The organism is Leptospira noguchii serovar Panama str. CZ214 (assembly GCF_000306255.2).
GTDB classification, from domain to species: domain Bacteria; phylum Spirochaetota; class Leptospiria; order Leptospirales; family Leptospiraceae; genus Leptospira; species Leptospira noguchii.
Genome location: NZ_AKWY02000020.1, coordinates 115343 through 160000 on the forward strand (window position 1 = coordinate 115343; position 44658 = coordinate 160000).

Genomic DNA, 44658 nt, shown 5'->3' on the forward strand with positions numbered 1-44658 from the left:
GGCGATGCTCTTTCCGTTACAATGAAAGATCCGTCTATCGTAAATCAAAAATCCAACTTGTCTTTTCTTAAAGAATAATTGAGTGTTTGTCCTAAACCTTTAAAAAATCGGAATGTCTATCGTTTTAAGGTTTGGGACAAAGTTTTAACTTTAGGAAATCTTTATAAATAATTCTTTCATTTTTGCGATACCGCAAGACGGCAATTTTATGCAAAAATTCGTTTTGTATGATCACTCTTTTCAGATTTTTATAGAAGTTCTTTTTAATTTCATCAAAAATTTAAAATATACGAGAGTTGTTGAAAAATTCCATAGTAGCGATCAACAAAACTGCTTTAATCGACAGTTACCATGAAACGGAAACTGATAAAGAATTAGTTTTTCAACAACTCTATTGATTTTTTAAAGTATGAGTTCCTACATTTTTAGAATTTGTTCGTAAAATCGTAATTTGTGGTAGTTCCCACATTTGAGTTTTATAACAGCAATTTTGAAGTTTTGTAAGAGTTCCCACATTTATTTTTTAGAGTAAAACAAAACGTTAGGAAACAGACTTTTATAACAAACTCACGTTTTTTATGGAACGAGCTCCAATTGTCTTGCAAGTTCAAATATATTTCCTTTTTCTTTCAATTGCAAAAGTAGTTCCTCCGAAGTCAAAATCTGATTTACCGCCGTCTCTGGAAGATCCTGCATATCCTTAAAGATTTCCTTATATTCTCTAATAGAAATTTTTTTACAAAAAAGATTGGCTTGGAAATAGTAAACTTGATGTGTAAGTAAGAAGTTCAAAGAATCTATGTCTTCCAAGGCCTCCGCCGTAATGATCGCTTCCCGATTGTCTGAAAGCCTCCTACAATAATCAATAAACGCCAAGTTATCTAAAAATTTAGTAAGATCCTGATCTGCTTTGAATTTAAAACTGATCGGATCTAGTTTGAACTCTTTGATCATCTCTCCTAAATCTAAAACAATTTGGTGACTTTGACTTTTGACTCCGAAATCGTCCGCCGCAAAACTAATTCCAAAATTCCAAAATCTTTTACAAACACTTTTAAGAGTGATGTCTTTTTCTTCGTACGGCTTTTCGATCAATTCCATTCTTACTAGAAATGGATTTAAATTTTGATCGAGTAGAAGATTATGAAAACGTGTTACTTTTTCGTCCGTATCGAAAGTATCAATGAGAGTTTGAGGAGAAATATTGAACTTTAAAAGACCTGGGGCTCCATTACAACACATAGTCAATTTTTCTAATATTAATAATTCAATTCGATTTAGATCTTGATCGTGTGGAATATCTCGAATGAGGTCCGCATAACCAGCGTAAGCTTCTCCACCTACAAACACTTCTCCGCCCTTCATAGAATACGTTTGCGTTTTATAATTATAATGAATGATCGGCTGAATGACAGCGTCCGCTTTCTCTCCAGCAAAATAATCGTTAACTCGATTGAGATAAGTCCAACTCCAACGGATTAAATTATCCTGTAAGTTTTTAAGAGAACAAACTTCCAACTCGTGAAAGATTTCATCCACATAAGAAATATAATTACACTGCGTTCTTGCAATTCCAAAATCGAAATTTATAGAACCACTTTTGATAGAAATTTCTCTCAATTTTCCGAGAAGAGAATCAAAATTTAAAAAACCATTCGAACTAGAACTGTTCACTTGAAGCGGAGCCACTCCGATCAATAGACTCTTTTTATCTCTATAACAATAATAAGAATAATGATTTTCCGCACCTGGGTATAATTCGGAAATTTTGATCGGAACGAATTGTAGGAAATCGAGAAAAGATAGAGATTTTATATCTTGAAATCGAAGAAGAACAATTGGTTTGCCTCGGTTTTCATTGATAAATATATTCTTGAATTGTTCAATTTCACCTTCGTCAAAGGATCTGATCTTAGGACTTTTATAAGTTGTCATTTTAGCCTTTGTAATTCAAAAAATCTTTTCGGATTTTCGTTTGAACCAGAACCTTTCAACAAGTTCAGATAAAAGATCCGATAAAGGATTTTCTTTGTAAAGTCTAAAAGGAATATTTTCCAGATTCTAAAATTCTAGTTTTTAAATCCGATATTTTTCGAGATACGGTTTCGTTATTTTGAATGACTACCTCTCCCACAATGGAAATTTTTTGATCGAATAAAACTTCTCCTTGAACGGTAAGAGAAGAACAAAGTTCTAAAGAAGGAATTTCTGGAAAAAGTCGATTAAAGTCTCCAATCTTTTTATAATATCTTTCATCCAGATAAATCAGTATTTCGCCTAACCTAGATTCTTTCCTTTTGTCGGACATGGTAATAGAATAATTTTCTAAAAGGTGATAGGCGTCTGATCTACGAGCAAGGTAATCCTCGCATTTTTTTACAGGTGCAAATCTATCCCTAGGGATGATGATCCCTTTAACCTTGTCAAAATTTCGGATCGCAGAACCCATCGCAGTTTCGAGTTGTAAAACTTCTTGTCCTTCGATCGTTTTTGGATTTACGATCAGGGAAAGCTCAAAACTTCCACGAAGAATTCTTTCTCGAAGGGCCACTAAGTCGATCCAAAGATTGTTTGTTGAAAAAGTTCTAAACTTACCTAAACCTTCAAATTCGTGCATGTGTTCAGATGGAACTTGAGCCGTTTCGAGTAGTTGATAATTACCGGAAACGGTTTGTTTGTAGATCGCCCCGCCCTTTTTATCCGCAAGAGTTTTAGGAGTCATCTCCATACAAAATTCCAACTTTTCTTTCAACATATAAGAAAGAATTCCTGGATGTACCGTAGCTCCTAAATTGTCTCCGTTGGATACAAAAGCAATCTTGTATCCGTTTTCAATGAGAGTATCTAAAAGCCCAGTTTCCAAAAGAGAAATCCATATATCCCCGTGACCGGGAGGACACCACTCTTCGTCCGGATTTTTGCAGCTAATAGGTGTTAGGTCCTTTTTCAAAAGACGAGGCACTTTATGTTGTAAAAAAGAAGTGGGAAATTTTTGACGGAACCCAATCCGATCCAACTCCTCCTGACTTTCCTTTTGTGTATTAAAACTGTCCATGAGGATCAAAGGAACAGATACGTTATACTTTCTTTCAATGACTTCGGATTGTTTTGCAATAATTTCTAAAAAGGACATTCCATTTTTGAGCTCGATTAAAGATTTAGGACCGGAAAGTCCCATAGAAGTCCCAAGTCCGCCGTTGAGTTTGATAACGACTAAGTTTTTGAGAATCGAAGGATCTGGAACATATTCACTTTCAATTTGTTCCAAAGTAATCTCATCCGATTTAGGATCTAGATCTCCTACTTCTTCCCAACGAACCATTCCGGTTTCTCCGTTTCGAACCAGATCCGTTTTTTTCAAAAAGTCCTGGATAAAAGCGGAAGATAAACCCTCAGAAGTCATTTTTTTTTGGATGAGTTCATCCGATTTTGATTTTAGCGAATCCATCTTACCACCGATTTGTTGTTGTATTGTTCGTCGAACTCGGTGAATTCAATCCAGAATTTTTCGACTGGGTTCGAAGGCTCGTAAAAGAATTTCACTCTTACTTCTTTTCCTTTACCTGGAATTTCCTGTGGAATTTCTTCGTTCTCTTGATATAAGGGAAGAAAAATAAGATATGTATAAATATAAACGATTTTTAACGGAGATTTTTTGTAGACCAAAACTCCTTTACCCGTTAGATCTCTTTTTAAAATTTTAGTGTAAGGAACCGGAAAGGATTTTTTCCAGGTTTCTTTGAAATTTTTCTCCATACCAGAATGGGTCGGGATATTTGAATAGACAACGGAGGGTAGGATTAAAAAAATCCATAAGGAAAGAACCAGCTTCTTTGTTTTCATGAAAGACTCTGACAGTCTTGTCTTTTCACTCCATAACTTCAAGCCATTCTCATGAAAAAAATCTTATCTGTTCTCAGAACGTTTTTTTATTTTCTTTCTGAAATTTTCGAATTTACGATTTCATTAATTTCTTCTTTATCTCCTTCTAATAAGGATTCGGATCTTTCCGGAGGAGATATTTTTATAGTAACCGGTTATCTATCCGGATCATTTTTTTATTCTAAACTACGCAAGGCATTAGAATCTAAGGGCTACAAACCTAGAATTTTAAATACACCCTCTTTTTTATTCAACACTACAAGTGCAGTAGACGTTCTTTCAAAACAAATGGATCAAATTCCTTCTAAGTCTGTTTTACTCGCCCATAATACGGGAGGACTAATAACTCTGTTACTGCCGGATCGAAGTCGGCAAAAAATTAGAGGACTTATAACATTAGGAACCCCGTTTCGAGGAAGTTATTTTTTGGCCGCAAACGGTTTGTATTTTGGTTCTAAATATTTAAAAGAACTATTTAAAACGTTTCTGTTTATGGATCGTTTTCATCCACTTGCCCCTTTGAAAGAATTCATTTTTCTTCCCGCTTCTTCTTCCGTTTACGGAGAAGGAAGGGATCTTTGGTTTGATATTCCTGGTAACTACAATCAGGTTCGAAAAACGGAAAATATTCGAACGATTTTAGAATTTCTTTCTTTCCATTATCCGAGCGCCGCTTCGAAGGAGCTTGAAAAAAAATCGACTCCAATTCCAAAATTACAACCCCAATTGCCAAAACCGAAAACATCTAAAACAAAAAAGAAATCTTTGAAAAAACAAAAAAGTAAAAACACTTCTAAGACAAATCGTTCCGATAAACGAGAAAACATAAGTTCGCTATCAAAAAATAATCTCAAAACGAAATTCTCTGTTTCTAAAACAAAAAACGCACCAAAGAAAAAATCCCTTACAATTGTTAACAAAAAGAAAAACGCTCAGAAAAAACGTTAATTAACGTGGCTCGACGAAAAGAATTTTCCAAAAACGTAAGTCTTCTACAATTTTAGAATTTGTTCGTAAATCGAAATTTGCGATAGTTCCCACAAATTAAATCACATTACAAATTTTTAAACATTTATTTTTTATATGAGTTCCCACATTTTAAGAATTGATCTAGAAAGTTCAGATCTTAACTTTTTTCAGAAAATGAATTCCTTACGCCGAACTCACGTTAATCAGAATTGTTGAAAAATTCCATAATGGCGATTAACAAAAACTGTTTCAATCGACCATTTCCATGAAACAGAAATAGATGGAGAATTAATTTTCAACAACTCTATTGTAATTTTTAGAAGTGGAGTTTCCGTATTTTAAAAATTGATTTATAAAATGGCAGTTTATAAGAATTTCCAAAACTTAAAAACCGTAAATGAACGCGAAAGCGATCGATGCGAAAAAACTTCAGCAGAACGCTCTTTTAAGTTTAGCGCCTTACTCCTTAAACTCAATACATTGCGGTCACTCGACAGATCGTGTTTTCTAATACATTGAAACTAAAGACGATTCTTGTATTATGTTTCCTGCATACAATTTATTGACCAGAGTTAAGAGTCCGGTCCGGCAAGCCAAATTTCTCTCTGATTTTCTTTCGCCAAACTTACGTTCAGTCTATAATACTTTTAAAAATTTTCTTTACGAACTTACATTCAATAACTTCATAAGAATTTTTTTATATAATTCTCATTTAAAATGAATATTACATTTCGGAAGTAACTTTGGAACCCAGTAAAAAAATTTTACCGGGCTTGCTTACAAATCTGTCCAAAAACTAAAATTTAGGAATATTAAGCATTCATACTTTTTTCAATTTTTTATATCGAATTCAAATTGATACAAACCACATAACAGTGTGTGTTACTCACTTACACCACAAAAGTAATTCATATAAATTGGCTAATTTTTTTTGAAAAAACAAATTTAAGAGGCGACAAACACGTGTTATTTGATGTTAAAACGTTATAAAATAGAATTTAACATTACTTTTGAAAATTAAAATTCATTTTTATGAAAAAGTATAGCCAATACTACCTGCATTGTCTAGATATTGCCAAAAATAACAATAGTTTAGAGTTCATTCTACAAAACAACATCCAGGAGAATTATCAATGAAGAATGAATTGAATCTTAAAATTCGAAACCTTTGGGGGATACTTTCCGTATTGTTTGCTCTTGTAGTAACACAATCAACCTTCGCCGTTAGTTATGAGAAAAAGATTTTGACGTATAACGTTGTCAGTCGAAACGCAAGCAACATGACGACAAACTACAAATTAAATGTGGTTCAATATCGTAACACATCCTTCATACAAACTCCAGGTGCTAAGAACGTATTGTGTGTGCACGGTTTTGGAGATACGAGCACCATCTTTGAGCCGCTTGCAAAACAACTCATTCTAAAAGAAAAAGCGAATAACGTTTATATTTTAGATCTTCCAGGACACGGTGGTAGTACAATGACAAAGGGCACGGCTGCATATCCTTCAAATATAAGCGAACTATCGGTCCAAAATTACGAAGAAGCAACTCGTGCCTTGTTAGATGCCATGCCGTCCACAATGATCTGGCCGGATCTGCCGACCACGATTGTAGGCCATAGTATCGGTGGACTAGTGGTACAACTTCTACAGAATAAATTAAAAAGTCAAAATTCTAGTTTGTTCAAACGATATAGTATCACTAGTACTATACTGATCGCGAGCGATATTCCATATCCTCTTCCTTGGTCTGGAAGCGACTTGACAATGGATGATCCAAATTATAACCAGTCAGCAAAAGCTTTCGTATGGAATTTTAAAGTGGAAAAAATCTTATCCTACTTCCCTCTTGTGACCGGTTTATTTGTGGAAAGTCCGGATGATTTTTTTATCAATACCAAATATTCCGTAAATGGAATACCGGTAACCGGAGCCCCCACACCTGCCCAAGTTGAAGTTATGAATGTATTAGAACCTTATCATGCAGCCGCAAACATCGTAGGTTTAGATCCTAGTGGGCAAACACAAAACGCAGTTCCACGTATACCGATTACGAATGGAATTTGGAGCGGAGAAGATCTAAAAGTCGTTTGGTTGGATAAGGACGTATTTTTCACTCAAAAAGAAACCCAAAATCTGGCAAATTATCTAAATCCAGGCATAACAGGAGTGATGGTGACAATTTCAGATCCAGAAGCGGTCCATGGTACTCCTTTTTCAAAACCTAGTTTGTTAGTTCCATTATTCTAAACAAGGTGCATTTGGTATAATGCGAAAGAAATCAATGCGGGGGACTTTAGTAGAACGTTCTTTATATCGCGTTCTATAACAAATTGAAACTAAAGGCGATCTATTGCATAACGTTTCCTGCATACAATTTTCTGATCAGAGCTTGAGAGCCCAGTCCGGTTGTCTATGGCAACCGGATTTTCTTACTCCGAATTCATGTTAGATAGTTAGTTTAGATAATTAAAATATTTAATTATTCTTATGTCATTCATTAGCATAATTAAATAAAACAAAGAAGAAACCTCTATAAATCCAGAATTCATTTTATGGAGGTTTCCTTTTCTGATTTTCTCCATAAAGCCGCAAGTAAACTTCCGATTAGAGAATGTACAAGACTAGAAATTGCTGCAGGAATTGCAACCAGCGGATCGGAAAAATTATTTCTGGACAGAACAACTCCTAAACCAGAATTTTGCATACCTACTTCGATCGAAATTGTTCTAGAAATTTTTTGTTTTCGGATGAACAACCAAGATATGATATAACCGAAAAAGAAACCGGATATATGTAAACTCAAAACTGCAAAAATTAATGCCTCAGCCGATTGTAAAATCTTTTCCTTTCCAGCTCCTAAAATAGAAGAAACGATCATAGTTATTAAAAATACCGCTACCAACGGCGAAACAGTTTGAATCTTTTTAGAAACTTCGGGAAGATAAAAGTTTAACAAAATTCCCAAAACCACCGGAAGAATTACAACTTGAAACGTATCCAAAAATAATCCACTTGAAGATACATTGATTCCTTTCCCTATCAAAAAAAGTGTAAGTAAAGGAGTCATAAACACGGAAAGAATCGTAGAAGACGCGGTCATCGAAACCGAAAGCGCCAAATCTCCCCTTGCAAGATATGTAATTACGTTAGACGCAACACCTCCGGGACAACACGAAACCACAACGAGTCCAGTTGCAAGAGGCATAGGAAGATCAAGTAGAACTCCAATCCCCCAACCTGAAACTGGCATCACAGTATATTGTAATGTTACTCCTATAAAAACGGGAATTGGGGTTCTAAATATATTTCGAAAATCCTTTGGTAAAAGTGTGATTCCCATACCAAGCATCGTAAAACCGAGACCATATGTAATTGCTGGCCCCGTAAACCAAGTAAACCATTGTGGAAAGAAAAAAGAAAGAACAGACCCAATCAGCACCCAAACCGGAAATAAAAGTGTTCCAACTTCTCCAATTTTTTGTAATTTAGTTTTCACTGAAATTTAAATATTACCTTTCTCTAAAATACTAAACCTAATGTGAGTTTAGTAAAAATTTTTATCAGACTGTATGAGTTCCCACATTTAGATTTTTTGGACAAGTTTTGATGGAAGCTCCTCAAACAAAAATTTGAAATTTGATAGGAAAAAAAGAAGTATTCAATCTAAAAATTTCCATAATCTACCCCAAAGCCCTAGAATGAATCATTTTAGATCTTTCATCCAATGTGGTAGTTCCTACAATTTCGATTTTATGTTTTGTAGAATTTACGATTCAAACGTTGAAAATAATTCCCAAAATTAACAGTCGATTTTGCAAAAGTATGAAAGTTCTCAAAAAATTCACTTTCGCATTGGGTTGTATCGAAACTTTATTGAATAAAAATTCCCAACTCAAGATGAAAAAGAACCCAGTAACTTTACAACTCGATCTAATTGATCTTTTTTATTATAAATATGCGGAGAAAATCTTACCTTTCCTAATCGAAGTGCACACATCACTCCATTCTTTTTAAGATAAGAAACGAGCTCATCCATAGGAATTCCTTCCTTATAGCCCACTACAATTCCTGTTCTATTATCAGGAAAATGATCCAGCTCGATTTGAAATCCGATTCCCTTCATTCCTTCGGAAAGATAATCCGCAAGTTCATAGATTCTTTCCATTACAGAATGAAATCCTATCTTCTGAAGCATTTCAAGCGTGGATTGAAAATATACCCAGTCGATAAAATTTCCTGTGGAAATTTCATAACGATCCGCCCCGGATTTCAATTCTGCACGATAGGGCAAGTAAACTTCATCGTTAACCACGGACCCAGTTCCTTTAAACGGAAATGAAAGTGTATCTATTCGATCTTGTTGGATGTATAACATTCCCAAACCAAGAGGACCCAAGAGCCATTTCCATGCGGGGAACGCTATGTATTTTAATTTCATCTTTCTTACATCCACTGGAATCAAACCGATTCCTTGAGCTCCGTCTAAAACGAATTCAATTCCTTTGGAATCTAAGAAAATTCCGATTTCTTCTAAAGGAAACGGCATTCCAGTACACCAATGAACTGCAGATAAAGCGACAATCTTAGTTTTAGAACTTATAGAAGATTTTAAATTCTCTATAAATTGATCCGGAGTAGATGCCATCGGGATAAATCCGATCACAACCCCTTTTTCTTTCCAGTGTTCCCAAGGATAAATATTACTCGGGTATTCGTTTTCTAAGAGTAGAATTTCGTCTCCGCTTTTTAACTGAAATCCGAGGGAAAGAAAATTCATTCCTTCATTCGTGTTGTGGATAATACAAAGTTCTTCCACGTCACAATTGATGAGCCCGGCTATAATCTTTCGAATAGAATGTTTAACGGAAGCGTATTTACGAACTTCCGTTAAAACTCCTTTTTTAGAATAACCTTTTAGATATTCTTCAACCGCTTGGATTGTATGTACATTACAAGGAGTGGTCCCACAATTGTTTAACCAGATCATCTCTTGGTTTACAGGATAGAGATCTTGAATTTCTTTCCAATCGATGATCGATTGCATTCCTTACCGTTTTACCTTTTTTTCTTAGATTTTGCGGACGTTTTCTTTTTAGGAGCAGCTTTTTTTACCTTCTTCACAGACTTTTTAGGTTTTATTGCCTTTTTTTTGACTCCTGCTTTTTTTACCGCTGCCTTTTTCTTAGGAGTAGCTTTCTTCGCTATCGGTTTTTTATTCTCTACTTTTTTAGGAGCCGGAGCCGTTTTTTTTACGGTTGTTGTCGTAGCAGATTGTTTTGGCGCAGACTTAGTAGTTGTAACAGATGTAGTTTTTGGAGTAGAAGTTGTAGGACTCGGTTTTTTAGATGTGGAAGTGGTTCTTACAGGTTTAGATTCTGCCTTTGCCACTTCTTCTGCCTGTTCATCCCAGAAAAAAGTTCCTTGTCCAGAACCGGATTGAGATTGATCCAAACCGTTTAACTCAGTTTCCAGAAGAGATTGGTAGTTTTGATTATAATCTCTTAATTTTGTAAAAAGAGATTTGATATTCACATCTTCAAACTTGTTTGCAAGTTTTTCGTAAAAAGAAACCGCGTTCTCCGCTTCACGAATGGCCAACTCAAGCGCCTCATGCGCATCCTTAGTTCCAGGACCAGAAATGGTTCTTTCCACTTTGTTCATCAGTTTTTGAAGAGTCGAATCGTGGAATTTATGAATCGCAGCAAGTTGTTTTAGATTTGGAAGCTCGGATCCCTCTGCTTGTTCATACAACTCTGTAATAAATTTAATATGATCGTCCACTTCTTCCGCGAGTCTTTCGAAAAGTTCCTTCGTATCTCCGGGAGAAAGTTTTTCATACGTACTCATATAAAATTCGAAGTAATCCTTTTCGTGCTGAATCGCCGCTGCAACCGCTTCTAAAAAAGTCGTTTCTTTCAAAGGTTTAATATTCATGATAAGATTCCTCCCGATTTCATTGCAATCTTAGTTAGGTTACGGACCGAATCAATAATTATTTAATTTTCTTCCACAGATTCATAAATGAGAAATTGAGCAGCGTAGTAAGTCGACATGATCCAAACTCCGATCCAAGGAATAGGAATTGTAGTAAACTTTCTAGTAGCAATGAGACTATCCGATAAAATAAAAAGCAAAGAACCCGCTAAGGATTTCCAGAGTTCAGACTTAGAACATTCTCTAGAAACGGATCTCCAGCCCATTACACAAATTGCAGTCACATACACTCCGACGGGAATATACAAAGAAGTTCCAATTCCCGAAAAAATCCAAAGGTAAAACGAAATTCCAAATACGAAATAAGGAATGGCTCGAACGATATGAATCGGATTCCCGACTGAAAAGCCGATCGAATACAATATTTGAGCTATTAAAAAAGAGCCAAGTCCGAAAACAAAATAATTTCCGGGAACACTTAAAAACGCGTCTCCAAATAAAGAAAAGATCAGACCTACAAAAATAAATTTACCACCCTTTCTTTTCCAATTCCCTTCTAAAAAAGAGAAAAAAATCAAAACTAGAATGGGTGCGATTTTACTTCCTATTTTCAGAGTAACGTTATCCGGCACAAAGTATAAAACGAGTAAATGAACAACGGACGCAGTACAAAATAAGATTAAAATCATAGTGGCCTTCTTTGATGGGAATTGCGATTGTAATTTTGTAAAGAACGGGAACTTTTGTCATCAAAGAATCGGGAAAACAATCGAGGGACTATGGGTTTTGGAGAATGGATCTTAATCGTCATATTTACGTTAGCTTTAGGTTTTCTCATCTATTTAGATCTATTCGTTCTCAATAAAAGAGCTCATAAAATCCCTCTCAAAAATTCAATCTATTGGTCTCTCTTCTGGTTCAGTCTTGCAATTTCATTTAGTATTTTGATTTACTTTATGGATCCACTTCCAGAGGACCCAACTCGAGGTAAAACCAAAGCACTTGAGTTTATCGCCGGTTATCTTTTAGAATATTCTCTTTCTGTGGATAACCTCTTCGTTTTTATCATGATCTTTCAGAAATTCAGAGTAACACCTCAGTATCAGCCCTTGATTTTAAAATGGGGAATCATAGGCGCTTTGATCTTTAGAGCGATTATGATTTTTATAGGCGCGGGGCTCATCTCTCAGTTTCACTGGATTTTATATTTATTCGGAATTCTTCTTTTATATACGGCCGTAAAAATGTTCGCACATCAAGAAGAGGAAGACTTTGATCCTGAATCTTCTTTGATAATTCAATTCGCGAAAAAAATTCTTCCTCTCAGCCAAATATATCATCCCGAAAAATTCGTAGTTTTAGAACACGGAAAGTATCTTTTTACTTCCACTTTTGTGACTCTGTTAGTCGTGGAATTCAGCGACATTCTATTTGCGCTCGATTCTATCCCCGCGATTTTTTCAATCACTACGGACGCGTTTATCGTTTATACATCGAACATATTTGCAATTTTAGGACTTCGTTCTTTATTCTTTATGCTTTCGGGCGTGATGGAACTGTTCATTTTTCTTAAAAAAGGAGTTTCAATTCTTCTTGCCTTTGTAGGAATTAAATTGCTTCTTCCACTTGTTTCCCCTTATATTTTTGGACACGAAATCCACATTCCAATTTTGCTTTCTTTAGGAGTCATCTTGGGAACGCTTACCCTTTCGATCCTTGCTTCGGTTCCTCATTACCTCAAAATCAAAAAGGAGAATTGAAACGGGTTTTTGACTTTACACCAAAGTATTACAAAGTTCCCTAGAAAGGAACCTCAACCAAATCCTCTCAAAAATTAGAGAACAACAAACATGGCCGATCAAAAGCTATTTACCGACTTCCCTCCCATAGATCGGGAAGCCTGGATTGCACTCATCCAAAAAGATCTCAAGGGCGCAGACTTTGAGAAAAAGTTAGTTTGGGAAACCGCGGAAGGATTTAAAATCCAACCAATATATACCAAAGACGATATTGTAGACAAACAGTGGCTGACTTCCAATCTTCCGGGAACCTTTCCTTTTGCAAGATCCACTCGCAAACTCGTTTCCGACTGGAGTATTCGCCAAAACTTCGATTCGTCGAGCATCGCCGAAGCCAACCAACTAGCAAAAGAAGCAGCGTCTAACGGAGTCACTGCGATCGGATTTATCATCGAAAACAAAACTTCTCCTCAAAAAGGAATTCCGGTAAATTCTTCCAAGGACTTAGAAGCGTTGATCCAAGGGCTTCCTTTTGATCAAGTGACGTTACACTTCATTGCAGAAGAACGTTCTCCGGAAATTTTTTCTTGGCTTCCAAAAAATAAGATTCTCGTAGGCGGACTCGGATACGATCCATTTCGAATTCTACTAAAACATGGAAGATCCGGAAAACATTCTATTGCAGCATTAAAAGAAATTTTAGGAACATTTGCATCTTCTTGGCCGCATTACAGAGGTTTGTCGGTAACTTCCTCCACATTCCGAGATGCAGGCTCCACGATCTCCGAAGAACTTGCGTTTACGTTATCTGCTGCTTGCGAATATGTGCAACAGCTTCGAGAAACGGGGATGTCTGTGGACACGATCGCTTCCCAGTTGATGTTTGAATTTTCCATCGGCCCGGATTACTTTTTGGAAATTGCAAAGTTCCGCGCGGCGAGAATTCTTTGGGCCGAAATCATAAAAGAGTTCGGACCTAAGGAAGAATCTTCTTCACATGCATTCTTAAGCGCGCAGACATGTCGTTACAACTATAGCGCTTATGATCCGAACGTGAATATGCTTCGTGCAACCACCGAAGCGATGTCCGCTGCAATCGGAGGTTGTGAAGTAATCAGCGTTTCTTCTTACGACAGCATTTTGAAAACGGGAGATTCTTTTTCTCTGCGAATCGCGCGCAATATTCAACTTTTGATGAAACACGAGTCGCACGTGGACAAGGTTGTAGATCCTTCCGCGGGTTCGTATTATCTCGAATCTCTTACCGATTCGATCACCAAAAAGGCTTGGGAAATTTTTTGTGAGATCGAATCCGCAGGCGGATTTTTGGAAGCTGTTCAAAAAGGAATCATTCAAAAAAAGATTTCCGAATCCAGAAAGAAAAAAGAGGAGAATCTTGCAAATCGTAAAGAGATTCTTCTTGGAACCAATCAATTCCCGAACGGAGAAGATCGTGTTGTCGAACTCAACCAAAATAAAACGTTAGGCGACATCGAAAGCGTCGCGGGTGAAATCACTTGCGAAAAAATTTCAGAGTTCCGCGCCGGAGCCGGAATCGAAGAGATTCGTCTAAAAACCGAAGCGTTCACAAAAAAATCGGGTAAAACTCCTACCGTTCTTCTTTTGCCGATGGGGGATCTCAAAATGAAAAAAGCAAGAGCCATTTTCTCTCAAAACTTTTTGGCCTGCGCTGGTTATAAAGTAGTAGATCCAGGAAGTTATGCGACACCGGTAGAAGCACTACAAGGTTTAAAAGAAACAAACGCAGATATCGTGGTTTTCTGTACTAGTGACGAGGAAGTTTCCGGTTTTGTAAATTCTACTTTCGGAATATTTAAAAAACAAAATCCAAATTTGATCGGAATCGTAGCTGGAAATCCGACAGAACAAATCGACTCTCTTAAATCCAATGGAATTGAATTTTTTATCCACGTTAAATCTCAACATTTAGAAACTCTGAAACTGATTCAGAAAAGGCTGGACATCCAATGAAACGCCCTAGTTTTGATCGCCAACGTTATGCACCACAGGAAAACGGAAAGGTTTCCAAATCTGATTGGGAAAAATCTGCCTTAGGAGATTTAGGTTTAAGTTCAATCGAACAAGCTCTTTGGAATACTCCCGAAAAAATTCCGGTCAAACCGGTTTATACCGCAGAAGACCTCGCGGGAATGGAACACCTAGACTTCGTAGCTGGAATTCCTCCTTATTTACGTGGACCGTATTCCACAATGTATGTTCAACAACCTTGGACCATTCGTCAATATGCCGGTTTCTCCACAGCTGAAGAATCGAATGCATTCTATCGTAGAAACTTAGCCGCAGGACAAAAGGGTCTTTCCGTCGCTTTCGATTTAGCGACTCACAGAGGTTACGATTCCGATCACGAACGTGTAGTCGGAGACGTGGGCAAGGCAGGAGTTGCGATCGATTCGATTCTCGACATGAAAATTCTTTTTGATCAAATTCCATTAGATCAAATGTCTGTTTCGATGACGATGAATGGAGCTGTGATTCCTATATTAGCTTTTTATATTGTAGCCGCGGAAGAGCAAGGTGTAAGCGCGGACAAACTTTCAGGCACAATTCAAAACGATATTCTAAAAGAGTTCATGGTGCGGAATACATACATCTATCCGCCCGCTCCTTCGATGAAAATCATCGCCGATATTTTCAAATACACTTCGGACTTTATGCCTAAGTTCAACTCGATTTCGATTTCGGGTTATCACATGCAGGAAGCGGGAGCAACAGCCGACATAGAACTCGCCTACACTCTCGCAGACGGTCTCGAATATCTCAGAACCGGAATCAAAGCAGGAATGGACGTGGACACGTTCGCGCCTCGTTTGTCTTTTTTTTGGGCGATCGGAATGAATCACTTTATGGAAATTGCGAAGATGCGCGCCGGTCGTCTTCTTTGGGCCAAACTCGTAAAACAATTCAATCCTAAGAATTTAAAATCTCTCGCGCTCCGAACACACTGTCAGACTTCGGGTTGGAGTTTGACCGAACAAGATCCGTTCAACAACGTAGCAAGAACTTGTATCGAAGCATTAGCCGCCGCGTTGGGTCACACGCAGTCACTTCACACGAACGCACTCGACGAAGCGATCGCTCTTCCTACGGACTTTTCCGCGAGAATTGCAAGAAACACTCAGATCTTTTTGCAGGAAGAAACGAACATTCATCGTGTCGTAGATCCTTGGGGCGGTTCTTATTACGTGGAAGCGCTGACTCATTCTCTCGCGCACCGCGCCTGGGAACTCATCGAAGAGGTAGAAAAGTTAGGCGGAATCGCAAAGGCAATTGAAACTGGAATTCCTAAAATGAGAATCGAAGAAGCCGCAGCCCGCAAACAGGCAAAGATCGATTCCGGCAGAGACGTCATCGTAGGGGTCAATCGATACAAGGCCGTCGAAGAAAAACCATTAGACATATTAGATATCGATAATACTGCAGTTCGCGAATCTCAGATCCGCAGACTTCAGGAGTTAAAGAAAAATCGAAACAGCTCAGACGTAAACTCCGCGCTCGAAGCGATTACAAAATGTGCCGCAGGAGGAGAAGGAAACCTACTCGCTCTTGCAGTGGACGCCGCTCGTAAACGCGCGACTCTCGGCGAAATTTCATACGCTATGGAAAAAGTATTTGGAAGATACCAAGCAACGATTCGTTCTATTTCGGGAGTTTATTCTTCCGAGATCGAGGACGATCCCGATTTTAAAAGAGCCAAAGAACTTTCGGACAAATTTGCGACTCTCGAAGGACGTCGTCCTAGAATTATGATCGCTAAAATGGGACAAGATGGACATGACCGAGGTGCGAAAGTAATTTCTACAAGTTTTGCGGACATGGGATTTGACGTAGATATAGGACCTCTCTTTCAAACTCCCGGAGAAGCAGCAAAACAAGCCGTAGAAAACGACGTACATATTTTAGGGGTTTCTAGTTTGGCCGCGGGACACAAAACACTCGTGCCTCAAGTTATTGCAGAACTAAAAAAATTAGGAAGAGAAGATATTATGGTCATTGCCGGTGGAGTAATTCCACAACAAGATTATGATATTCTTTACAAGTCGGGGGTCACCGGAATTTTCGGACCTGGAACTAAAATTTCCAAGGCGGCCGCAGATATTGTAAAACTTCTCATTCAAGATTTAGAAAACTTGAAAACAAAAGTTTAAGGAAGGAACAGATTTGAGCGATGGAGAAAAATCCGGGATTCCTCCTGAAAGCGCAATACGCCAGCAACCCGGAAGAGTGAATAGAGCGCTTCCTTCTCAGGAAGAATTTTTACAGGGAATTTTTTCCGGAGACAGAGTGATACTTGCCAGAGCAATTACACTCGTCGAAAGTGCGCGTGCCGATCATAAAGAACTTGCAGAAAATATTATAAACGCTTGCCTCCCCCATTCCGGTAAATCAATCCGAATCGGAATTACAGGAATTCCAGGTGTAGGTAAAAGTACATTTATCGAATCCTTCGGAATGCACGTAATCTCTCAAGGAAAAAAATTAGCAGTGCTTACAATCGATCCCTCCAGTCAAATTTCAGGAGGAAGTATTCTCGGAGACAAAACGAGAATGTCGGAACTTTCCAGAAACGAATCCGCTTTTATCCGACCTTCTCCTTCCAGAGATTCTTTAGGAGGTGTTGCGCGTAAAACGAGAGAAACGATCTATCTCTGCGAAGCCGCGGGTTTTGATACGATCTTTGTGGAAACCGTAGGAGTCGGACAATCCGAAACCGCGGTTCATTCTATGGTGGATTTGTTTTTATTATTACTGATTGCAGGCGCAGGGGACGAACTACAAGGAATCAAACGAGGAATTATGGAAATGGCAGATTTATTTGCCATTACAAAAGCAGACGGAGACAACACAACAAAAGCAGAACGAACTAAAATTGAAACACAATCCGCAATTCATTTTTTTCCAAAAAATGAAAACGGATGGATTCCGAAAGTTCTTTCGTGTTCTTCTCTTTCGGGGAAAGGAATTTCTGAAATCTGGAACCAAATATTAGAATATGAGAAAGTTTTAAAGTTAAATGGTCACTTCGAAATTCGCAGAACCAATCAATCTAAATATTGGTTAGAGGAGACCGTGTCCGAACATCTGATGGGAGATTTTTATACTAAAATGAAAGATCTTTATTTAGATATGGAATCCAAGGTAAGCGAACATAAAATCAGTTCTTTTCAAGCCGCTGAAAAATTGATCCAAGAATATAGAAAGCGAATTCGGTGAAGGCTTTTTGTATCAAACAATTGAAAAACAGGTTTTAGATTATTATGAAATTCTTTACCGGCATCGGGCTTTCTCTTCTACAACTTCTTATTCTGTTTTTAGGGAATTGTAAAACAGTTGCGGAGATTCCGATCAATCTCAATGCTCCCGATTCTGATTCGAAGGGTTATTTGTATTCGTATAACGCTGATAAGTCCCCTGCTCCAATCATCGAATTTGATCTTCGGGAATACTTTCCTCTTGAAGCCAAAAAAGCGGGTAGATTGAATCAAATCGTAGTAGTGAAAGTCCAAATCGACGAGGAAGGAAACTTACGAAGTGCAAAGATCGCCTCCGAAAAAATTGGTTTTGGATTTGACGAGGCAGCTATAAAAATAGTCGAAAAGGTGCGTTGGAAACCAGGCATCTTAAACGGAAAACCCGTTAAGACCCATCACAGGGTTCCGATCCATTTTAAACTTGAATAAAACAGATTTATTGGACCAAATAGAAACTACAAAAGTTCCGCATAAACCCGCCAAATTTAAATCAGTTTTCTATTTTATTTTTTCTCGATTTGGAAACTTTTTTTCTATGAGATTGTCATTCCTTTCTGAAAATGAGATATCGTGAAAGTTTTTCAAATTCTCATCTTATTTTTTGTTTCGTTCATCATTCTTGATTGTGCAACTTCCTCAGCAGGAATTGCAACGAGTAATATTCCAGTAACAGACCGTAAATACAAAGTCATTGGTCCCGTAGAAGGACATAAAACTTGGAATACAATAGACATAGCCATTGTAGGATTTCCACTTTCCGAACCACCAATCGATAAGTTAGTCACTTTTATGTTGACCGAAAAAGAAGCGGACGCTCTGATCAATATCCGTTATTGGACCGACAAATATATATTATTATTCGTTACGGTTAATAGGCTACATATCAACGCGGAAGCGATCAAATTTGAGGACCAGCCCAATGATCAAAGCGGTAAAAAAAGAAAATAACAAAGTTGCATTACTTCTTTCTCAAGAAGAACAGTCCATTACAAAATCTGCAGGTTGTTTAGATCGAGAAATTAAATTATTAAAAATGTTACAATTATCTGTAAAATTGGCCGCTCAACTTGATTTTACATGGAAGAAGTTTCATAAATCCAAAAGACTTTTCTCTATTAAAAAATTATACTCTTCGCAAATAGAATTCATTTGAAAATTACAGTAAAAGTTTCTTCTTTCAAATTCTTTGAACTTATGAACAAAGTTATGATCAAATCCATAGTCTCTAAGTGTTCCCCCTTGCACCATTACTCTTTTCTACTTTGGTTTTTGCTCATTTTATTTTTTTCTGTTTTTGGAAATTGTATGGGAGCCACCTTATTTGAACCAGGCGGGAGGGTTCGTGCGCCCGCTCTTTACGATTCCGCTACTATCATTCGAACTTCCACATACGACCTTTTAGAAGATTCGGAAGGAGAATCTTCTACGTTTTTTATCTTAGGAATGATTCCGATCACAAACCCGATTAGCATCGATTATGCGATCAGCCAGGCGGTTCAAAAAGTTCCAGGAGGAAGAGGTATAGTAAACATAAAAGTTTGGCACGAAACACACGTTATGTTTCCTTTAGGAACTGTTTCCGTTTTGAAAGTGAAAGGAAAAGTAATTGGAAATAAGGAAGAATCCGAAAGATTAAAACTGGAAGAACAACTTAAAAAAGAAGCTGAATCGAAGTCTCCCACACAAGATGAAAAACAAAATTCAAATCCTTCTTCAGGAGGAATCTCCGTAGGCGGAGGAAAACGTCCATCCGATTCAGGAGGGATTTCAGTGGATGGGAAAAAGAAGGACTAGTATGTTCAAATATTCTTTAGAATTTGCCCTAAATTCTGAAAAAACAATATTCCAATTCTTTAATTCTTTTTTTGCAAAAAAGAATTCCATACAAAAACGAAAACATTTTCTTTTTGGATTTGTTTATACATTAATCCTACTATCGTTTTCTCAAAATTGTGTGAGACCGGAAGTGGTTTCTGCAAGCGATTCCCAAAGTCAAATTTATGCGGCGGCCAATTATTTAAGCAATAAATGCGGGACTCCAATTCCAGTTCCAATGCCAATTGTTGTAGAAGACGTACAACAAAGAAATTTAGACTTATGTACAATTGCGATCACCCGATCAGAATGTCCTTTTGTTTCGTATCCTTTTGCTTGTGTTCTAATTTACGTAGAAGAACCTCTCGGCGAAATTCCTTGGTATATAAACTTCCAAGAAGTATTCGTAAAAACTAAAATACAATAAGGCAAACGATGAAAATCATTAGAAACATATGGATCCTTCTTTTCATCCGCCCGACCAAAAAGTTTACAAAGAATGAAAATTTTAAAAAGATATTTCTTAAATTTAGCGAGTTGTTTCTTATAAATTATAATCAAGACAAACAATCTTTAACACCGTTTAGTCGAATTCCTTTTCTATTCCTCATTTTTCTTACAACTCCAATTTTTGCCGAAGTTACCTTTCGTGCTCGTGTCCTTTCCCGTAGTAAAAATTTAGGAGATGCAAACGTTTCAGTGCGAATTTCCGAAACTAAAAAATTCTACCAGACCGATTCGGAAGGTTACTTTCAAGCTGTAGTTCCTTCTCCCGGTACATATACATTTCGTATTTTAAGAGATGTTGGATTTCAAGAAATTCGTCAGGAAATTGGAGAAGGAGAAGAACTTGTAATTTTATATACGGATGAATCTGCAAAATTCAGCGAAAGTATGTCCAAAGGTACGATTAACGTAACCGGAGAAAAAGAAAAACAGCTCATGTCTCGTACGAAGTTGCGTTTTGAAGAAATCAAACGTATGCCTGGAACGTTCGGCGAACCACTTCGTTCTATAGAAACTATTCCTGGAGTCGTTCCAGTTGCCGCGTTTGGAGGAGGCGCTAATAATTATTCTTTTCGTGGTGCCGATCCAAATACAAATCTTTATCTATATGATGATTTACCTATGTTGTATCCATTCCACTTTGATGGATTAACCGCTACAATCAATGGAAACCTAATCAAATCCATGGACGTTTATACAGGAGTTCTTCCAGCAAATTTCAACAACGCTCTCGGAGGGGTCATCGAAATTGAATCACCCGATAAAGTGGAGCGATCCAGTGGAAATTTTTTGACCTCGCTTTGGGCTGCTTCCGCGAACTATCAAACTACGTTTGCCAATGGAAAAGGTTATATACTCGGCGCCGTTAAAGTCGGTTATATCGACAAAACATTTGAAACCTTAGGAACGGTTTCCGGAAGTAGCCTTCTTCCAGAAGGGATACGTCTTCCACGTTACACAGATTCTCAAGTGAAAATGGTTTATAACTTCAACGATCAACATCAGATTTCATTTTATTCCTTAACTGCAAAAGACGATTTTGCCGCCGACCCTCCTGCGAAACGGCAAAACGATCCTACAAAAGATGAATTAGCTGCATTCGCTGGAGGAAATCTTTCCGCGGGGCAAGGGTATCGTACTCAAGCTTTTCGTTATACTTGGAGACCTTCTGAAAAATTCAATAATCGAATCACACTGATTAGTTATGATCCATTTGTAGATTTTAATGTTTCTTTTGGTTCTATCAAAGCAAAACAAAGGGCCAGCGGTGCTTACAACGGAATCAGACAAGACGCATCCTGGGACCCCAATAAACATTTCACTTTGGAATTTGGTTCCGAACTCCGTTTTTTAAATTACAAAACTACCGGAAATACGGTTCAACAAACAGATCCGAATAACCCAGATCCAAATCCTTATGATACCACAAGTCCGGATTTCAAAACTGTTGCGGATACGAACCGAGTACAAAGTAAATATTACAACGCTTATACTACGATGAAAATCAAATTCGGCGGACTGTTAATCGAACCTGGTGCAAGATACGATTATATTCCTTATATTAAAAACGGTGCGCTCGGTCCTAAAACACAAGTGTCTTATAAATTCGAACAAGGTGTACTCAAAGGAACCACTGTGTTCGGTGGTGCAGGAAATCATTTTAATTTTCCATTAGATACTCGATTTTCTGAACAAAGTGGAAACCCTCACTTGAAGTTTCAAAAAGCGTTTAAATACGGCGGTGGAATTGATCATCAAGTCACTTCCGAATGGCAAATTAAAGGAGAAGTTTTTAAACAAGAATTCTCCAATTTAATTGTCACCGATCCTTATATCACGGAAATAATTGGCACTAACCCGGATCAGTACGGCAGGATTACACAACCCTATGTCCTGAACAAACCTCTCACTTATTCTAATAACGGAACCGGGCATTCCAGAGGTTACGAATTAGTAATTCGTAAAACTACAACTCCCGGAAAAAAAGATTGGTTTGGTTGGATTTCTTATACCTGGTCTCAAACATTCAGAAACCCTAATATTTATAAACCAGATGGTGTTATGGCACAAGCCGCCACAGGTCCAGAACAAAGACTGGTCGCACAGACGTTTCCAAACTCTAAGGAAACTTTATACGATTATGATCGTACTCATATTATCAATTTAGTTTTTGGTTGGAGATTCAGTCAGGACTGGCAATTTGGCGCGAGATGGTCTTACTTGACCTCTACACCAATCACTCCGATTGTAGGGGATGACGGTGGAAAATTCAGTAATCCTTCAAACAATCAAACGATTTGGGTACCTATTTCTGGTAACAATCCTTATCTTGCCGAATATACCAATTCAAAACGTCTGAAAGACTATCATAGATTTGACATTCGAATCGACAAATTCTTAAATTACGAATGGGGTTATGTAAATACGTTTTTAGAAATCATCAACGTATATATGAGAGAAAATGTTTCCGGTGAAAATTTTGACGTTACTCGACCTTATTCAGCGACCAATCCAAAACCAAATCCTACATTTGGAACGCTTACTTTACCAGGAGGAGCGATCATTCCTTTCTTTAATATGGGAATCGAGGTGAAGTTTTAATGAAAAAAAATCCATTTAAAGCCATAAAAAAATCAATTCAAAATTTTACTTCTGCTTTGATCTTTTTCTATCTCATTTTAAATTGTAGCCTTCCTAACGAAGACGATAGTTTCAATCGGGATAACGAAAAGAGAGTAATACTCCAGTATTTACTTTTACCTCCCACCGATCCAATCCGATCCTGTATCGACGCTTTACAGGCCGCGCAGATTTGTTTGAACCAAGCCCCCGATCTACCCACTCCACTTTCCGAGGCAACAATTGTAAGTTTATTCAGCGGAGGAGATTCTTCATTAGAATCGTATCAAAGTTATTGTGATAGTTTGATTCATTCTCCCACGTTTGTAAAATATACAAGTAGAGCACAAGCGTGTGTAATGGATTGTAATCGCTCTTATTGGACAAATAAAAATTCTGCGGGAACCTGTGGAGAAGACGGAGGTTCTCAGATTATGGGATTATCAACGGCAACATTTGGATGTACAAAAACATGCACAAGCGTTTCGGGGCTTTGAACGAAATAAATGATTAGAAAACTGAGTGACTTTGACGTCACTTTTAGAAAATAAAGAATATTAGAGGATTTTAGATTATGACAATGTTTTTGGTTGAATACGGCGAGACTTTCATTTTTATAGTTATGCTCGTTGCAAGTATCGTTGCTCTCGCGGTAGGAACTGAAAGGATTTTAATTTTTCGCAGAAGTTTAAAAAATACGGAAGCTATTCTTCCAGTTTTAACTTCTGAAATCAGAAAGGGCGATCTTTCTGGAGTGAAGTCTATCGCTTCCGAAAATCCAGGAAACATATATGCAAAATTTTCTCAATTTTCAGCAGAACACTACGAAGCAGGTCACGAAGCACTTTCAGAATTACAAGAAGGAAAAATCATCGGAGAAAGAGTAGAACTAGAAAATCATCTTCCAATTTTAAACACGTTAGGAAACAACGCTCCATTCATTGGTCTTTTAGGTACTGTTTTAGGTGTGATCAAAGCGTTTTATGGTTTAGGAACTTTAGGAAGTACTGGAGCAGAATTTGTAATGAGAAGCATTTCGACCGCCCTTCTGGCAACCGCAGCCGGTTTAGGTGTTGCCATTCCGGTTGTAATGGCAAATAATTATTTTACTCGTAAACTTAAAGTAATTCAGGCAAATTTAGAAATTCTTTCCAAAGAGTTTCTTGCTAGTCTTTCTCGTAAGAAGTAAACTTAAAAAGCATTATAAAAATCTAATTTTATTTTGTCCAAAAGTTCAAACTAAGTATCCTCTAGGGATAAAAACTGATAAGGAGAACACAAATATGGCAGGCTCTGCTCCCTCCGGCGACGGAGAAGAAATAGGCAATATCAATATCACTCCGATGGTAGACGTGATTTTAGTTCTTCTGGTAATCTTTATGGTAACTGCAAACTTCTTAAAAAAAGAATCCATCAATATCAATCTTCCGAAAGTTGCAGCTGCAGATCCTAACGTGGCTCAGTCGGTTCAAGTAGCTTTGACCAAAGACGGAAAAATTCTTTTAGAAGGATCGGACATATCGATAGAAAGATTGAAGGCACATCTCGAAAGGGATTCTAAAATCAGACCTAATATGCGCCTAACACTTTCCGCCGATTCTTCTCTTCCCTACGGACAAATTGCAGAAACGATGGGAGTAATCCGCAAAGCGGGAGTCACTAAAATCGCGCTTTCGGTAAAACGTTAAGCGAAATAGTCGAGATTACGTATGGTAGTAAACGTTCCCGAAATCAAACAGAGAATTCTAAAATTTGGACTCTTTCGTTTTTGTCTGATCGTTTCTTTTATTTTACATTCTTTGACAATTGGAGCCTATTTCATTGCAACCTATCTTCCGGAGGAGGAAATTTCTTCGGACGGTTTAGATACAAACGTAGAAGTAGATCTAGAAGAAATTCCTCCCGAATTGATCGGTGGGACTACTTCTCCAGCCCCTGTTGAAAAACAGGAATGGGTAGAAGGTTCTAATCAAAACGCAGAAGATCCGATCGATGAAGATCTCAATCCAAATGCTCTTTCTGGAAACGGTACAGATAAAGACGGATACTTATTTTCCTACAACGGAGATAAAACTCCTACTCCAATTATCGATTTTGATCTGAGAGATTTTTTTCCGGCTCAAGCAAAATCCGCAGGAATCGTTTCTAAACAAGTTGTAGTAGTAGTCCAAATCGACGAACACGGAAATTTACAAGGGGCTAAAATCGCTTCGGGCAAGGCCGGATTCGGTTTTGATGAAGCGGCGCTTAAGATCGTAAAACTGGCTCGTTGGAGTCCCGGATACGTACAAGGAAGGCCCACAAAAATGTCTCACCGGGTTCCGATCTCTTTCAATCTAGAAGACTGATTTTAAAAAAACCTAATAATCGAACATAACCTTTAGGAAGTAACAATAATTTAACGTGAGTTCGACGTAAGAAAATTGGGCGAATCGCTCGCAAATTTCATAGTTAAAATGGCTCGCGACCGCGCTTTTCGCTCCAATTCCTTCGGAATTTCCGCTACAATCGCTTTCGCATTTGTTATGCCGAACTCACGTTAATTTATGCCGAATTTTCTATCTCTACGAATCAACTCATAAGTTCAGTTTTCTTTGATCTTTCCAATTTCCTAATACTAAACTCGATCTAATTTAAAAAATTAAAATATTCCGATTTTTTAAAATACAAGAAACCTATATCAAATGGATTTACTTCGGATTTTACAAAAGTCATTATTTTCTCTTACAAACAATTTTTGTTGTTTCGAAAAATTCTATTCTGTATGTATTCGATTTCAAAAAGATTAAAGTAAAATACGGAATCGTTTGACTAAAGTCCTTTCCCGATTCAGATTGATTTAAAAGCGATCTACCGATGAAATTCGAAAAGAACAAAATTTATGATGGAATCTTTCTTTCGGATGTTCACTATCTTCTAGACAAAAAAATAAAATCTCACAAACACAAAGAACTTTTTCAATTTTTAGATTATTTAAATCAGAAAAACATCCGTTTTAAGAACATTTATCTGGTGGGAGATATTATAGAAAATTGGTTTTTCAGCGCTTCTCGTAAATTTAAAAGAAGCAAGAAAAAATTCAATAAACTTTTCGACAGGTTAGACACCTTATCCGTGTTTGGCGGAAATAAAATTTACGTAGTTGGAAATCACGATTCTACTTCTTATTTAATGAATCTACCTCCTAAAATCGAAAAATATCTTAGAGAAAGAAACTGGAACATATGTGAAAAAGCGGAAAATGATCTACTGATTGCCATTCATGGACACCAAGGACAGTATAATCATTTTACATGGATTGGTTCCATTTTTACATTACGCTTTCTGCATATAATTGCACTACTTATTCCAAGCCTTTTTCGTTTTTCAGAAGCTTTTTACCAAAAACATTTAAACAGACAAGACCCAAATACAACGGAAGAAATTTTAGGATACTACAAGCGACTTTCGAAAATCACACACCAAGGAAATCGTGTTTTAATTTCCGGACATACCCATGATTTCCTTTGTATCTCTCATCTAAAGATCATCAATACGGGCGATTGGGTAAAAAGTAATAGTTTTGTTATACAGGATGGTTCTCGTTTTATCGGAGCCAAAATGAATAAACGGGGAGAATTTTCTAAAGAATTCGTCTACAAACACAAATAAGAATCTTTAACTCCTGTAAAAATATTTCTTGCGAAACACTTTCCAAAGGTGCAGAATTGCCGGATGCAAAATTCTATGATCTTGCAATTTATTTCGGAACATCCTTGGTATTCCTTGTTTTATACAATTGGAGCTTACCTTTTTTTTGCGCTTCTACACGACATCTTTCAAAGAAGACATACAATTAAACATAACTTCCCTCTCGTGGGTAGAATCAGATATATATTCGAAACGATCGGCCCCGAACTTAGGCAATATTGGGTTGCAAATGATAAGGAGGAAATGCCTTTCAATCGAGCGGAACGTTCTTGGGTTTATGCGACTGCAAAAAAACAGAATAATAACTTTGGATTTGGAACGACCGAACTTTTATACGAAGCGGGTTACCCAATTATTAAACACAGCGCGTTTCCTTTTCCGGAATCGAAAGTAAAACATCTTAAAAACGATACTTCTATGATTCCTTGTCTTAAGGTTATCGGTGAATTTCATAACCGTAAAAAACCGTTTCGTCCTCCTTCCGTCGTAAACATTTCCGCTATGTCCTACGGATCTCTTGGAAAAAACGCAGTCTCTGCTCTTAACAAAGGAGCCATGATGGCTCATTGTTATCAAAATACAGGAGAAGGTGGAGTTAGCCCCTATCACAAGTTAGGTGGAGACATCGTTTGGCAAATCGGGACTGGGTATTTTGGAGCAAGAGACGAAAAAGGAAATTTTTCTTTAGAAGTATTCGGCCAGAAAATTCAAGAAAATTCTCAAATAAGGATGATAGAAATCAAACTTTCCCAAGGCGCCAAACCGGGTAAAGGTGGAATTCTTCCCGGGAAAAAAGTCACAAAACAGATTGCTAGTATTCGAGGAGTTCCTATAGGAAAAGATTGTGTTTCACCTAACGCACATTCTGAGTTTGGAAACGTAAACGAATTGATCGAATTTATCGAAAGACTTCATTCCGCAAGTGGCCTTCCGGTCGGGGTTAAAAGCGCCATTGGTGAAATCCACTTCTGGAACGAGCTCGCCGAAAGAATGAAACAAACCAACAAAGGTCCCGACTTTATCACTATAGACGGAGGAGAAGGTGGAACCGGAGCGGCACCTCTCGCTTTTGCGGATCACGTTTCTCTTCCTTTTAAGGTGGGTTTTGCAAGAGTCTATCAGATCTTTCAAAAGGAGAAACTTTCGGAAAGAATGGCCTGGATAGGAAGTGGTAAATTAGGATTTCCTGATAGAGCTATCGTAGCCTTTGCCATGGGTTGTGACTTGATCAACGTCGCAAGGGAAGCGATGATGTCCATTGGTTGTATTCAAGCGCAACGTTGTCATACGGATCACTGTCCGGCAGGAGTTGCCACTCAGAATCGTTGGTTACAAGCCGGTTTAGACATTGATCTCAAAGCGGAACGAAACGCAAATTATATCAAAGGACTCAGAAAAGAAGTCCTCTCAGTTACACACGCAGCCGGATACGAACATCCACTTCAATTTAGAGGAAGCGATATTGAAATTAGTGCGGGACTCAATATTTTCAAAACCTTAGAAACGATTTTAGGTTATGAAAGAGACCACGTTCATTTTACGAAAATGTTAGATTATACAGATCACACTTATTTGGAAGAATATATGCAAGGCACCAGCAAACAAGAACATCCTAAAATTGTATAAACTCCGAATTTTAAAAATTAAATTATCAATCGGGACTATGATATAATTTTGTAGAAAAATAATTAAAAGCCTCAGTTTTAAAAAAGACCTCAGTGCTATTTAAAACTTAAAATGAATTCAAATTTCTTTTCCTCTTGCCACATTGATTTCTAGAAAAAACCTGTGTGAAATAAACCTATGTCCAAGTTTTCGTTTTCTTTTACAAACACAATTGAAGAAGCCAGAGACGTTTTGATAAAACCAGCTTCCTATTTTAAAAATCTTTCTAAAACTTCTGAAGAATCTCTAATCTCTTTATACCTTCGTTGTTTAGTATATATGGGATTTTTATACGTAGTCGCTGTCATCGGAATGACACTGTTTGCTCCAAAAGAATTTTTAAATCCTCCTTCAACTTTGTTATTTTTAGAAATGCCCGCGGCATATTTAATTTCTAGTATTATTGTTTTTCCTATTTTAGGTTTTATTTATATGTTTTTTTCTTGGATCTGTGGAGGAAATACGGACTGGAAAAAAAACTTTAGGGCTAGTACCGCAATCTTTAGTACATTCTGGGCTGCATTATTTTTTCAAAGTTTTGGAGGATACGTTCACTTTTATCTTGGGCTTGGAATTGGAATTATTTTTACTGCATACATTCCTTTTTTATTTTATTTGGCTCTTACCTCTTATCTGCAAGCGCCAATCAAAAGAACTATGGTGGTCCTTTCGGGGTTTGCACTTGTTCTATTGTATCTTCAATATTCTAAAATGGATTCGTACATAAAAGACCACAAGATTAGAGAGGATATCAATTTTCATAAACCACTTACAAAAGAAGAAAAACCGCAAATAAAACCAGAAGCAGTTGAAAAAATTATTCGAGAAGCAATGGAAAAAGCAAAAACAACAAAGGAATGATTCATGGCGAGAATTCAATTAGAACTTCCAAATCAATTTATCTGGTCCGTAGATTTAGACGTAAGAATCTACGACGTCAACTTTGCCGATCATCTTGCCCACGACAGAGTAATCTCTTTACTTCACGAAGCAAGAGCTAGATTCTTTCTAGAACATAACTACAACGAACTCAACGTAGAAGGACTAGGAATCATCATGACAGACATTGCGGTCGTTTATAAAGCAGAAGCATTTTTTCGAGATAAAGTACGAGTAGAGATTACCGCCGGAGATTTCAATCCAAAAGGTTGCGACATTTTCTATAGAATGACTCACGCAGACGGGCCTGCCAACGGCAAAGTAATTTGTGAAGCTAAGACCGGAATTGTATTTATGGATTATACAACTCGAAAGTTAAGCGCTCTTCCAAATGGATTTAGAAAGATTTTTCCTTAAGGAAATCGAACTAAAAATATTTCTACTGTAACGACTCTAGTAACTTATAATTTAGACGTTAAGAAAGTATCTTGTTATTAAAACGATCGTTTGCCCCGTCTATAAATAAGAGAGTGATAGTATTTTTACATTTTATGTCGGGAGCTTTTGGGGAATCTCCTATACATCAAAAGCCCTCGGAAAAAACTGGCTTATTAGCTATACTTGAGGGTTTTTCTATGAAACGCACCGAACTGGAAAGAAGAGAAAGAGATCTCCGCAAAGCAGAAAAAAAGGTTCAGCTTCAAGAAAAGAGGTTAGCCTCCGGCAAGGGAAGTAGTGTTGGAGTTTATATCGACGAACTTTCGGCGCTTTTTCGTTATGACGCTACGGAAATCTTCAATACGGGAGACGACATTGCAGTTTTAGAACTCTTAGAAGATATCCAAGCAAATCTTCCTGCAAAACAATGGGAAAACGTACTTCGCAAAGCCATCAAAAAAACCGGAGTTCAGGAAAAAGAAAAAGCATATAATGAACTTAAAGAATTGATGAACGAAGAAACGGAGGAAGAAATCGAGGTTTAATCCCGATTTCTTCTTTTATAAACACTTTACTCGCTTGTAATTTCATAAAATCGACATATTATACTTTTTTGCAATCATACCTTTTTTTTAAACCATCGGAACAAAATAAAATTTTTTAATTTTTAAAGCGACTTCATTTTTCTACTTTTCACTTCAACCATTTTCGCTTACTCTACAAACTTATTTAAAACCTCGAACGATAGAGATAATGAATCTACCACCTCTACATGAAAACATGGAACTCGTCTGGTCCACTTTCGCTTTTTATTCTGGTTTTTCTTTTATCGTTTTTGGAATCAACTCACTGATAGCTTATAAAAATCGAAGGATTCAAGGGAGTAAGGAATTTCTACTTGTCGTCACCGGACTTGCCTTGTACTCATTTGGAAGTTTTTTTGAAATCGTTTCAAGAAACGAAAGATGGATTCTTTTTTGGGACGATTTTCAATTTATCGGAAGAGACATTACCATAATTGGCATTTCTCTTTTAATTCTCAGACTCACTTTTGTCTACCGACTCTCCTTAATCTTTTTTATTCTACTATTTCCAATTTTGAACGAAATTATCATCTGGTCCGGATACAAATCAGAATTAATGCGTAAAAACATTCAATTTCTTGCAAATACTTCCTGGAAAATTCTCATATACGATTTCGGTTCTTGGATGAAATTTTCAGTTTCTTATTATTTTTTGATTCAAACAATCGTCATAACGATTCTAATCTGGAAATTTTTAACTTTTAACGGTTTTAAAAGAGCACAAATGTTTATGCTTTTAATTGGAATTTTATTTCCATTTTTAGGAGGACTGATGACGGTCACGGGTCTTTTTCCGTTCATCAACCCTCATCTGGACGTATTCCCGATTACCGGTTGTATAACCTCTCTAGTTTGGGCATACGGAATTTTTTATTTTAAGATGATGGATTTGATTCCTGTCGCAAGGGATAAAGTTTTTAATCTTATCCAAGATGGAATTCTAATATTAGACAAAAATAATTTGATTTTAGATTACAATGAGGCATCTGTTGTATTATTCCTAAACAAACTTAATTTTACAGGTGTCACTCTAAAAGAAATTTATCCGGAGTTGAATCACCTGATCGAAAAATACAAATTAAAGGAAATCAATTCCATTCCAGATCTTAGGCTTTTTATGAATGGAGAACTTAGGTACTACGAGGTGGTCCTTAAAAATTTCTCCAATCGACCTACACCAAGTGACTTCTGGATACTCACTTTAAGAAATATCACCGAACGTAAATTAGGTGAGGTGAGAGCAATCGAAGAAAAAAACTTTTTGAATATGATTTTAGATTCTACTCGGGTACTTTTTTTAGCGCTCGACAAAGAAGGAAGAATTCTCAGGTTCAACAAAGCTTGTGAAAACGCATTCGGTTATCGTTTTGAAGAAGTTCACGGACATACTTTTTGGGAAATTTTTGTTGAACCTAAAAAAAGAGAACTCATTAAGAAAAAATATTTCAAAATGATTCGAGGCAATTTTATTCCTAAAGTCCAGGAACAATGGATCGATAAATTCAAAGAGCGTAAAGTGATTCTATGGGAGAACAGGGAGATCAAGGACGATCATTCTAATACGAACTATATCATTTCTGCAGGCGCAGATCTAACCGACGTCTATAACGCAGAAAATGAAATTGCAAATTTAAAATCCGCAAACGAAGAAATCACTAAAAAGAATCAGATGATTGAAGACCAAAAAAAAGAATTGGAAAAAATCATCGAAACCCTTAAAAAAACCCAAGCCCAACTCGTTCAAACCGCAAAACTCGCCGATCTAGGTCAACTTGTTTCCGGAATCGCACACGAAATCAACAATCCATTAGGTGCAATCCAAGCCTCAAATCAAAACATTCAATACTATACGAAATCTTTTCGAGAGAAATCAAAAGACTACTTTCAACTTTTAAGAAAACTTCCTGAAAAAATCAGAAGCCAAATCATAAATATTATAGAAATCGCGGGGCAACATTCCGATTTAATTTTGGGTATTGAAAGAAGAAAACGAATCAAAGAAATTCGAACAAATCTGGAAAATCTAGGATTCGTTTCCCCTCCCAACGAACTCTGTGAAGCCGCGTTCGAATGTGGTCTTTATGGAAAAGAAAAAGAATATATAAATCTCCTAAAACACAAAGAAGCCATTTCCATTTTAGAATTGATCACTAATCTTTTAGGGCCGGAAAGAAACTCCCAAACAATTCAAACCGCGGTGGAAAGATCCTCTAAAATTTTATACGCTTTAAAAAGTTTTGCACATTTTGACAATAACAGCGTTTTAGAAGATTCTAATTTACGCGAAAATATAGAAACCGTTTTAACACTCTATCAAAATTTGTTCCGTCATGGTGTTGAACTTTCAGTAGAATTTGAAGACCTGCCTCCCGTTCCTATTTATCGGGACGATCTCTTACATCTTTGGACCAATTTAATCATGAACGCTGTACAAGCAATGACCTACTCCGGTAAACTAAAAATCCGCGGATATAAAGAGGATAACTTTGCAGTTATCTCAGTAGAAGACTCAGGACCAGGTATTCCGGAAGGGATCCGAGACAAAATTTTTAATCCTTTTTTTACCACAAAACCACCGGGGGAAGGAAGCGGTCTCGGTCTGGACATTTGCCTCAAAGTAGTGGAAAAACACAATGGCACCATCTCATTCGACTCCATTCCCGGCAGAACCGTGTTTAAGGTAGGAATTCCATTAAAAAATAATAATATATAAATATTATAAAATTCCTTTACGTGGAAGCAGCTTAATTTCATCCGGATATACTGCATCCGATAAAATAGACAAAGTAGCAAGCCACTTTCCAAAATCGTCCACTGGAATCATATCGTCCTGATCAAATCCTTCCCTACCCTTCCATATATCCGTATAAACCGCTCCGGGATAAACCGTAATAACTCGAATCCCCTTGGGTTTTAATTCTTCTCGAAGAGCCTTTGCAAAACCTGCAATCGCGTGACGACTAGCGCAGTACGCTGTTGAGTTTGGAAATCCCTGATAACCCGCTGTGGAAGAAAGATAACACAAAAAAGAACCAGATCTTAAAAGTGGAAGAATTTCCTTTGTAAGTAAAAATAGAGAACTTAAGTTGAGAACAAAATGTGCATTCCATTCTTCTAATGCGATTTGTTCCACAGATTTAAAAAGTCCGCTTCCAAAAGTAAAATAGACTCCTCCTAAGTAGGATATTTGCTTTTTTAAAACTCCTACAAATGCAAGAACCTCAGACTGTCTGGAAAGATTACATTGAAAATTCTTTCCGGATTGGAACCTTTCATTTGTTTTCCAAGCTACTCCGGTTCTAGAAACTCCAATTGCGGCCTGATTCAGTAAATTTAAATTTTCTAATACAGATTTTCCAATCCCGGAACCTGCACCAGCTACGAGAATAAGTTTGTTTTCTTGTTCAGAAGACAAAAAATTCTCCATTTAATAAAAAGTAGCTGGGTATATCGGAAATTCGGCAGAAAATACTTCCCGACGATCTTGTTCTGACATATCACTAACAGAAAGTTTTTTAGGCTCTCTCGAATACGAAAAGCTTTTCCAAGATATCATATATTTGAGAATAAAGTCTGTCGCTTCTAGATTTCGATTTGCCTGAACCGTGTCTTTACCCCAAACGGTAATCCCGTGTTTTTCAATAATACAAAACGGAATGTGTGGCTTGTATTTCTTCAGATACTTTTCCAAACAATCGGAAATATCCTGTACATTCGAAAAATTGTATATTATAGGAACATAAACCTTTGGACTTTCCTCCCAAATTCCATATACTTTTAGAATTTCGATTGGTGGGAGTTCAAACAAAGCAATTGGGGCGTTTTTAGAAGTATTTGCACAAATCAGATTTGATTCAAGAGTATGAACGTGTAAACCACAACCGATTCCGTCTAACGCTCGATATATGGCTCTATGAATCGAAGTTTCCGCGCTGGGTTTTAGTCCTTTGATCACCTTGGAATTTTTGGAATCGACTGGTTTACCTGATTCCAAATCTACATAAAGAAAACTATGTTTGTTGAGAAGATTTTTATCCAGTCCACTCCCGCTGACCCAGAATCCAGATTCTTCCGAAATTCGAACGGATAAATTTCCGGCAGTTCCAGGCATCCATCCATTTTTATGGTAGCAGGCCCCCAATACGGAAAGCCTTTCTAATTGTTTTTTGACGGACATATCAGTCCAGGGAATTGGTTTCTTCCACGTAATTCGGCACCCAGCCACTCATATCTTGAAAGTAACGAACCGCTTTGATTCTTTTTTTATCGTCTAGATAAAACCAATGATTTGTATTTCTTGGAACAGAAATAAAGTCGTCTTTATATACGTGAACTAAAAACTTCTCGCCCTTAAATGCAAAACCAAAAACTCCCGATCCATCCACGATGTATCTAACTTCTTCGTCAGTGTGATAGTGAACTTTATCGAACTTTGCAAGCATTTCATTTAGTCCAGAAACGTTCGGATGTAATACGATCAAATCCCTGGATTGATAACCTTCTTTTGTTTTTAGGGTTTCAAATCGATCATCCAGTTTTTTTAATAGTTCTTCCTTTTCGACATCTGCCAAAATTTCTTTATCAGTCAAATCTAATGCGTTAGGCGGAACCCTCCAATGATCGTAGTCGATCCCTCTTTCTTTCAGAAAGGATTTTACTTCGTTTGTTTCCTGGATTGGTGTCAGACCGTTTTGCCTTACTATCGTTGCCATAGATAACTCTCCACGAACGTTATTTGTTGACTCTTTCTACGTAGGTAAGATCCCGCAGATCAATTTTAATAACGTCTCCTTGTTTTACGAAAATAGGAACGTTGATTTCTCCGCCGGTTTCTACGGTAACCCTTTTTTGAGCCGTACCAGAAGTGTCTCCTTTCAGACCCTCTTCTGCATAAGTTACTTCTAAAATGGAAAAGTTTGGTGGAATCACTCCGATCGGTTTTCCTTCGTAGAATGTAACTTCCATAGGTGTTTCTTCCTTTAAGAAAGGAAGGATGTCTTCCACATATTCTTTAGACACCGGCATTTGCTCGAAATCGTTAGAGTCCATGAAGATAATATCATCTCCCTCGGTGTAGCAGATGGTCATATTTCTTTTTTCTAACTCGACACTTTCTAATTTCTCTGCAGCTTTGAAAGTGCGTTCGATAGAACTGTTTTTAGTGAGGTTTTTAAGTTTTGTTCTAATAAAAGCAGACCCCTTTCCAGGGTTTACGAACTCGGTTTTAACTACTGAATAAAGATCCCCTTCTACTTTGAGAACCATACCTTTTTTTACTTCTGTGATACCAAGAGTCATGGAATTTCCTAAGAATAATTTACCGCCTTCTATTTCTTTAGAAACGAACCCATTGTCAAGAAAAAGAACCCGTCGAACGACTCGTAGGGAGTGAGACGCTGAGTTTACTCGAGCGACCTAAAACGCTTTCGTAAAAAGCGTTTTGCTGAGTTCGGGGAGTGAGACGCTGAGTTACTCGAGCGCCAATAGAAGCGAGACGCTTTAGTTACTTCGAACGACTCGTAGGGAGTTCATAACCAATCCCACAAGTTGAATAGGATTTTAGAATCAGAATTGAACTCAGTAAAACGCTCTCCTGAATGCCGAGAGGCATTCGCTAAGTTTCTCGGGTCGTGTTTGAAACTCAACACAACGCTCTCTATGAATCGCGTTGTGGGCTCAAAAACACACATTTTTCAAGTGTTCCGACAAGAATGAGTTTTGTTACTTGCAAAAAGTATGTTTTTCTGATAGAGAAAAATCTTCCGAACTTCTCCACCTCCGCCCCCACCCAAAAATTAAGGGTGGGAACTCAGTTTTACAGAGGATTTGTCGTAATTCCCACAGATTTAATATTGAGATCCAAATACTTGTGGGTAAGGTTATGGTAGGGAGCGAGACGCTTTAGTTACTTCGAACGACCCTCTGGATGACAAAACCCTTTCAGTCTTCTAGATCCATTGAGCCCAAAGTATTATATTCCGAGCCGTCTTATGTTCAAGAATACATAACCTATCTATTTTTGAATTCACATTATTGAAGTGTAAACTATATTGGATTAAGTACTTTTTTTGCAAAGTTATTCGATAGTTCAATTCTTCAATTTGTTGATCAGAACTAAAAGCAATAGTTCTATTAAAACTTACTTTTGCAAAATATTGCCGGGATTTGATCTAAAGTCTAACTTACAGATTCTAATGTATGAATTTGTAATAATTCACACTCGAATTGTAATGGACTTTTTTATTACTAAGAACAGTATCCCCGACAACTTCCCACAGGAACGTAAAGTATGAAACTAAAGTTTATAATCCTAGTCACAATCATTCTTATAGGAAATTGTAAACCCAAAGAAACAATCACCGTCACAGGTTCGGAAACGATGCACGTAATGCTTCAGATGATCGGCTTGGAATATACTCGGAAAAAATCCGGGACCCAAGTAGTAGTTCAAGGTGGTGGTTCAATCGAAGGTATCGAAAAACTATTTCAAGGTAAAACCGATATTGCCGCAGCCAGCAGACCACTTACAGAAACGGAACTCAGAGAATTTGATTCCAAAGGTAAGTTTGAATCTCTTACGATCGCCTATGATGGAATTGCTATTATCGTTCATCCGTCCAATCCAATCCGTAAAATCAGTTTGGAAACTGCTTCTAAAATTTTTTCGGGAGAAATTTCAGACTGGTCCAAGGTAGGAGGTAAACCCGGAAAGATAGACGTAATCATTAGAAATGATAAATCAGGAACCGCGGCCTATTTTGAAACACACGTCCTCAAACAGAAAGATTTAGGAAGTAAAAGTTTCGAGATAAGAAAGAATGTAGTATATTCGAAAATGGCTAAGATCGTCGCGAATAACGATTCAATGGCAGTGGAAATTGATTCCAATCCGAACTCGATTGGTTTTATGGGAATGGGTAGCGCTCTTTTTGAAAACAAAGGTAGAGTGCGAGCCTTAGAATATTCTCTTTCGGGTAAAGATCCTTTTGTGGTTCCTAGTATAGAAAACGTGTATAACCGAAAGTATGAACTTTCCAGAGGACTTTATCTATTTTATCTTTCCGATCATGGTCAAAAAATAGACGACTTCATTACGTATGTTACGGGCGAAGAAGGACAGAAGACAATTCTTAAAAGTGGATATTTAAGAGGAACTCTTCCAACCGTGGAAGTAGAAGTCAAAAAGTAGAATCCGGTTCGTAGTTGACTCTCCGAATGATACTAGAATGGTTTTAGTAGAATCAAATTCGGAGTCAATGTTTCATGCCCAAATCTTCATCCAATTTAGAAACTTCTTCGAAATGGTTGAATTGGAAATGGCAGATTCAAAACAGAATCAAAACACGAACCCACTTGTCCGAACATCTTGAACTTTCGGAAAAAGAAATTCTTTCCTTCGAAGCTTGCTCTCGATTTTTTGAATTCTCAGTCACACCTTATTATCTAAGTCTCGCCGACACAAAAGATCCAAATTGTCCGATCCGACTTCAAATCGTTCCACACCAAGAAGAATTGATTCGTAACGGTTTTGAAAAACAAGATCCACTTTCAGAAGAAACATTTATGCCTGTCAAAGGGGTAACACATAGATATCCGGATCGAGCTCTTTGGTATCTTTCTCATGTATGTGCGGTTTATTGTAGATTCTGTACCCGCAAAAGGAAAGTTAGTAAATCTTCTCATACCCCTGGTCAAGAAGACTGGGATAGGGCGCTTAATTATTTTCGGTCTCACAAAGAAATTAAGGAAGTAATCCTCTCAGGTGGAGATCCTTTGAATCTTTCTGACGATAAGTTGGATTATCTTTTAAGAGAATTAAAATCGATTTCGCATATCAATCAAGTTAGAATTCATACCAGATATCCGGTAACTCTTCCGATGAGAATCAACTCCTCGTTATGCGCCGTTCTCAAGAAACACTTTCCAGTTTATATAGTCACTCATTTCAATCATCCGAAAGAAATTACTCCTCTTGTTCGAGAAAGGATTTCTCTTCTTATTCAAGAAGGTAGTACTATGATTTTAAACCAAGGAGTTCTTTTAAAGGGAATCAACGATTCCGCCGAAACACTAAAGGAATTGTTTTACGGACTTACCGCAATCGGAATCAAACCTTATTATCTACATCAGTGTGATGAAGTATGGGGAAGCGGAAGCTTTCGCGTCGAGATCGAAAAAGGTGTGGAAATTATGAAACAGATTCGCGGAAGAATTTCCGGTCTATCGGTTCCGTTGTACGTAGTGGATCTGACCGGGGGCGGAGGTAAGGTTCCTCTTCCCACTTCTTATCTGGCGGAAAAAACGGACCGTTCTTATATATTTCGAAACTATCAGGATGAACTTTATGAAATCAGTTATTAAGCGAAATCGATTTTACAACGTGTTTCAAAATACAAAAGTATCGAATTCTTTTTTACTTTTTCTAAAAGATCAAAACTTAACATTCTGTCTTATTTTCTTAAGACAACTCGTCTCATTGTTTTTGTTATTTGGATTTTTATTTGTCTGTAAAACTCCGGAAAGTAAAGGAGTCTCTTCTTCTATTGAAACACCCAGGTATCTAAGACTTAACTACGACGTGGTCTATGACACCTCCGAAGGAGTGATCCTACACGAAACAGGGAAATTATTTGCAAGAGGTTTATTTTACGATTTTACGATCCGTTCTTCTGAAAATCAATTTGGAAGAATCAAAGCTTCCTCTTACACAGAAGACAATCAAATCGATTTCAAACATATCTTAACCGCAGAAGAATTAAACTTGCTTCAAAATAAACAATATCAATATTTTCCCATGCCAAACGACTCAAGGGCCAGCGTTCTAACCGGAACACACAATGAAAGTTGTTATATTCGATGGGAATGGCAAAAAGAATCTTTTATTTTTGTATTTGAAACGGACTTTAAAAACAATTCGGGAAAAAATACTGCCTTACTTGGAAAAGAATTTCATGAAAATATCCGTAAAGGACTCAGAATTTTTTAGTCTTCTTGACCAATTCTGTACAGATCCATATTCTATCCTTTACAAGGATCTAGTATGTGGTTGAAACTGGGAGACACAGAAATCATCAACCTGGATTATATATCCACGATCAAGAAAAGCCAATCTTCCAATTCAATAGAGATCATCTACAATGACCTGAACCATATCAAATCCCTGCCGTTTCGTAGTCCTACAGAAAGAGATAAAGCCTACGAAGCAATTTTAGAAAATCTTTCGAGAATGAAATTATTTTTTGAATAAAGAGAGAACATGGAATCGATCAAACGAAACCTGCAAACCGTATTTTCCCTAAAACCGTTCGAAATTATTTTTTACGGGTCTAGGCAAAGAGGCGATTTTAGGGATTCGTCCGACTTTAATTTTTTTCTTTTGGCAGATCCAAGTGATCAACTAAAGAGTACATTTTTAAGAGAAATCAATGCGATCTTAAGCCCTTTAGAGGAAATTGCTCCAGTTCAACTCGTTACCGCTGATATAGATTCTTTTTTGGCGAGACTTCGTGTTTTTGAACCTTCTGCGGCTCATTTATGCGAATTAGGAGAACCTTTTTTTGGAAAAACTTCTTTTCCTCTTCTTACTCGAGAATGGGCAAAACTTAAAACTCAGACAATAGATTCAATTGCTGGAGTAAAACATTTAAAAAAGAGATATCGTTTTTACAAAAGTATTTCTTCTAAAAACACAAAAGAAGAAATCTTAAGAATGGAAAGGCTTGTGGCTCTTTATCTTCAAAGTTGGGTTTTCCGAGAGATAGAAGACTTAAGTTGGATAGAAATCGTTTACGCAGACGTACCCACCCGGCTCATCGCCATGATACGCAGGCTCTACAACAAAGAGGTAGACGAAAACATTTTAGAAATTTTGAATTTATATGAAGAAATTCTAAAGTTAAAAACTGAAATTCGAAATCATCAAAATCCTTTTTCTGCTGGGAAATTTCAAAATCTCAAAGATACAATTCGGTTTGAAGAGAAAGAAATTAAAATTCTAAAATTAAATTACTAAAAGCTATCTCAAAAATACTTTATCTTTGCTTCAAATGCCGATTCTGATCATTCTAAGATATCTTTGAGGTAACTTGTAGAATCAAAGTTCAAATCCCTATTTTTTTAGAAATCTATTTAAATAGATTTTATGCGTTCTGCCATCTGTATCAATCGCAAATCTTAGATTTTAACTTATTCAATTTATAATAACGTGAATTTGACGTAAAAAATCTATGATTCATTTTGCTGAAAAAAGTAGGATCTGAATCTTTATCGATCAATTCCTAAAATGTGAAAACTCATACAAAAAGTAAATGTTTAAAAATTTGTAATGTAACTTACTACTCGGGCGACTAAATAGAATACTTAGATTAAATTGTTTCAATAATTTGAATATTTTAGCCATGCTCTAAAATGTCGCAAATCGCGACTTTACGAACCAATTCTTAAATTGTAGAAACTCACATTTTTGGAAAACCCGTTTTCATTTTTTTACTCCGAACTCATGTTAATTTAACGAAAAATTTATTCGTTAGAAGAAATCTCTTGAACTTTCTTAGAATGAAACAATTTATTTATTTTTTTCAAAAACGGTAAAAGAAGAAAATAAAGAACAATAGAAATATTCGGAACCCAAATTAACCAACCTAATACCGCAAAGGCGGCTACATCAAATATCCCTTTTGCAATTACGGAAACGTTATCCAAGGAAATATGTTCGGCCCAACTTAAATTCAAAGGAGTGGAAGTAACAATAGAACCCGTTTTCAAAAACGGAAAGATCAAAATAATCTGCAAAGGATAAACGAGATAATTTGCCAACTGAATTGCAACTGGGTTGAGCCGGAACAACAAACCTAAAATTCCACAAAGAGCCATAGTCGTGCCGATTAAAGGAAACACGCCCACTCCCGCACCAAGAACGATACTCAATGAAATTTTTTCTGGAGTAATCCCGGACTTTAGTTCTTTTTTGAGAACTTCTATTATATTTTTGAGAGAAAAAATTTTTAGGATTCGAAAATTCTTTTTTAAAAATTTAAAATTCAAAGGTTCGCCTCTTACTCAGAACTATATAATAGAATAATTTTCTTACACCAAGCCCAAACTTTTATGATCCATTAAAAAACGAATGCTAAAAAAACGTAACGAACAATCCGTAAAGTAAATACGATAACTATGAATAGCCATAATCTATGTTTAAAAAAACCGGAAAGAACAGTTATAGGATCGCCTACGATGGGTAAAAAGGATAACAATAAGACCGGCCAACCAAAAGTTTTTACCTTTTGATATAGATTTCGAAACGTTGGTGAGGATTCCAACTTTTTATGAACAAAAGTTTCCGAGCCATAACCTAGAAAATAATTCACGATACAAGCGGTACAATTCCCGAATGAAGCCCAAACAACCGCCTCATAAGTAGAAAACCCTGAAACGAGTGCAAGAACCAAAGCGGCTTCTGAACTAAACGGAAGAATGGTCGCCGACACAAAAGAAACGAACGCAAGACCAATACCCCCATACATGGAAATCAGCTCAGAAAGAATTCTCCAAATATTTCCTTCAAGTTCTAACACAATCAAAATTATATCTTCTGTTTTCTTTTGCGAACATTCACTATGATCTGCAAAGATAAAAGAAAAATCACAGAAAAATAAAAACCAAAAGCTAAACAGTAAAAAAAAATATTTCTGAGCCGATCGTCTTTTTTATCATGACTCATTTCCAATAATTTATTAACTTTTAAACTCATTTAACATAAGAAAATTTTTGCGAATAAAAACTCAACAAAACACTTTTTATAGACCCAACACGCTTTTCACTCCAATTCTACTTGTTCTTATACTAAACCTATTTTGATTAAGAATTTGTCTCAAAACCGGAACCGATTTTTGCAGCTTAATCTTTGTGATAAGATAAAATTAAGTTTTAGACAAGTGTAAGTTTAGAGTATTTTAAAATGTTTGATTACTATGTTGTTTAGTTTTCAAAAATTTCTCATTGAAATCGAGATAAATTTGAGTTCAAAACATAATTTGGAAATTTTGAAATTTAAATTTCGTATCTTGTAAATCCGAAAAGAAAAATACTCACCTTAAAATATAGACTGAATAGTCGAAAAAATAGATCATGCTATAAAATGAATCCTATTTGTTAGAACTTTTCAGTTATAACAAATAGGCAAATTAGATAAAGTTATGTATCAGTATTTCGTTTTTATACTTCCACTCTTTTTCAACTTCTGCATCAAGTCGCCAGCCATTCTTGATCCGCCTTATTTTATATTTCAATATTTACAAAATACAGATTCCGCTGAAAATCAGGAAAACAACTCTAATAACAATAACTCCCAATGCCCCGCACCCGCTGGTCCTTTTAATCCAGGTTCAATCTTTGATACTGGTCAAACCCTTTGTTGGAGTGGAGCTGGAACAGTTCAAAGTTGTAGTGGTGCACTGGGTCTGCCCGGCTCTGATGGATCTTTTGATAATGTTCCAAATGCTCGTAATTTTATAGGACCAACCCAACACTGTAAATTTACTTCCGATTATACTATATTTGATCCTCTACATGGACTTACTTGGAAAACCTGTGCACAAGGTCAGACCGGTTCAGATTGTGCAGGTGTTGCAGTTCCAATGAACTGGGCAGATGCAAATGGAGGGCTTCCTGGAAGTTGTTCTGAGTTGAATACTCTCAACAGTGGAGAAGGATATGCTGGTAAAACCAATTGGAGACTTCCTACAGCGAGAGAACTTGCTTCTATCGTTCACTATGCAAACAATCCTCATATTGAGAATGCTTTTTTTCCTTCTAGGACATTTACCGGAAGGTCTTATATGACCAGCACAATAGATGCTAAGGTAGCAGGAAATAATTGGACGGTAGACTTTGCAGTGACACCGCCTATGGACGCAAGGATTTCTAGTATACCACAAGCCACATCTATCTATTTACGTTGTGTTTCCGGAAACGCAATGCCTGCACCTTCTTTTATAAATCAAGCGGATGGAACCGTTCGAGATCTAAATACTGGACTTCTTTGGTCTCAATGTTCAGAAGGGCAAGGAGGAGGAACGTGTTTGATTGGTGCTCCATCAAACACAGATTGGAACACTGCTCGTGGTAATTGCAATGGTAAGGGTTTGGTAGGAAGGGTTTGGAGATTACCAAATGTAAATGAACTTTTAAGTATCATCGATTATAGCAACCCCATTCTTATTTTACCTGCAATCGATACTACTTTTTTTCCAAATACACCCAATCCTTCAGCGTATTGGACTTCTACTACATACGATAGTAATAAAAGTTTTGCATTAGCTATTGCTTTTGCAAACGGCATAATTGCATCATCGGATAAATCTGGTGGTATGTATACCCGTTGTGTAACTACGTTTTGATCTGCTATGGTTGTTTAAAAATTTGTAATGCAACTTTAATCTGTGGAAAATACTAGGAAATACAAAGAACGTTATCCAACTATATTTTTGTACAAAGCCACTGTTTTACAATCATCATCAAAATTTAAATCCTATTTTAACGTGAGTTCGGCTAATAAAAATTTTTCTAAAAATATAAGTTCTCGTACTTTTGAATATGACAAGGTTAAATTATTATAAATTTCTATTTTTTAAATTGTAATAGTTCCTTCAGATTACGTCTTTTTTATCTTTTTGCGATTTTAGATCATACTTTCCAAACGAAATTTTGCAGTAGCTCTCACATTTCAGGAATCGATCTACAAAGTTCAGATCCCGACTTTTTTCAGAAAAATGAATTATGATCGAACTCACAAGTTATAATAGGTTGTTAAAAATTTAATTTCTAAACGAATGATTTATCTACAAGCTCAAGGTAGTTTATTATAAACCGGTAAACTTTACTTGAATGGCCTTATGAATTTTTTCGGCTTCTTGACCTGCACGAACTGCAAAATCCGATCCGTTGGATGCAAAATGAATCCCCCTCGAAGAATTAATTAAAGAATACCGCCCACAAATAGGAAAAAGATCGTCTAACGTAGCTCCCTGCGCTCCAAAACCTGGAATCAAAAAAATCCGATCCGGGTTTTGTTTTCTAAGTATTTTCAACTCGGAAGGACTGGTAGCCCCTACAACAAAACCTAAATTTGAAGTAGAAACCGAATTGGCTACGTAAGCCACCTCTTCGTAAAGAGTACGCCCCGTTTCAGAAAATCTCTTCTTTTGAAACTGAGCCGAGTCTGGGTTGGAAGTTAAACAAAGCCAAAATATAAGATAATCTTGATATTCTAAAAAAGGACGAATGGAATCCAAACCCATATATGGAGAAAGTGTCAGACTATCTACCTGTAAATCTCTGAAATAATACCGCGCGTATTGTCTCGCGGTATTATCCAAATCTCCCCGTTTAACATCAGCTACGATCGGAATCTGAGGATAATTGCTTTTGAGATGTCCGATTACTTTTTCAAACTGTCTAATACCAGAAGAACCGAACACTTCAAAAAACGCTATATTTGGTTTATACGCGACCGCATAGGAGGCTGTTGCGTCTATAATTTCTCTACAAAACTGTACCAGTGGTTCCGGACTTCGTTTAACAATTTCGGGGAGCTTGTCAAAGTCCGGATCCAGTCCGACACAAAGTAGAGATTTGAGAGATT

42 protein-coding genes and 1 pseudogene (2 of these 43 only partly in view) are annotated in these 44658 nt (G+C 37.0%); 28 read left to right on the forward strand and 15 right to left on the reverse strand.

Annotated elements, in window-relative coordinates; translation table 11 throughout:
- A protein-coding gene (locus tag LEP1GSC059_RS09220) for a C1 family peptidase (RefSeq protein WP_017213489.1) crosses the window boundary here: on the forward strand, positions 1 to 78 show its final stretch. 2316 nt of this gene lie to the left of the window's left edge; the window shows 78 of its 2394 coding nt (coding positions 2317-2394); the start codon falls outside the window, past its left edge; the stop codon is at positions 76 to 78.
- A gap of 498 nt (positions 79 to 576) precedes the next feature.
- On the opposite strand, the gene LEP1GSC059_RS09225 is transcribed toward LEP1GSC059_RS09220, so the two are convergent.
- The 3 genes from LEP1GSC059_RS09225 to LEP1GSC059_RS09235 form a co-directional block, all read right to left on the reverse strand.
- Positions 577 to 1935 carry an EAL domain-containing protein gene (locus LEP1GSC059_RS09225; protein WP_002179945.1) on the reverse strand — a complete coding sequence of 453 codons (1359 nt, stop codon included), beginning with the start codon at positions 1933 to 1935 and terminating at the stop codon, positions 577 to 579.
- A 103-nt stretch (positions 1936 to 2038) separates the two neighbouring features.
- A complete protein-coding gene (locus LEP1GSC059_RS09230) occupies positions 2039 to 3448 on the reverse strand; it encodes a UTP--glucose-1-phosphate uridylyltransferase (protein WP_017213486.1) in 1410 nt (469 codons plus the stop codon).
- On the reverse strand, positions 3436 to 3843 hold the full coding sequence (locus tag LEP1GSC059_RS09235) for a G protein-coupled receptor family protein (protein ID WP_002179870.1): 408 nt from the start codon (positions 3841 to 3843) through the stop codon (positions 3436 to 3438). Before LEP1GSC059_RS09235 ends, LEP1GSC059_RS09230 begins: the two co-directional genes overlap by 13 nt.
- A 51-nt stretch (positions 3844 to 3894) precedes the next feature.
- On the opposite strand from LEP1GSC059_RS09235, the gene LEP1GSC059_RS09240 reads away from it, so the two are divergent.
- Together LEP1GSC059_RS09240 and LEP1GSC059_RS09245 are read left to right on the forward strand one after the other, a co-directional pair.
- Positions 3895 to 4830: an esterase/lipase family protein gene (locus LEP1GSC059_RS09240; protein ID WP_020980695.1), complete on the forward strand. Its 936-nt coding sequence runs from the start codon at positions 3895 to 3897 to the stop codon at positions 4828 to 4830.
- 1154 nt (positions 4831 to 5984) lie between these two features.
- Positions 5985 to 7103 carry an alpha/beta hydrolase gene (locus LEP1GSC059_RS09245; protein ID WP_017213484.1) on the forward strand — a complete coding sequence of 373 codons (1119 nt, stop codon included), beginning with the start codon at positions 5985 to 5987 and terminating at the stop codon, positions 7101 to 7103.
- Positions 7104 to 7401: 298 nt separating this feature from the next.
- Here LEP1GSC059_RS09245 and LEP1GSC059_RS09250 read toward each other — a convergent pair whose 3' ends face one another.
- From LEP1GSC059_RS09250 to LEP1GSC059_RS09265, 4 genes are all read right to left on the reverse strand, one after another.
- Entirely contained in the window at positions 7402 to 8352 is a 951-nt protein-coding gene (locus LEP1GSC059_RS09250; protein ID WP_017213483.1) for a bile acid:sodium symporter family protein, read from the reverse strand.
- Positions 8353 to 8748: 396 nt separating this feature from the next.
- Positions 8749 to 9900, reverse strand: coding sequence for an aminotransferase class V-fold PLP-dependent enzyme (locus tag LEP1GSC059_RS09255; protein ID WP_017213482.1), 1152 nt, complete (start codon positions 9898 to 9900; stop codon positions 8749 to 8751).
- Between the two features lie 11 nt (positions 9901 to 9911).
- Positions 9912 to 10790: a ferritin-like domain-containing protein gene (locus LEP1GSC059_RS09260; protein ID WP_020980719.1), complete on the reverse strand. Its 879-nt coding sequence runs from the start codon at positions 10788 to 10790 to the stop codon at positions 9912 to 9914.
- Positions 10791 to 10852: 62 nt separating this feature from the next.
- A complete protein-coding gene (locus LEP1GSC059_RS09265) occupies positions 10853 to 11479 on the reverse strand; it encodes a lysoplasmalogenase (RefSeq protein WP_002179988.1) in 627 nt (208 codons plus the stop codon).
- Positions 11480 to 11569: 90 nt separating this feature from the next.
- Here LEP1GSC059_RS09265 and LEP1GSC059_RS09270 point away from each other — a divergent pair, with 90 nt between their 5' ends.
- The 19 genes from LEP1GSC059_RS09270 (at position 11570) to LEP1GSC059_RS09365 (ending at position 32730) form a co-directional block, all read left to right on the forward strand.
- Entirely contained in the window at positions 11570 to 12550 is a 981-nt protein-coding gene (locus LEP1GSC059_RS09270; RefSeq protein ID WP_002179758.1) for a TerC family protein, read from the forward strand.
- A 90-nt stretch (positions 12551 to 12640) separates the two neighbouring features.
- A complete protein-coding gene (locus LEP1GSC059_RS09275; protein WP_017213479.1) occupies positions 12641 to 14521 on the forward strand; it encodes a methylmalonyl-CoA mutase family protein in 1881 nt (626 codons plus the stop codon).
- The gene (gene scpA, locus LEP1GSC059_RS09280) at positions 14518 to 16716 is read left to right on the forward strand and encodes a methylmalonyl-CoA mutase (protein ID WP_017213478.1); all 2199 of its coding nucleotides are present in this window, start codon (positions 14518 to 14520) and stop codon (positions 16714 to 16716) included. The genes LEP1GSC059_RS09275 and scpA overlap by 4 nt, the downstream gene beginning before the upstream one ends.
- Before the next feature lie 13 nt (positions 16717 to 16729).
- A complete protein-coding gene (gene meaB, locus LEP1GSC059_RS09285; protein WP_002180074.1) occupies positions 16730 to 17782 on the forward strand; it encodes a methylmalonyl Co-A mutase-associated GTPase MeaB in 1053 nt (350 codons plus the stop codon).
- A gap of 44 nt (positions 17783 to 17826) precedes the next feature.
- On the forward strand, positions 17827 to 18249 hold the full coding sequence (locus tag LEP1GSC059_RS09290; protein WP_017213477.1) for an energy transducer TonB: 423 nt from the start codon (positions 17827 to 17829) through the stop codon (positions 18247 to 18249).
- A gap of 141 nt (positions 18250 to 18390) precedes the next feature.
- Positions 18391 to 18768 (forward strand): LIC20211 family lipoprotein, encoded by a 378-nt coding sequence (locus LEP1GSC059_RS09295; RefSeq protein WP_020980674.1) that lies wholly within the window; start codon positions 18391 to 18393, stop codon positions 18766 to 18768.
- Between the two features lie 246 nt (positions 18769 to 19014).
- A complete protein-coding gene (locus LEP1GSC059_RS09305; RefSeq protein WP_420323975.1) occupies positions 19015 to 19614 on the forward strand; it encodes a hypothetical protein in 600 nt (199 codons plus the stop codon).
- Position 19615: 1 nt separating this feature from the next.
- Positions 19616 to 20062 (forward strand): hypothetical protein, encoded by a 447-nt coding sequence (locus LEP1GSC059_RS09310; RefSeq protein ID WP_036057397.1) that lies wholly within the window; start codon positions 19616 to 19618, stop codon positions 20060 to 20062.
- A gap of 8 nt (positions 20063 to 20070) precedes the next feature.
- Positions 20071 to 22743 (forward strand): TonB-dependent receptor, encoded by a 2673-nt coding sequence (locus LEP1GSC059_RS09315; RefSeq protein ID WP_017213472.1) that lies wholly within the window; start codon positions 20071 to 20073, stop codon positions 22741 to 22743.
- On the forward strand, positions 22743 to 23258 hold the full coding sequence (locus LEP1GSC059_RS09320; RefSeq protein WP_017213471.1) for a hypothetical protein: 516 nt from the start codon (positions 22743 to 22745) through the stop codon (positions 23256 to 23258). Before LEP1GSC059_RS09315 ends, LEP1GSC059_RS09320 begins: the two co-directional genes overlap by 1 nt.
- A gap of 77 nt (positions 23259 to 23335) precedes the next feature.
- Entirely contained in the window at positions 23336 to 23950 is a 615-nt protein-coding gene (locus LEP1GSC059_RS09325; RefSeq protein WP_002179917.1) for a MotA/TolQ/ExbB proton channel family protein, read from the forward strand.
- A 94-nt stretch (positions 23951 to 24044) separates the two neighbouring features.
- Positions 24045 to 24449, forward strand: coding sequence for an ExbD/TolR family protein (locus tag LEP1GSC059_RS09330; RefSeq protein WP_000919048.1), 405 nt, complete (start codon positions 24045 to 24047; stop codon positions 24447 to 24449).
- A gap of 21 nt (positions 24450 to 24470) precedes the next feature.
- Entirely contained in the window at positions 24471 to 25109 is a 639-nt protein-coding gene (locus LEP1GSC059_RS09335) for an energy transducer TonB (protein ID WP_002179839.1), read from the forward strand.
- A gap of 508 nt (positions 25110 to 25617) precedes the next feature.
- Positions 25618 to 26412: a UDP-2,3-diacylglucosamine diphosphatase gene (locus LEP1GSC059_RS09340; protein WP_017213467.1), complete on the forward strand. Its 795-nt coding sequence runs from the start codon at positions 25618 to 25620 to the stop codon at positions 26410 to 26412.
- Positions 26413 to 26475: 63 nt separating this feature from the next.
- On the forward strand, positions 26476 to 28077 hold the full coding sequence (locus tag LEP1GSC059_RS09345; RefSeq protein WP_017213466.1) for an FMN-binding glutamate synthase family protein: 1602 nt from the start codon (positions 26476 to 26478) through the stop codon (positions 28075 to 28077).
- Between the two features lie 177 nt (positions 28078 to 28254).
- On the forward strand, positions 28255 to 28977 hold the full coding sequence (locus tag LEP1GSC059_RS09350) for a Yip1 family protein (protein WP_020980706.1): 723 nt from the start codon (positions 28255 to 28257) through the stop codon (positions 28975 to 28977).
- A gap of 3 nt (positions 28978 to 28980) precedes the next feature.
- Positions 28981 to 29412, forward strand: a complete 432-nt coding sequence (locus tag LEP1GSC059_RS09355; RefSeq protein ID WP_002179942.1) for an acyl-CoA thioesterase — start codon at positions 28981 to 28983, stop codon at positions 29410 to 29412.
- Between the two features lie 218 nt (positions 29413 to 29630).
- Positions 29631 to 29978: an LB_289 family protein gene (locus LEP1GSC059_RS09360; protein ID WP_002152272.1), complete on the forward strand. Its 348-nt coding sequence runs from the start codon at positions 29631 to 29633 to the stop codon at positions 29976 to 29978.
- Between the two features lie 235 nt (positions 29979 to 30213).
- Positions 30214 to 32730 (forward strand): histidine kinase N-terminal 7TM domain-containing protein, encoded by a 2517-nt coding sequence (locus LEP1GSC059_RS09365; protein WP_002179707.1) that lies wholly within the window; start codon positions 30214 to 30216, stop codon positions 32728 to 32730.
- 3 nt (positions 32731 to 32733) lie between these two features.
- Here the strand turns inward: LEP1GSC059_RS09365 and LEP1GSC059_RS09370 are convergent, their stop codons facing one another.
- From LEP1GSC059_RS09370 to LEP1GSC059_RS24955, 5 genes and pseudogenes are all read right to left on the reverse strand, one after another.
- Positions 32734 to 33432 (reverse strand): SDR family NAD(P)-dependent oxidoreductase, encoded by a 699-nt coding sequence (locus tag LEP1GSC059_RS09370; RefSeq protein ID WP_020980692.1) that lies wholly within the window; start codon positions 33430 to 33432, stop codon positions 32734 to 32736.
- Positions 33433 to 33444: 12 nt separating this feature from the next.
- Positions 33445 to 34194, reverse strand: a complete 750-nt coding sequence (mtnB, locus tag LEP1GSC059_RS09375) for a methylthioribulose 1-phosphate dehydratase (RefSeq protein ID WP_017213464.1) — start codon at positions 34192 to 34194, stop codon at positions 33445 to 33447.
- Position 34195: 1 nt separating this feature from the next.
- Entirely contained in the window at positions 34196 to 34729 is a 534-nt protein-coding gene (locus tag LEP1GSC059_RS09380; protein WP_002180008.1) for a 1,2-dihydroxy-3-keto-5-methylthiopentene dioxygenase, read from the reverse strand.
- 19 nt (positions 34730 to 34748) lie between these two features.
- Positions 34749 to 35315, reverse strand: a complete 567-nt coding sequence (gene efp / locus LEP1GSC059_RS09385; protein ID WP_002179882.1) for an elongation factor P — start codon at positions 35313 to 35315, stop codon at positions 34749 to 34751.
- A gap of 517 nt (positions 35316 to 35832) precedes the next feature.
- A pseudogene (locus tag LEP1GSC059_RS24955) lies at positions 35833 to 35904 on the reverse strand (Imm7 family immunity protein); the annotation flags it as partial.
- A gap of 402 nt (positions 35905 to 36306) precedes the next feature.
- Between LEP1GSC059_RS24955 and LEP1GSC059_RS09390 the strand changes: the two are divergent.
- From LEP1GSC059_RS09390 to LEP1GSC059_RS09410, 5 genes are all read left to right on the forward strand, one after another.
- Positions 36307 to 37206 carry a phosphate ABC transporter substrate-binding protein gene (locus tag LEP1GSC059_RS09390; protein ID WP_002179822.1) on the forward strand — a complete coding sequence of 300 codons (900 nt, stop codon included), beginning with the start codon at positions 36307 to 36309 and terminating at the stop codon, positions 37204 to 37206.
- Positions 37207 to 37280: 74 nt separating this feature from the next.
- Entirely contained in the window at positions 37281 to 38378 is a 1098-nt protein-coding gene (locus LEP1GSC059_RS09395) for a KamA family radical SAM protein (protein WP_017213463.1), read from the forward strand.
- Positions 38362 to 39003, forward strand: coding sequence for a hypothetical protein (locus LEP1GSC059_RS09400; protein ID WP_020980649.1), 642 nt, complete (start codon positions 38362 to 38364; stop codon positions 39001 to 39003). Before LEP1GSC059_RS09395 ends, LEP1GSC059_RS09400 begins: the two co-directional genes overlap by 17 nt.
- Before the next feature lie 54 nt (positions 39004 to 39057).
- Positions 39058 to 39264 carry a hypothetical protein gene (locus LEP1GSC059_RS09405; RefSeq protein WP_002179782.1) on the forward strand — a complete coding sequence of 69 codons (207 nt, stop codon included), beginning with the start codon at positions 39058 to 39060 and terminating at the stop codon, positions 39262 to 39264.
- Positions 39265 to 39273: 9 nt separating this feature from the next.
- Positions 39274 to 40029 carry a hypothetical protein gene (locus LEP1GSC059_RS09410; RefSeq protein ID WP_017213461.1) on the forward strand — a complete coding sequence of 252 codons (756 nt, stop codon included), beginning with the start codon at positions 39274 to 39276 and terminating at the stop codon, positions 40027 to 40029.
- A 506-nt stretch (positions 40030 to 40535) separates the two neighbouring features.
- Here LEP1GSC059_RS09410 and LEP1GSC059_RS09415 read toward each other — a convergent pair.
- Positions 40536 to 41060 carry a DUF2062 domain-containing protein gene (locus LEP1GSC059_RS09415; RefSeq protein ID WP_017213460.1) on the reverse strand — a complete coding sequence of 175 codons (525 nt, stop codon included), beginning with the start codon at positions 41058 to 41060 and terminating at the stop codon, positions 40536 to 40538.
- 71 nt (positions 41061 to 41131) lie between these two features.
- Positions 41132 to 41539: a YqaA family protein gene (locus LEP1GSC059_RS09420; protein ID WP_051058647.1), complete on the reverse strand. Its 408-nt coding sequence runs from the start codon at positions 41537 to 41539 to the stop codon at positions 41132 to 41134.
- Between the two features lie 672 nt (positions 41540 to 42211).
- On the opposite strand from LEP1GSC059_RS09420, the gene LEP1GSC059_RS09425 reads away from it, so the two are divergent.
- Entirely contained in the window at positions 42212 to 43414 is a 1203-nt protein-coding gene (locus LEP1GSC059_RS09425; protein WP_017213458.1) for an Lcl C-terminal domain-containing protein, read from the forward strand.
- Between the two features lie 462 nt (positions 43415 to 43876).
- Here LEP1GSC059_RS09425 and pyrF read toward each other — a convergent pair whose 3' ends face one another.
- Positions 43877 to 44658, reverse strand: partial view of an orotidine-5'-phosphate decarboxylase gene (gene pyrF, locus LEP1GSC059_RS09430; RefSeq protein WP_017213457.1) — the 3' portion only. The gene runs 34 nt beyond the window's last position; only the last 782 of its 816 coding nucleotides appear in the window; its start codon lies off the right edge, out of view — the gene reads right to left on this strand; its stop codon occupies positions 43877 to 43879.

What these genes read in the sequence shown, in the direction of transcription:
- LEP1GSC059_RS09310 (WP_036057397.1), top strand. Translation starts at nt 19,616, where the DNA reads ATGTTCAAATATTCTTTAGAATTTGCCCTAAATTCTGAAAAAACAATA.
- LEP1GSC059_RS09420 (WP_051058647.1), bottom strand. Translation starts at nt 41,539, where the DNA reads ATGTATGGGGGTATTGGTCTTGCGTTCGTTTCTTTTGTGTCGGCGACC.
- LEP1GSC059_RS09225 (WP_002179945.1), bottom strand. Translation starts at nt 1,935, where the DNA reads ATGACAACTTATAAAAGTCCTAAGATCAGATCCTTTGACGAAGGTGAA.
- LEP1GSC059_RS09255 (WP_017213482.1), bottom strand. Translation starts at nt 9,900, where the DNA reads ATGCAATCGATCATCGATTGGAAAGAAATTCAAGATCTCTATCCTGTA.
- LEP1GSC059_RS09380 (WP_002180008.1), bottom strand. Translation starts at nt 34,729, where the DNA reads ATGGCAACGATAGTAAGGCAAAACGGTCTGACACCAATCCAGGAAACA.
- LEP1GSC059_RS09355 (WP_002179942.1), top strand. Translation starts at nt 28,981, where the DNA reads ATGGCGAGAATTCAATTAGAACTTCCAAATCAATTTATCTGGTCCGTA.
- LEP1GSC059_RS09315 (WP_017213472.1), top strand. Translation starts at nt 20,071, where the DNA reads ATGAAAATCATTAGAAACATATGGATCCTTCTTTTCATCCGCCCGACC.
- LEP1GSC059_RS09395 (WP_017213463.1), top strand. Translation starts at nt 37,281, where the DNA reads ATGCCCAAATCTTCATCCAATTTAGAAACTTCTTCGAAATGGTTGAAT.
- LEP1GSC059_RS09265 (WP_002179988.1), bottom strand. Translation starts at nt 11,479, where the DNA reads ATGATTTTAATCTTATTTTGTACTGCGTCCGTTGTTCATTTACTCGTT.
- LEP1GSC059_RS09240 (WP_020980695.1), top strand. Translation starts at nt 3,895, where the DNA reads ATGAAAAAAATCTTATCTGTTCTCAGAACGTTTTTTTATTTTCTTTCT.
- LEP1GSC059_RS09335 (WP_002179839.1), top strand. Translation starts at nt 24,471, where the DNA reads ATGGTAGTAAACGTTCCCGAAATCAAACAGAGAATTCTAAAATTTGGA.
- LEP1GSC059_RS09350 (WP_020980706.1), top strand. Translation starts at nt 28,255, where the DNA reads ATGTCCAAGTTTTCGTTTTCTTTTACAAACACAATTGAAGAAGCCAGA.
- LEP1GSC059_RS09400 (WP_020980649.1), top strand. Translation starts at nt 38,362, where the DNA reads ATGAAATCAGTTATTAAGCGAAATCGATTTTACAACGTGTTTCAAAAT.
- efp (WP_002179882.1), bottom strand. Translation starts at nt 35,315, where the DNA reads ATGACTCTTGGTATCACAGAAGTAAAAAAAGGTATGGTTCTCAAAGTA.
- LEP1GSC059_RS09425 (WP_017213458.1), top strand. Translation starts at nt 42,212, where the DNA reads ATGTATCAGTATTTCGTTTTTATACTTCCACTCTTTTTCAACTTCTGC.
- LEP1GSC059_RS09405 (WP_002179782.1), top strand. Translation starts at nt 39,058, where the DNA reads ATGTGGTTGAAACTGGGAGACACAGAAATCATCAACCTGGATTATATA.
- LEP1GSC059_RS09270 (WP_002179758.1), top strand. Translation starts at nt 11,570, where the DNA reads ATGGGTTTTGGAGAATGGATCTTAATCGTCATATTTACGTTAGCTTTA.
- LEP1GSC059_RS09365 (WP_002179707.1), top strand. Translation starts at nt 30,214, where the DNA reads ATGGAACTCGTCTGGTCCACTTTCGCTTTTTATTCTGGTTTTTCTTTT.
- LEP1GSC059_RS09360 (WP_002152272.1), top strand. Translation starts at nt 29,631, where the DNA reads ATGAAACGCACCGAACTGGAAAGAAGAGAAAGAGATCTCCGCAAAGCA.
- LEP1GSC059_RS09410 (WP_017213461.1), top strand. Translation starts at nt 39,274, where the DNA reads ATGGAATCGATCAAACGAAACCTGCAAACCGTATTTTCCCTAAAACCG.
- LEP1GSC059_RS09340 (WP_017213467.1), top strand. Translation starts at nt 25,618, where the DNA reads ATGAAATTCGAAAAGAACAAAATTTATGATGGAATCTTTCTTTCGGAT.
- LEP1GSC059_RS09235 (WP_002179870.1), bottom strand. Translation starts at nt 3,843, where the DNA reads ATGAAAACAAAGAAGCTGGTTCTTTCCTTATGGATTTTTTTAATCCTA.
- LEP1GSC059_RS09320 (WP_017213471.1), top strand. Translation starts at nt 22,743, where the DNA reads ATGAAAAAAAATCCATTTAAAGCCATAAAAAAATCAATTCAAAATTTT.
- LEP1GSC059_RS09330 (WP_000919048.1), top strand. Translation starts at nt 24,045, where the DNA reads ATGGCAGGCTCTGCTCCCTCCGGCGACGGAGAAGAAATAGGCAATATC.
- LEP1GSC059_RS09325 (WP_002179917.1), top strand. Translation starts at nt 23,336, where the DNA reads ATGACAATGTTTTTGGTTGAATACGGCGAGACTTTCATTTTTATAGTT.
- LEP1GSC059_RS09260 (WP_020980719.1), bottom strand. Translation starts at nt 10,790, where the DNA reads ATGAATATTAAACCTTTGAAAGAAACGACTTTTTTAGAAGCGGTTGCA.
- LEP1GSC059_RS09290 (WP_017213477.1), top strand. Translation starts at nt 17,827, where the DNA reads ATGAAATTCTTTACCGGCATCGGGCTTTCTCTTCTACAACTTCTTATT.
- LEP1GSC059_RS09345 (WP_017213466.1), top strand. Translation starts at nt 26,476, where the DNA reads ATGCAAAATTCTATGATCTTGCAATTTATTTCGGAACATCCTTGGTAT.
- LEP1GSC059_RS09305 (WP_420323975.1), top strand. Translation starts at nt 19,015, where the DNA reads ATGAACAAAGTTATGATCAAATCCATAGTCTCTAAGTGTTCCCCCTTG.
- mtnB (WP_017213464.1), bottom strand. Translation starts at nt 34,194, where the DNA reads ATGTCCGTCAAAAAACAATTAGAAAGGCTTTCCGTATTGGGGGCCTGC.
- LEP1GSC059_RS09245 (WP_017213484.1), top strand. Translation starts at nt 5,985, where the DNA reads ATGAAGAATGAATTGAATCTTAAAATTCGAAACCTTTGGGGGATACTT.
- LEP1GSC059_RS09390 (WP_002179822.1), top strand. Translation starts at nt 36,307, where the DNA reads ATGAAACTAAAGTTTATAATCCTAGTCACAATCATTCTTATAGGAAAT.
- LEP1GSC059_RS09230 (WP_017213486.1), bottom strand. Translation starts at nt 3,448, where the DNA reads ATGGATTCGCTAAAATCAAAATCGGATGAACTCATCCAAAAAAAAATG.
- scpA (WP_017213478.1), top strand. Translation starts at nt 14,518, where the DNA reads ATGAAACGCCCTAGTTTTGATCGCCAACGTTATGCACCACAGGAAAAC.
- LEP1GSC059_RS09275 (WP_017213479.1), top strand. Translation starts at nt 12,641, where the DNA reads ATGGCCGATCAAAAGCTATTTACCGACTTCCCTCCCATAGATCGGGAA.